The sequence below is a fragment of the Streptomyces sp. NPDC012794 genome (genome assembly GCF_042901085.1).
GTDB lineage: Bacteria > Actinomycetota > Actinomycetes > Streptomycetales > Streptomycetaceae > Streptomyces.
This window is the reverse complement of record NZ_JBIBCI010000018.1, coordinates 54,354-108,777: the sequence shown is the minus strand read 5'-3', so window position 1 is coordinate 108,777 and position 54,424 is coordinate 54,354. Positions and strand designations below refer to the sequence as shown.

Genomic DNA, 54,424 nt, shown 5'->3' with positions numbered 1-54,424 from the left:
GCCCTGGAGGAGAGCGCCCGCACGGGGGCCGCCGCCGAGGCGAAGAAGGCGAAGGAAGACGCCACCAAGGCCGCCGAGCTCAAGGCGAAGCAGGAGGCCGACCGCAAGGCCGAGGCCGAGCGCGCGGGCCGCAGCACCGACCGCACCTCCCTGACCACCGCCTCCGCCGCCGACAACGGCGGTTCCGCCGCCTCCACCGGCTCCACCGCCTCGAAGCCGGCCACCGGCTCGGCGGCAGCCATCGTGAGCTTCGCCCGCGCCCAGATCGGCAAGGCGTACGTGCTCGGCTCCACCGGCCCCACCGCGTACGACTGCTCCGGCCTCGTCCAGGCCGCGTACCGCCAGGCCGGCATCAAGCTGGACCGCGTCTCCCAGGACCAGTCCATGGCCGGCCGCTCGGTCTCGCTGAGCAACCTGCAGCCCGGCGACATCCTGTACTGGGGCGCCAAGGGCAGCGCGTACCACGTCGCCATCTACTCGGGCAACGGCAAGTTCATCGGTGCGCAGAACCCCAGCACCGGCATCGTCGAGCGCAACATGAGCTACGACATGCCGACGGGCGCCGTCCGCGTCCTCTGACCGCACGACCGTCCGCGAGGTCCGGTACTCCCCCGCTCGGGGGCGGAGTACCGGACCTTCGGCATGCCCGCAAGACGGCCCTGAGGGGCCCCGTAGACGTCTGAGAGCCGCCCCCCGGCCCGGGAGCGGCTCTCAGACGCCGCCGAGCGGCCGGCGACCCCCTCAGGCCTTCGGGGCCACCTTCGAGAGGCCGTTGATGATGCGGTCCATCGCGTCGCCGCCCGCCGGGTCGGTCAGGTTCGCCAGCATCTTCAGCGTGAAGCGCATCAGCACCGGGTGCGTCAGGCCGCGCTGCGTGGCGATCTTCATGACCTTCGGGTTGCCGATCAGCTTCACGAAGGCGCGCCCCAGCGAGTAGTAGCCGCCGTAGGTCTCCTTCAGCACCTTCGGGTAGCTGTGCAGGGCCAGCTCGCGCTGCGCCGGAGTGGCCCGGGCGTGGGCCTGCACGATCACCTCGGCCGCGATCTGTCCCGACTCCATCGCGTAGGCGATGCCCTCGCCGTTGAACGGGTTGACGAGCCCGCCCGCGTCACCGACCAGCAGCAGGCCCTTGGTGTAGTGCGGCTGCCGGTTGAAGGCCATCGGCAGCGCCGCGCCGCGGATCGGCTGCGTCATGTTCTCCGGGGTGTAGCCCCAGTCCTCCGGCATGGACGCGCACCAGGCCTTCAGGACCTCGCGCCAGTCCAGCTCCTTGAACGCGGAGGAGGAGTTGAGGATGCCGAGGCCGACGTTGGACGTGCCGTCGCCCATGCCGAAGATCCAGCCGTAGCCGGGCAGCAGCCGGTCCTGCGGACCGCGCCGGTCCCACAGCTCCAGCCAGGACTCCAGGTAGTCGTCGTCGTGCCGCGGCGAGGTGAAGTACGTGCGCACCGCGACGCCCATCGGGCGGTCCTCGCGCCGGTGCAGGCCCATGGCGAGGGACAGCCGCGAGGAGTTGCCGTCCGCGGCGACCACGAGCGGGGCGTGGAAGGTGACCGGGGTCTTCTCCTCGCCGAGCTTGGCCTGCACGCCCGTGATGTGCCCGGTGCGGGGGTCGCGCACCGGCTCGCCGACGTTGCAGCGCTCGTACAGCCGGGCGCCCGCCTTCTGCGCCTGGCGGGCCAGGGTCTCGTCGAAGTCGTCGCGCTTGCGGACGAGTCCGTAGTCCGGGAAGGAGGCGAGTTCCGGCCAGTCCAGCTGGAGCCGCTGCCCGCCGCCGATGATGCGCAGGCCCTTGTTGCGGAGCCAGCCGGCCTCTTCGGAGATGTCGATGCCCATGGCGACCAGCTGCTTGGTGGCCCGGGGGGTCAGACCGTCACCGCAGACCTTCTCGCGCGGGAACGCCGTCTTCTCCAGGAGCAGGACGTCCAGCCCGGCCTTGGCGAGGTAGTGGGCGGTCGTGGAACCGGCGGGCCCGGCCCCGACGACGATCACGTCCGCGGAGTGTTCGGTGAGGGGCTCGGTCACTGCGGGGTCTCCTGGAGGCTCGGTGGAAAGTGCCCGGCGGCACAGGAACATGACGCAGTCTATGCAGCGGCGCGGTACCGGCCGGGCCGAGGGCGTCACCGCTGCGCGGGACCGTCCCCGGCCCCGCCCCGGCCGCGGAAGGGGCTCAGAAGATGCTCAGGCCCGTCAGGGTGGTGAAACGGTCCAGGGCAGCCACGCCGGCCACCGAGTTGCCCCGGGAGTCCAGGCCCGGGCTCCAGACCGCGAGGGTGCAGCGGCCCGGGACCACGGCGATGATGCCGCCGCCCACGCCGCTCTTGCCCGGCAGGCCCACGCGGTACGCGAACTCGCCCGCCGCATCGTACGTACCGCAGGTCAGCATCACCGCGTTGACCTGCTTCGCCTCGCTGCGCGTGAGGAGGCGCGAGCCGTCCGCGCGGAGGCCGTGGCTGGCCAGGAAGCGGCCGGCCAGGGCCAGGTCGGCGCAGCTCATCTCGATGGAGCACTGCCAGAAGTAGTGCTCCAGCAGCGCCGGCACCGGATTGTCGATGTTGCCGTAGGAGGACATGAAGTGGGCCACCGCCGCGTTGCGGTCGCCGTGTTCCTGTTCGGACGCCGCGACGTCGGCGTCGAAGCCGAGGTCCGGGTTGCCGCTCTCCTGCCGGAGGAAGTCGAGGAGTTCGCTGCTCGCGTCGCCCGTCAGGGTCTGGAGCCGGTCGGTGACGACGAGCGCGCCCGCGTTGATGAACGGGTTGCGCGGGATGCCGTTCTCGTACTCCAGCTGCACCAGGGAGTTGAAGGGGTTGCCCGACGGCTCCCGGCCCACGCGCTCCCACAGGCTGTCCCCGCCCTCCGCGAGGGCGAGGGCCAGGGCGAAGACCTTCGTGACGGACTGGGCGGAGAAGGGGGTGCGCCAGTCGCCGACCCCGAAGACGTTGCCGTCGAGGTCGGCGAGGGCCATGCCGAACTGCCGCGGGTCGACCTTGGCCAGCGCCGGTATGTACTCGGCGGGCGTGCCGCTGCCCACCAGGGGGGAGACGTCGGCCGCGATTCGCTCCAGCAGCCCTTGGTAGTCCATGGACGGTTACGCCTTGACCCCGCGGTGCAGCGCCACGATGCCGCCGCTCAGGTTCCGCCAGGCCACCTTCGACCAGCCGGCCTTCCGCAGGAGGGCCGCCAGCGCCGGCTGGTCGGGCCATTCGCGGATGGACTCGGCGAGGTAGACGTACGCGTCCGGGTTGGAGGACACCGCGCGGGCGACGGGCGGCAGGGCCCGCATCAGGTACTCGGTGTAGACGGTCCGGAAGGGGGCCCAGGTGGGCTGCGAGAACTCGCTGATCACGACCTGGCCGCCGGGCTTGGTCACCCGGTACATCTCGCGCAGCGCGCCGTCGGTGTCCTGGACGTTGCGCAGCCCGAAGGAGATCGTCACGGTGTCGAAGACGTCGTCCTTGAAGGGGAGCCGCGTCGCGTCGCCCGCCGTCAGCGGCAGCCACGGGTTGCGCTTCTTGCCCTCGCGGAGCATGCCGAGGGAGAAGTCGCAGGGGACGACGTACGCGCCGGTCGCGGCGTACGGGAGGGACGAGGTCGCGGTGCCCGCGGCCAGGTCGAGCACCATCTGGCCGGGGCGGGCGGCGACCGCCCGGGCGGCCTCCTTGCGCCACAGGCGCGCCTGGCCGAGGGACAGGACGTCGTTGGTGAGGTCGTAGTTCGCGGCCACCCCGTCGAACATGGAGGCGACTTCGTGCGGCTGCTTGTCCAGGGAAGCCCTTGTCACTGGCGTTGGCCCCTCGGTGCTCGGTGTGTCTGCGTGGACGGGTACACCGTCATCCTCTCAGGCCGCCGGCCCCGGCGGACCGCTGCCCCGGCCCGGCCGGAATTCCGGCGGATCCGGACCGGAACCGGGCAGACTGGGCCGGACAATCCGAACAAAGGGTCTACGGATGCCGACAGACCGGTCAGTGAGCGCTCGGCGGGCCGGGCGGCGCGGGCGACTGCGCCGCACGGTCCTGTGGTCGGCGGCGCTGGCCGCCCTCTCGGTGGCCGCCTTCCGGCTCGGGCCGCGGGAGGGCGGGGCCACCGGCGGGCCGGGGGGCCCGCCCCCGCCGCCCGGGCGGGCGGCCCCGGTGCCGGTGGGGTTCACCGCCTCATCCGCCGCCGGCCTGGTCCAGGGCGAGGGGCGTCCGCTGCGCTGGCGGGTGGAGGCGGAGAACGGCAGCGGGATCGATCCGGACGCCGCCGCCCGGACCGTCGAGGGGATACTCGGGGACCGGCGCGGCTGGATACGCGACCCCGCCCACGGCTTCCGGCTGGCCGGCCCCGGGGAACCGGTGGACTTCACCGTGCGGATCGCCGCGCCCGCCACCAGCGACCGGCTGTGCGGGGTGGTCACTCCCGAGCTGATCGGGGAGGCCAACTGCCGGGTCGGTCACACGGTCGTGGTGAACCTCAAGCGCTGGCAGGAGGGCTCGCCCCGGTTCCGCGGCCCGCTCGCCGAGTACCGGGCGCTGATCGTCAACCACGAGGTGGGCCACGAACTCGGCCGCGCGCACGAGACCTGCCCGCGCCCCGGCGCCCCAGCCCCGGCGATGATGCAGCAGATCAAGGGCCTGCGGGGGTGCACGTCCAACGCGTGGCCGTACGGCGCCGACGGGACGTACCTGGGCGGACCGCCCGTCCCGTGAGCCGGGGCGCGCCGTCACAGCACCCCCGGGCCGGGCCTCCGATGCCGCCGCTCAGCGCCGCCGGTGCAGCAGCCGGCCGGAGATGACCGTGGCCACGCAGGTGGTCGCCCCGCGCTCCAGCAGCTCGGTCTCGTCCGCGACCGCGAAGACCGCGAACCGGGCCGCGGCGCCCGCCTCCAGCACCCCGTGGAAGGCCTGCCCGGCCGACTCCCGCCCGGCGAGCGGGTCCAGGGCGGGCGTGCCCTCGTACGGGGCGGGCGGTACCACGGCCAGGCCCGAGCGGGTCACCGCCGTGCGGACGGAGGCGGTGGTGAAACGCCCCGCCACCGCCACCACCCCGCGCGCGAGCAGCTTCTGCGTGCCCCGGCGGGCGCTGTTGCCCCAGCAGGACTCGGTGATCTTCAGCGCGTCGAGGGCCGCGGCCCCGGTGATCGGGGCCGCGCCGAGCTCGGTGACCTCGTACGGGTCGTCCGGGTAGTACGTGCGCTCCAGCAGCTCGTCAGCGCCGCGGGCGAGCAGCCCCGGGGTCAGCACGCCGGGCCAGCGGCGGACCCGGGCGTGCGGCGCCGCCGCGCCGAGTTCCCCGTACGGGCCCACCCGGACGATCCGGTCGCCCTCGACCAGGACCGCGCCGTCCTCCAGCGGTACGGCGCCCGGTCCCGTGACGAGGAGGCCGGCGGTGTGCAGCGTCAGCATCGGGCGTCAGTTCGTGGAGATGAGCTTCAGCTCGGGGTGCGCGGTGCCGCCCTCGATGGCGGTCGAGGAGATGTGCGAGACCACGCGGTCGTCGACCGGGTCATCCGCCGGGTCGTCGTGTACCACGATGTGCTCGTACGTGGTGGCGCGCTGCGCGGGGACGCGGCCCGCCTTGCGGATCAGGTCGATGATCTCCTGGCGGTTCGAGCGGTGCTTGGCACCGGCCGAGGAGACCACGTTCTCCTCCAGCATGATCGAGCCGAGGTCGTCGGCGCCGTAGTGCAGGGCGAGCTGCCCCGCCTCCTTGCCGACCGTGAGCCAGGAACCCTGGACGTGGGCGATGTTGTCGAGGAAGAGCCGCGCGATGGCGATCATGCGCAGGTACTCGAAGACGGTCGCCTGGGTCCGGCCCTTGAGGTGGTTGTTCTCGGGCTGGTACGTGTACGGGATGAAGGCGCGGAAGCCGCCCGTGCGGTCCTGGGTGTCCCGGATCATCGCGATGTGCTCGATGCGCTCGGCGTTGGTCTCGCCGGTGCCCATCAGCATGGTGGAGGTGGACTCCACGCCCAGCCGGTGGGCGATCTCCATGATCTCCAGCCAGCGCTCGCCGGACTCCTTCAGGGGGGCGATCGCCTTGCGCGGGCGCTCGGGGAGGAGTTCGGCGCCGGCGCCGGCGAAGGAGTCGAGGCCGGCGGCGTGGATGCGCTGGATGGCTTCCTCGGCGGAGACGCCCGAGATGCGGGCCATGTGTTCGACCTCGGACGCGCCGAGGGAGTGGATGACCAGCTGCGGGAAGTCCTTCTTGATCGCCGAGAAGTGGTGCTCGTAGTACTCGACGCCGTAGTCCGGGTGGTGCCCGCCCTGGAACATGATCTGGGTGCCGCCCAGCTCCACGGTCTCCGCGCAGCGGCGCAGGATGTCGTCGAGGTCGCGGGACCAGCCCTTCTTCGTGTCCTTGGGGGCCGCGTAGAAGGCGCAGAACTTGCACGCCGTGACGCACACGTTCGTGTAGTTGATGTTGCGCTCGATGATGTACGTCGCGATGTGCTCCGTACCGGCGTAGCGGCGGCGGCGCACCGCGTCGGCGGCCTGGCCGAGCGCGTGCAGCGGGGCGTGCCGGTAGAGGTCGAGGGCCTCTTCCTTGGTGATCCGGCCCCCTGCGGCGGCGCGGTCGAGGACGGACTGGAGTGCGGCCGGGTCGGTCACCGGTGGATCACCTTTCGGCGGTGTGTCAGGGTTCCGGACCGATCCAGCCTACGCCAGGGGCCGTGCGCCGCTTTCAGGGCGGGGGTCACGGGCTGCGGGTGAGGTCTCCCTCGGGGTTCCCGGCGGGCACGTCCCCCGACTTGTAGTGCAGGGTTCCGTTCTCGTTGAGGGTGAAGCGCTCGTCGGAGGAACCGTTGGAGCAGATGCCCGGTGCCGGGTTGGGGCCGCCGGCGGTGTCGAGGACGAGGGAGCGGTCGGTGGCGGAGGCGAGCTTCCAGTCGCCGCTGCAGTCGGTGCCGAGCAGGTCGATGACCGACTTGTCCCGGGCGACGACCTCGCCGACCTTCCCGGCCCTGATGGTGATCTCGAACTTGCTGGGGACGCCCATGCGGGCGGTGACGACCGTGCCCTTCCAGGTGCCGACGAGTTCCTTGGGGACGTCGTTGCGGGTCCCCTTGGGCGGGGCCGCCGAAGCGGACGCCGACGGCTGGGCGGAGTCCGGTGCGGAGCCCGCCGGGTTCGGGGCCGTGGTCTTCGGGGGATTGCCGTGGGCCGCGTCCCGGCCTTCCTCCCGGCCCCCCGGCAGCAGGCCCAGGCCGTACAGCCCGCCGGACACGGCCGCGAGCACGGCGGCCGCGCCGAGCACCAGGGTGCAGCTGAAGCGGCGGCCGGCCGCGCTGAGGGTGACCCCGCGGCCGCCGGCGTCGGCCGCGGTGCGCTGCTGCGGGACGCCGCCGCCCGCGCCGCCGCCGGCCGTCTCGGTCGGGGCGCCGTACACCCCGCCGCCGGCGTACCCGCCCGGGGTCCCGTACGACGGGTCGGGCGTCCCGAAGCCGACGCCGGCGGGCCCGCCGGTGGACCCGCCCGTGAACGGAACCGGCCCGGACCCGGACCCGGCGGCGTACCCGGAACCGGACCCGGACCCGGAGCCGGTCTCGGTGGCGGGCGGGGCCGCGTACCCGGCGGCGTACCCGGCCGGGGTGCCGGAACCGGAGTCGTCGGCGTCCAGGTCCAGCAGGGCCACCGCCGCCCGGCTCGCCTCCTCCACCAGCGGCGCCGGAAGCCACCCCGGCGTGCCCAGCGCCCCGCCCAGGGCCCGCGCGAGGGCCTCGGGCGCCGGACGCTCGGAGGCCGTCTTGGCCAGGCACGCGCCGATCAGCTCGCGCAGCTGCCCGGCGGGGATCCCGCCGAGCTCCGGCGGCTCGTGGACCACCTTGTAGAGGAGGGTCGCGGAGTTGTCCCCGCTGAAGGGCGGCCGGCCCGTCGCCGCGAAGGCCAGGACCGCACCCAGGGAGAAGACGTCCGACGCACCGGTGACGCCCTTGCCGAGGATCTGTTCCGGGGACATGTAGCCGGGCGAGCCGACGGAGACCCCGGTGGAGGTCAGCGAGGCGGTCCCGTCCGTGGCCCGGGCGATCCCGAAATCGATCAACCGCGGTCCGTCGAGGGTCAGCATCACGTTGGAGGGCTTCACGTCGCGGTGGACCAGGCCCAGGGCGTGCACCGCCACCAGCGCGCGGGCCAGCCCCCCGCCGACCGCGCGCACCGAGGTCTCGGGCAGCGGCCCGTGCCCGGCCACGGCCCGGTCGAGGGAGGGTCCCGCCACGTACCCGGTCGCGACCCACGGCACGGCCGCCTCCGGGTCGGCGTCCAGCACGGGCGCGGTCCACTCCCCGCCGACCCGCCGGGCGGCCTCCACCTCGCGGCGGAAACGGGCGCGGAACTCCCGGTCGGAGGCGAAGTGCGGGTGCACGATCTTGACGGCGACGGTCCGGCCGCCGGCGCTGCGCCCCAGATAGACCCGCCCCATGCCGCCCGCGCCGAGCCGGCCGAGCAGCCGGTAAGCGCCGATGGTGCGCGGCTCGCCGGCTTCCAGCGGCTGCATCGCGTCCCCCGTCCCCCGAGATCCGTGTGGTGCGAACAGACAGAACCTTAGGGGGCGGCGGGGGCGCGTTCCCGCCGAATACCTTCCGCTTCCCGCGGTCCCGTTCGCATTCGCCTTCGAGCGACGTGAATACGAAAGGGGAACGAATTCCCGGCAAACGGAACATTCCTCTGGGAGAAGCGGAAGGCCCGCACCGATATCGCCATCAGCGATCCGGCGCGGCAGCCTTCAGCAGCTCCACGACGACGTCCTCGTCGTACCCGGTGTCGCCTCCGGTCCGGCGCGCGAATTCGCGTACGCCGGCCAGCTGGTCGGGACCGAAGCGGAAGTCCAGGGTGGTGAAGTAGCGCTGGAGCAGCTCGGCGTCGAAGGCCTCCCAGCGGGCGGCCTGCTCGGCGACCTTGACGACCTCCTCCAGGGAGACGTCCCGGGAGGCGAGGAACGCCTGGTGGACCTCCCGCACGACCAGGGGCTCGCGCTCCAGGTAGTCCTTGCGGGCGGCCCAGACGGCGAAGACGAAGGGCAGCCCCGTCCACTCCTTCCACATGTGGCCCAGGTCGTGCACGGTCAGCCCGAGCCGGGGCGCGTCGTGCAGCGAGGCGCGCAGCGCGGCGTCGCCGATCAGCACCGCCGCGTCGGCCTCCTGCATCATCACCCCCAGGTCAGGGGGGCAGGTGTAGTAGTCGGGCCGGACTCCGTACTGCTCGGCGAGCAGCAGCTGGGCCAGGCGCACGGAGGTGCGGGAGGTCGAGCCCAGGGCGACGCGGGCGCCGTCCAGCCGCTCCAGCGGGACCTGCGAGACGATCACGCAGGACATGACGGGCCCGTCGCAGCCGACCGCCAGGTCGGGGAAGGCCACGAGCCGGTCGGCGTTGCGGAGGAACTCCACGAGGGTGATGGGGGCGATGTCCAGGTCGCCCTGGACGAGCCGCTCGCTCAGCTTCTCCGGGGTGTCCTTGGTCAGCTCCATGTCCAGCAGCGTGCCGGTTCGGGCCAGCCCCCAGTAGAGGGGCAGGCAGTTCAGGAACTGGATGTGGCCGACGCGGGGCCGGCTGCGATAGACGTCCACATCGCGAGACTAGCGTCGGTTCTCCGTCAGCGATCGAGCGGGGCTCAAACGTCCGGGTGACGTGATCTTTCCCTCTGGTCTCGGCCCGAGGGTGCGTGCTAGGCTCGACGCAAGTTGCAGTTTGGTTTCCCTTGCAGTACGAGGCCTGCGGAGCATGTAACCCGCAGGCTTTTGTAGTTTTCAGACTTCTTAGCAGGTTCTGGAGCAGGGCGACCCTTTGGCCCATAGGAGGGCTCATGGCTACCGGAACCGTGAAGTGGTTCAACGCTGAAAAGGGCTTCGGCTTCATCGCCCAGGACGGCGGCGGCCCGGATGTCTTCGTCCACTACTCCGCGATCAACGCCTCTGGTTTCCGCTCCCTCGAGGAGAACCAGCAGGTCAACTTCGACGTCACGCAGGGCCCGAAGGGTCCGCAGGCGGAGAACGTCACCCCGGTCTAGTCGCCAGGCCGACCGGATCGCGGTCGACGTAGCAGTACCCAAGGAGCCCTGCCTCCTCCGTGCGAGCGGAGGGGGCAGGGCTCCTGCCTTTTTCCGTGCGCGGTGTGCGGGCGGCCGGCGGGCGGCCGACGCCGTTCGGGGGGCGCCGCTGGTTCCGCAGGGTGAGTATGCGTCACTTCATGTGTTCATCTCTCCGGCTCCGGGGAGTCTGGGCCCTGGTACCAGCCGCCACGGAAAGGACGCACAGCACATGAGGAAGATCGCTTGGGCCGCACGAGGCATCTCCGCCGCTACGGGGGCACTGCTCCTCGGGGCCCTGATGGCCCCGGCCGCGGCTGCCACCGGCGGTCCCGCGCCGGAGCCGGACCCCCACGCCAAGAGGAAGTGCGGTCCGGTGGCGCGCCACGTCGCCTCCGCCGCCCCCGACTTCGCCTTCGCCCTCGGTACGGTGTTCCGCCTGGCGACCGACCGTGACGGACGCGCCTTCCTCAACGACAGCCGCAACCAGGGCGTGTGGATCGACCTGAAGACCGTCCCGCACGCGCCGAAGTGCGTCGTCGACGTCGCCGTCTCCGTCGAGGAGGCCAACAACGGCCGGCTCACCCTCAGCCTGCTCAGCAAGACCGGCGTGATCTACGAGGCCCGCTGCACCACCAGCTCGACCCCCTTCAGCCCGACGAACCTGGCGGGCACCTGCGGGGTCGGCTTCCAGCCCCTCCAGGCCACCCCGGTATAACGCGCGCCCGCCCGACGCGCCGCAGGACACGACACGGCCGGCCGCCCGGAGGCGGCCGGCCGTGTCGTGCGCGGAGCCCGGTCAGGCCGTGGGGGCGGCGGTGATCTCGATGGTGACGATCAGCTCGGCCTTGTCGGCCGTGAGCAGCCGCAGGTGGTACGTACCCGCGGGAACGCCCTGGGTGAGCAGGTCGGGCAGGACGGCCTTGCCGTCGGCCCCGGTCGCGGGCAGCGCCGCCGTGAACAGCTTCGCTTCGGCCGTGGCGCCCTTGAAGTAGGGGCCCTTGGCGGTCTGCGGGTCCACGGGGGCCCAGACGCCGCCGGTCTTCTCGACGAGCGCGGCGGTGATCCGGGCGCCGGCCACCGGCTTCTCGCCGCGGGCGGCCAGGAACTCCAGGCCCTTGACCGCGGTGCCCGCCTGGACGCGCACCGGGGTGGCGGAGCCGGTGCGGCTCAGCTCGACCGGCACCTCGGCCGGCTTCGCGGTGGTCCTGCCCTCCAGGGCCACGGTGAACTGGCCCTTGGCGTCGTAGGCGGTGGCCCGCAGGGTGAAGGTGCCCGCCTTCGGGCCGGCCTTGAGCCGCGGGGCGGTGGCGATGCCCTCGGCGTCCGTACGGACGACCACGCTCGCCTCGTCGCCGAAGACGAAGCCGGTGCCGCCGGTGGTGTCCTGCTCGACGGCGACGACGACGGCCTGGCCGACGGCCGGCTTGCCGTCGCTGAGCACCGCCTTGAAGCGGGTGCCGTCCGCGAAGAGGCTGCCGGCCTCGGCCTCCAGCTTCGCGTCGCCGACCCGCTCCAGCTTGGCCAGGGTGGCGGGCGCCGGCGTCGGCTTGGACGGCTCCGGCGTCGGCGTCGGCTTCGTCGGCTCCGGCGTCGGGGTGGGCTTCGGCTTCGGGGTCTGGCTGCCCGGGTCGGCCGGCTTCGTCGCGGGCGGCCGCGGCGTGGGGACGTGCGGGGTGGGGATGCTCGGCGTGGGCGGCGTCGGGTAGTTGCCGACGGGCGGGTTCGGGATGCCGGCCGTGCCGCCCTGCTGGTACTGGCGCATGTAGCCGAGCACGGAGTTCACGTACTCGCGCGACTGGTTGTAGCTGAGGACGGCCTTGTCGAGGTCGGCCGGGAGCGAGAGGTCCTTGCCGCCGGAGCAGAGGTAGAGCCCCGCGCCGAGCGCCGCGTCGTAGATGTTGTTCGCGTCGCGCTTGCCGTCGCCGTTGCCGTCGGCCTTCCAGGTGGCCCAGGTGGAGGGGATGAACTGGAGCGGGCCGAAGGCGCGGTCGAATTCGGTGTCGGCGTCGAACTCGCCCTTGTCGGTGTCCAGGATCCTCGCGTAGCCGTTGCCGTCCAGGCGCGGGCCGCGGATCGGCTTCTCGGTGGTGCCGTCGGTCTTGAGGCCGTAGCCGGACGCGTGCACCGACTCGACGCGGCCTATGCCGGCGACCAGCGCCCAGGACAGGTTGCACTTGGGGAGGGCGGCGGCCACGGCCACCTCGGCACGCTTGTAGGCGTCGAGGGCGGTCGCGGGTATGCCGGAGGCGCCCTCGGCGACGGTGCCGCCCGTACCGGCGGCGGGCGGGACCACCGGGTCCGCGAGCTGCCCGGGCAGGTCGAGGCGGGCGTCACCGCGGTCGGCGGCCTGCGGGCTGTCGGGCGTGGGCTCGGCCTCTCCGGCGCCGGCGACCGGGGTGTTGGTCACGACGGCGGCGGTGGTCAGACTGGCCGCGAGCGCGGCGGTGCACAAGACCTTGCGCGAGGTGTTGACTACATGGCGGTGAAGCGGCTTCACGGTGCGGCGATCCCCCCAAGGCGGCCGTCAAAGGCGGGCGGCCGGTCGGGCCGCGATTCTTCTGTCTATCAGGTATTCCGATACGACTCACCGGCGCCCCCGGAGATATGACGCACCATTCGTCTCGGCTTCACCCGGCTGTGGCCCAGGACGTCCAGCCCCGCTCCGGCGGCGCTCCGGCCCGGCCCGGGAGAGGACCGGCGCCCTTGTCCGTAACACCCCGAAGGCCCGCACCGTTACGGAACCCCACCCTTTGTCCCGGATGTAGGGCGAGCGGCAGCGGGGACGGCCGGTCACCCGCCCCCGGGCCTTCGCCCGGCCGGTCGCGGAGGGGCGCGCGCGCCGATTCGGAACGGGAGTTGTCGTCGGAGCCTGATACGTTCAGGCCGATCGAGCGCACTGGTGTTCGGCACCCCTCTTCCGTGAGCCCTTCCGTGAGAACGCCCGGAAGCGGAACCGGATTCGGGACCGGTCCGGGGGTCCCGCCCGTCGCCGCTCCCCGCCGTCGCCGAATACCGAAGGCCCGCCCATGAGCACTCCGCCGCCGAACCCCTACTCCGGAGCCCCCGTTCCGCCGAACCCGCACCCCGGCGCCCCGGCCGGACAGAACCCGTACGGGCCGCCGCCGGCGGGCCCGAACCCGTACGGGCAGGCCCCGTACGGACAGCCCGACGCGGGTGGCCACCCCGCCCCCGGCCACCCCGCCCCCGACTACCCCGCCCCCGGCCACCCGCAGTACGCGGCCCCGTACCCGCACGCCCAGGTGCCCGGCTGCCGCAACTGCGGGGCCGCGGAGACGGCGAACTTCGCGGTGCGCGCCCACGTGGGCGTACTGATCCTGATGCGCTTCCACACCCTCAACGGGCCCTTCTGCCGCCGGTGCGCCCGCTCGCTGATCCGGACCATGACCACCAAGACCCTGTGCCAGGGCTGGTGGAGCCCCTTCTCGTTGGCGATCTTCACGCCCTTCACCCTGCTGTGGAACCTGTTCGCCTCGATGAAGTACGCCAAGCTCCCGGAGCCGACCCCCGCGCCGGGCCGGCAGCCGCTGGAGGAGGGTCCGCCGGTGCACGCGCGCCCGCTCGCCTACGTGGCGATCATCCCGCTGCTCTGGGCCGCCTGGGTCGCCGTGAACATCTTCCTGGACGCCACCGGCCGCCGCTGAGCCCCGCCGGGGCGGCCACGGCCCCGCCCCTTCACACCGGGACCCCGCACCCCTACCCTGACGGTCCGTCAGATGCATGGATCCGAGCCGCCCGGGAGCGCGTGATGCTGCTGCGAGGGAAGACCGTCGTCGTCTCCGGTGTGGGGGCCGGGCTCGGCCACCAGGTGGCCGCCGCCGTGGTGCGCGACGGCGGCAACGCCGTCCTCGGGGCGCGCACCGAGGCCAATCTGGTCAAGTCCGCCGCCGAGATCGACCCCGCCGGGGCCCACACCGCCCACCTGCCCACCGACATCTCCGACGAGCGGCAGTGCGAGGCCCTCGCCGCGCTCGCCCGCGAGCGCTTCGGCGGGATCGACGCCGTGGTGCACGTCGCCGCCTGGGACTCGTACTTCGGCGGCCTGGAGGACGCCGACTTCGGGACCTGGCAGCAGATCCTCGACGTGAACCTGCTGGGCACCCTGCGCATGACCCGGGCCTGCCTGCCCGCCCTCAAGGCGGGCGGCGGCTCCGTGGTCCTCATCGGCACCCAGTCCGCCGTCGCCGCGCCCAGCGAGGTCCGCCAGGCCGCGTACGCCGCCTCCAAGGGCGCGCTGACCTCCGCCATGTACTCCCTGGCGCGGGAGCTCGGCCCGCACCGGATCCGCGTCAACACCGTGCTCCCCGGCTGGATGTGGGGCCCGCCCGTGCAGGCCTTCGTCACCTTCACCGCCCACGCCGAGGGCGTCCCCGAGGCCGAGGTGCTCCGGCGCCTGACCGGCCGGACGGCCCTGCCCGACCTCGCCACCGACGGCGACGTCGCCGACGCCGCCGTCTTCCTCGCCTCCGACCGGGCGCGGGCGATAACCGGCCAGTCCCTGCTGGTCAACGCCGGTGAGCTGATGCGATGACGCCCTCCACCGGTGTCCGGGCGGATCGTATGCTCGCCCCATGACCACTCCGAGTGACGCTCCGACCGACAACGCGATGCGCCGTGCGCTGCGGCGGGCCCGCGACGGCGTCGCCCTCGACGCGACCGAGGCGGCCGTGCTCCTCCAGGCACGCGGCCCGGCCCTGGAGGACCTGGCCGCCTCCGCCGCCCGGGTCCGCGACGCGGGCCTGGCGGCCGCCGGCCGGCCGGGCGTGATCACGTACTCGAAGAGCGTGTTCATCCCCCTCACCCGTCTGTGCCGCGACAAGTGCCACTACTGCACCTTCGCCACCGTCCCCGGCAAGCTGCGCCGCGCGGGCCACGGGATGTTCATGTCCCCGGACGAGGTCCTCGACATCGCCCGCCGCGGTGCCGCGCTCGGCTGCAAGGAAGCGCTCATCACCCTCGGCGACAAGCCCGAGGACCGCTGGCCCGAGGCGCGCGAGTGGCTGGAGGCCCACGGCTACGACGACACGATCTCCTACGTGCGGGCCGTGTCCATCCGCATCCTGGAGGAGACCGGGCTGCTGCCCCACCTCAACCCCGGCGTGATGTCGTGGTCGGACTTCCAGCGCCTCAAGCCCGTCGCCCCCTCCATGGGGATGATGCTGGAGACCACCGCCACCCGTCTGTGGTCCGAGCCCGGCGGCCCGCACCACGGCTCCCCGGACAAGGAGCCGGCGGTCCGGCTGCGCGTCCTGGAGGACGCCGGACGCTCCTCGGTCCCCTTCACCTCCGGGCTGCTGATCGGCATCGGGGAGACGTACGAGGAGCGCGCCGACTCGCTCTTCGCGCTGCGCCGGATCTCCCGGGCCTACCACGGCATTCAGGAGCTGATCATCCAGAACTTCCGCGCCAAGCCGGACACGGCCATGCGCGGCATGCCGGACGCCGAACTGGACGACCTCGTCGCCACGATCGCCGTCGCCCGGCACATCATGGGTCCCTCGGCCTGCCTCCAGGCCCCGCCCAACCTGGTCGACGGGGAGTACGCGCGGCTGATCGGCGCCGGCATCGACGACTGGGGCGGGGTCTCCCCGCTGACCCCGGACCACGTCAACCCCGAGCGGCCGTGGCCCCAGATCGACCTGCTGGCCCGGCGGTCGGGGGAGGCCGGCTTCGAGCTCCGCGAACGGCTCTGCGCCTACCCGGAGTTCGTGCGCCGCGGCGAGCCGTGGCTGGATCCCCGCCTGCTGCCCCACGTACGGGCCCTCGCGGACCCGGAGACCGGGCTCGCCGATCCGGACGCGGTCGTCGAGGGGCACCCGTGGCAGGAGCCCGACGACTCCTTCGCCGCCTACGGGCGCACCGACCTGCACACCGCCGTCGACACCGAGGGCCGCACCGGCGACCGCCGCGAGGACTTCGACGAGGTCTACGGCGACTGGGAGGCCCTGCGCGAGGCCGCGGCGCCCGGCATGGTGCCCGAGCGCATCGACACCGACGTACGGGCCGCCCTCGCGCGGGCCGCCGACGACCCGGAGCGGCTCACCGACGACCAGGCCCTGGCCCTGCTGCACGCGGACGGCCCGGCACTGGACGCGCTGTGCCGGATCGCGGACGACCTGCGCCGGTCGGTGGTGGGCGAGGACGTCACGTACGTCGTCACGCGGAACATCAACTTCACCAACGTCTGCTACACCGGCTGCCGCTTCTGCGCCTTCGCGCAGCGCCGTACGGACGCCGACGCCTACACCCTGTCCCTGGAGCAGGTCGCCGACCGGGCGGCCCAGGCCTGGGACGTCGGCGCGGTCGAGGTGTGCATGCAGGGCGGGATCCACCCGGACCTGCCGGGGACGGCGTACTTCGACATCGCGAGGACCGTGAAGCAGCGGGTCCCGGGGATGCACGTGCACGCCTTCTCCCCGATGGAGGTCGTCAACGGCGCCACCCGGACGGGGATGTCCGTACGGGACTGGCTGACGGCCGCCAAGGAGGCCGGGCTGGACTCCATCCCGGGCACGGCGGCGGAGATCCTGGACGACGAGGTCCGCTGGGTGCTCACCAAGGGCAAGCTGCCGACGGCCGACTGGATCGACGTGATCACGACCGCGCACGAGCTGGGCATCCGCTCGTCCTCCACCATGATGTACGGGCACGTGGACCAGCCCCGGCACTGGCTCGGTCACTTCCGCACCCTGTCCCGCATCCAGCAGCGGACCGGCGGGTTCACGGAGTTCGTGACGCTCCCCTTCATCCACACCAACGCCCCCGTCTACCTGGCGGGCATCGCCCGGCCCGGGCCGACGGTCCGCGACAACCGGGCGGTCACGGCGATGGCGCGGCTGCTGCTGCACCCGCACATCCCCAACATCCAGACGAGCTGGGTGAAGCTGGGCACGGAGGGCGCGGCCGAGATGCTCCGCTCCGGCGCCAACGACCTGGGCGGGACCCTGATGGAGGAGACCATCTCCCGGATGGCGGGTTCGAGCTACGGCTCGTACAAGTCCGTACGGGACCTGGTCGCGGTCGCGGAGGCGGCCGGCCGCCCCGCGAAGGCCCGTACGACCCTGTACGGGGAGGTCCCGGCGGAACGCCAGGACGCGGCCCGCGCCTCGGACGGTCACCTGCCGGAGCTGCTGCCGGTGCTGGACTGAGCGGGCGGCGGCACGGGGGTGGCCGGGCGGCGGCAGCGCGGCGGCGACCGGGCGGATGGCGAAGCGTGCGGTCGGGCAGCCGCGTGGCCGGATCCGTTCGCATTCCGGCCGTTCTCCGGTCAGTTACGGGCGACGCGACAGAGTGCTTCCGAACGTGACCGAAGCTGTCCACTACAGTGCGCGTCCTGAGCCTGGGGGGGACGGCATGGACACGACGATGAGCACGGTGGACGACGCGGTGGACGCGGTGAACGGCACGGCGGCGGACACGGCGGGGAGCACGACGGGCACGACGACGGGCACGGCCCTGCCGGGGACGGTTCCCGCCGGGGCCGCCACCACCGCCCTGTGGGGCCGCGCCGAACAGCAGGACTTCCGCAGCCGGGTACGCGGCACCCTGCTCGGCTCCGCCGTCGCGGACGCCCTCGGCGCACCCGTCGCCGGCCTCACCCTCGACGCCATCCGCCGCGCCCACGGCCCGGCCGGACTGTCCGCCCCGGCCGCCCCGGCCGCACCGGCCCCGGGCCGCCGCGGCACCGTCACCGCCGCCACGCAGCTGGCCATGTTCACCGTCGACGGCCTGATACGGGCCCACGTGCGCCGCGACTCCGGCGGCTGGCACCCGCCGACCGACGTCCACCGCGCCTACCGCCGCTGGGCCGCGACCCAGCACGACTGGGGCCCCGACGAGCGGCGCGAGGACAACGGCTGGCTCGCCAACGAGGAGTGGCTCTACGCCCGGCGCGCCCCCGAGCGCGCCTGCCTGACCGGCTTCGCCGACGACACCCTCGCCACCCTGGACCGGCCGAAGAACCCGACCGCCCGGGACGCCGCCGCCGCCGTCCGCTCGGCCCCCTTCGGGCTGCTGGTCGGCTGGGAGCCCGCCCTCGTGCTCCAGCTCGCCGTCGAGTGCGCCGTCCAGAGCCACGGCCACCCCGCCGCGTACCTGTCGGCGGGAGCCTTCGCCGTGACCGTCCACGGCCTCACCCGGGGCGAGCCCCTGGACGCCGCCGTCCGGCGCGCCCTCGGCCTGCTCGCCGCCCGCCCCGGCCACGAGCCCGTCACCGAAGCCCTCGGGCGCGCCCTCGCGGCCGTCACCCGGGGCGCGCCCGGCCCCGACTCCGTCGAGTCCCTCGTCCCGGCCGGCGGCGACGGCCGGGCCGCCGAGGACGCCCTCGCCGCCGCCGTCTACTGCGCCCTGGTCGCCGAGGACGTCCCGCACGGCCTGCGCCTGGCCGTCAACCACGGCGGCGACTCCGCCGCCACCGGCGCCCTGTGCGGGGCCCTGCTCGGCGCCCTGCACGGCGAGACGGCCCTCCCGGCGGCCTGGCTGGCCGAACTGGAGGGCCGGGCGACGCTGCTGGAGCTGGCCGACGACTTCGCCCTGGAGATGACCCAGGGCGCCGCCCTGCACGGCCCCGCGGGCTCCGCCCCGGGCTGGCTGGCCCGCTACCCCCGCGGCTGACCCGCCCGGAGCCCGGGGGCGGCTCCCCGGCCCGGGCGCCGGTCAGGCGTGCGGCCGCCTCGGGTGCACCCACAACGCCCGCCCGACACCGCACAGTTCTCCCCCGGCGGTGGCCAGCGCCGTGCCCACCGTGTACTTGCGGCCCTCCCCGCCCAGCAGCCACGCGTACGAGACCAGCCCCCCGGCCGCCGGCACCGGGCGCAGCAGCCGCCCGGTCAGTGACGCCGTCACCGCCCCGGCCGGGCCCCCGCCCGCGCCCAGCAGCCGGCCCGCCGCGTTGCCGGGGCAGTCCAGCGCGGCCCAGGCCAGCTCGGGCGGCAGCAGCCCGCCGCCGTCGAGGAGTCCGGCGTCCGGGGTCCAGGCCGTGGCCACGAGGTCCCGCCCGGGCACCGGCCCGCAGTGCAGCCGCAGCCCCGTCGCCGGGGTCCGGTCCAGCCCGCAGCCGAAGCAGTCGACCTGCCCGTCCGGCGGATCCGCCCGGTAGGCGTCCGCGGCCTTCGAAGCCTCCGCCCAGGACGGGGGCTCGGGCACCTCCCCGTCCGGCGGGGCCACCGCCGACGCGGCGGCGAGCAGCACCCCGTCGGCGTCGAACAGGGCGGCTCCGCCGTCCTCGGCGTGCGGGTCCAGCCGGACCGCCGCCCCGGTCGGTACGGGCCGCCGGAAGTCCACCCGTACCGCCCCGGCGTCCGCCGGCAGCCGCCCGGCGACGCGCTCCGCCAGCAGCCCGGCCACGTATCCGCCGAAGGCCACTCCGGGGTAGCCGTGCAATGCCTCCGGAACCGTGATCGTCTCCATCGAGTCCATGGCGCACACCTCATCACACGCGGCGCGCGGGCCCGCCCCGTGCCCTGCCCTCCGGGCGGGGAAGCCCGTAACTTGGCCCTCCCGACGTCTCGGAGGTGCCCACGCCCATGCGGATCGCCACGACCATCTTCCTCACCGACCGCACCGTCTCCCCCACCCGTCTCGCCCGTTCCCTGGAGCAGCGCGGCTTCTCCGGCCTCTACCTCCCCGAGCACACGCACATCCCCGTCAGCCGGGACACCGACGCCCCGATGGGCGGTGAACTCCCCGAGCAGTACGGGCGCACCCTCGACCCCTTCGTCGCCCTCGGCCAGGCCGCCGCCGTCACCGAGCGCCTCCACCTCGGCACCGGCATCACCCTCGTCGCCCAGCACGACCCCATCGGCCTCGCCAAGCAGGTCGCGACCGTGGACCACCTCAGCGGCGGCCGCCTCACCCTGGGCATCGGGTACGGCTGGAACGTCGAGGAGGCCGCCGACCACGGCGTCGACTGGCGCACCCGGCGCGCACGCGTCCGGGACCACATGGCGCTGATGCGTGCCCTGTGGTCGCCGGAGCCGACCGCGTACGAGGGCCCGTACGCCTCCGTCCGCGCCAGCTCCGCGTACCCCAAGCCGGTCCAGGCGCCGCGCGAACTCGCCCCCGGACAGCCGCTGTACGGGCCGCGCACCCTGATCGGCGGAGCGGCCGGCCCGAAGCTCTTCGCCGCGATCGCCGACCACGCCGACGGCTGGCTCCCCATCGGCGGACGCGGCCTGACCGAGTCGCTGCCGGCGCTGCGGCGGGTCTGGGAGGGCGCCGGGCGCGACCCCAAGACCCTCCAGGTGGTCCCGTACGCCGTCCAGCCGACGCCGGGCAAGCTCGGGCACTACGCCGACCTGGGCATCGAGGAGGTCGTCCTCCAGCTCCCCTCGGCGCGGGAGTCGGAAGTCCTGCGCGCCCTGGACGAGTTCGCCCAGTACCTCTGACCGGCGCCGCGCGGAACCGGACCATCCCGCCCCGGCGTGTCCGTAGGTACCGCCGCCTGCCCGGACGGCTGGTAGCTTGGCCCGTCTTTGGACCGACTCGCCCCTGGGGGACCACCCGTGCACAGCAACCTGCGTATCTCCGTCGCCGCCGCAGCCGGAGTCGCGGCCCTGCTCACCCTGACCGCCTGCGGCAGCGACAGCAAGCCCGCCGGCGACAAGAAGCCGGACGCCGCCGCCTCCGCCCCGACCCCGGCCGCCACGCCCTCGGCGGGCGGCGGCTCGGCCGCGGGTGCGGGCACCCTGGACGGCGGCTGGATCGCCATGGCGACGCCGGGCAAGGGCGTGGTGCTCACCGTCAAGGGCCAGAGGGCGTTCGTGGTCGAGGCCGCCACCGGCCTGACCTGCGAGGGCACCACCAACGGCTCGACCCTGGACCTGAAGTGCCCGGCGGGTGCGACCCGCTCGAAGGGCAAGGTCGACTCGGTCGACGCCACCACCCTGAAGGTCACCTGGGAGGGCGCGGGCCAGGACACCTTCCAGAAGAGCGAGCCGGGCAAGCTCCCCTCGCTCCCGGCCCTGCCGAAGTCGTAGTCCGCGGTACGGACGGGCCGGTCCGCCTCCCCCACCGGGAGGCGGTCCGGTCACGCGTCGGCACCCACGCCTTCGGCTACGGCTCCGGGAGCAGCTGCGGCATCCCCTCCACCAGCACCACGACCGCGACCACCCGGCCGTCCGCGCAGCGGCCCACCCAGACCGGGTAGGTACCGTCCCCGCACGTCGCGAAGGCCACCAGCTCGCCGCCGGTGGCCGTGTCCCACGTGCGCTGCATGAACATGGAGCCGTCGGCGAGGTCCTCGTACCCGTCGAGGTCCGGCTCGCCCTTGACCAGCCCCCGCTCGTAGAGCCCGATGAGCGGCTCGAAGGCGCCCGCGTCGGCGAAGCAGCCCGTGGCACCGTCGGTGTCGAAGCCGGATATCTGGTCCTCGATGAACAGCCGGAGGTCATCGTCCGCGCCGAGGGCCATCTCCCAGGACGCGGCGGGGGTCTCGCTGACGCGCACGCGCACGGCCGTGGGGGCCGTGGTCGTCACCTCTTCGTTGCGCCACTCGCAGTGGTAGGTGTAGCGGACGCGCGCCTCGTCGAGCACGTACTCCCCGGGCGGGACGGGGACGGTGATCGCCGGACCCTCGTCGCAGTTGTCGGGGCCGGAGACGGCCAGCAGTCCGCTGGGCACGCGCAGGGTGCCGGCCCGGCAGGGCTCCACGACGGTCTGCTCGGGGTGGTACCCGTCGGTCACCCGCACCCCCGGCCGGAACAGCTCGCCGATCCGGCCGGGCCGCGCGGGCCGCGGCGGACGCCAGCAGCCGGCGGGCGGGTCACCGTGGCCGCCCTCGCCCGTCGGCTCGACCACCTCGAACACCGGCGGCTCCGTGAGCCCGTGGGTCCCGGCCGAGAGCAGCGGCCACTCCCCGAAGGCGGGCCGGTCCATCCAGCGCTCGTCCTCCCGGAGCCCGGGCGAGGCGCAGTACGACCCCCCGGCATCGCCCCGCGACTCCTCGGTCCGCCTCCCCCGCCCGTCCGGGAGGAGGTCCACGGTGACGCGCGGGCACTCCCTGTCGAACTCCGCCATCTCCGGCCCGGTGTAATTCCAGGCGACGGAGTACCGGCGCAGCAGCCGCGCCGGGTCGTCCAGCAGCCGCAGGTCCAGGTCGTCGGTGCGGCGGCCCTGGGCGTCGTACACCCACAGCCCGACGTAGTGGTCCCGCCAGGAGACGAGCCGGACCTCCAGCGGAGCCTCCCGGCCCGGCTCCCGGTACACCACCACGTACGGCTGCCCGGCCTCGTCCCGCTCCCGGGCCTCCCCGGCGGACACCGGCCCCCAGGCCGCGCGGGCCTCCGGGTCCCACGCCCGCGCGTACGCCACCTCGACCACCATGACGGCTCCTTGCCCCTTTGCCTGTGTGCCGAGCTGCAAGGTAGCCGCCGCCGGTGACAACGGGCCTACCGGGCCGGGTGGTGGGCCAGCTCCGCCCAGACGGTCTTGCCGATGATCCGGTCCATCACCCCCCAGTCGGTCGCGAGGGCCTCCACGATGCGCAGCCCGTACCCCGACTCCGCCTGGCCCGCCTGCGGCCGCACGGCGGGGCGCCGCTCCCGCCGGGGGTCGGACACCTCCAGGCGCAGAACGCCCTCCAGGAGGGTCATGCGCAGCTCGAAGTCCCGCCCGATGACGCGGCCGTGGGTGACGGCGTTGGAGGCGAGCTCCGCGACGAGGAGCCCGGCGTCGGCGGAGAGCGCCGTGCCCTCGGGGACGCCCCAGTCGTGCAGCGAGACGAGGGCGAGCTGCCGTGCGAGGCGTGCGCCCCGGGGGGTGCAGCTGAAACGCTGAGTGAACATGCGTACGACGGCCTGGGGGTGGCCGGAGGGTGCGGTCATGAGGAGAACGTCCCGTGTGGGCAGGGGAGTTCCAAGCAAGGGGACTACTACTGTTGAACTGTAGTAGTCCAATGTCTGGACAGGTGCAGTCACCGACCGTGAGCATGAGTCATCGGGAGGTGACCGTGATGACGGCTGGCAAGAGCAACGGTGACGACCAGGTGGAACCCGATCCCGATCTGCGGAACTTCGGTGATGTACTCAAGGCGTCCCGCAAACGCGCCGACTTGACCCAGGAGCAGTTCGGGCCGCGGGTCGGCTACTCGGTGCAGTACGTGGCGTCCGTGGAGCAGGGACGCCGACATCCGTCCGCGAAGTTCGTGAACAAGGCGGAGGAGGTGCTGAACGCCTTCGGGGTCATCCAGATCGCGGCGAAACAGATGACGCGGAGGCGCGGTCTGGCCTCGTGGTTCAGGCGGTGGGCGGAGCTGGAGGAGACGGCGGTCGCGCTCAACACGTACGAGTGCAGGTCGATACCGGGACTGTTGCAGACCGAGGCCTACGCGCGGGCACAGATCGAGAACGTCCCGCCCAGGCCCACGGCACAGGAGGCGGAGGACCGGATCACCCTGCGCCTGGACCGGCAGAAGGTACTGACCCGAACCCCGTACACGACCTTCAGCTTCATCATCGAGCAGACGGTCTTCGAGCGGCAGACGGGCGGTCCGGAGGTGACGCGCAAGCTGATTGATCACCTGCTGAAGTGCGCCCAGCTGCCCAATGTAGACATCCAGCTCATGCCCACGGCCAGCCCGGAGCACGCCGGCACCGACGGCCCCTTTCAGATCCTCGAATCGCACGAGCACGAGTGGTTGGGCTACAGCGAAGGCCAGAAGCACGGCGAGGTCATTACCGACGCGAAGGCCGTAAGCGACCTTCATCAGCAGTATGCGAAACTTCGCATCCAGGCCCTCAATCCCGCAGACACTGCGGGCCTGTTGATGCGATTGCGAGGCTCCCTGTGAACAGCCCTCAGCTCCGATGGTTCAAGAGCAGCTACAGCAGCAGCCAGGGCGACAGCTGCGTCGAAGTCGCTCTCTCCTGGCACAAGTCGACGCACAGCAGCGGTGATGGTGACAACTGCGTCGAGGTCGCCTCCTGCGCCGACACCGTCCACGTCCGGGACTCGAAGCTCGCCGCGAGCCCGGAGCTGGCGGTCAGCCCCGCCACCTGGACCGCGTTCCTCGGCGGGGTCACCGCCTAGGGCGGCGGGATCGGTCCCGGCGCCGCCACGCCCGGGGCCGGACGCCAGAAGCGCCCGTCAGGCAGGGCCTGACGGGCGCCGAGGTAATAGTCGGAGTCGCGCTGGAACCGGACACCCGGCACGGCGTCGCGTACGTGCGCCCAGATGCCCGGCGCGACGCGGTACTCGCCGGCCACCATCCAGGGGTCGTCGCCCAGCGCGAAGAGGTGCCGGATCTTCAGGAACTGGTCCCGGGAGAGGGAGACGGACTCGACTATCTCTTCGTCCGTTCCGAACCCGGTCAGATCCCAGACGAGGTTGTACCCGTCGGCGAAGGGATAGTCGCTGCTCACCCGGCTCAAGCTAGGCGGCCCCTGCGGGCCGCCGCACCTGCTTTTTGCGGGGGGGGTCAGGCGCCGAACACCGCGGCCAGCAGCGTCTGCTGGACCTTCGTGAAGGCTTCCGCCGTCTCCATCAGGTCGAGCCGCGCGTCGCCGGTGGTGAGCGAGGCGGTCAGGGTCGTCCGGCCGTCCGGAGAGCTGAACATCAGGGCGCCCCAGCCCCAGAAGCCGCCGTTGTGGGTGTAGAGCGTGCCGTGTTCGGTCTCCTGCACGATCAGGCCGAGGCCGTAGCCGAACGCGGGGTGCGGGGTGCGCATCTCGGCCAGCAGCGGGGCGGGCAGCAGCTTGCCGCTCATCAGGGCGGAGAAGAAGGTGTGCAGGTCCCGGGTGGTGGAGATCATGTCGCCTGCGGCGGAGATCCAGGAGGGGTTGGCGTAACTGACGTCGACGGTCTTCCATGCGCCGTCGTCCTGGTAGGTGTAGTAGCCGTGGGCGTGCGGCTCGGGGAGCTCCGGGGAGGCGTCCGGGACGACCGTGCCCGTCAGGCCCAGCGGGGTCAGGATCCGGGCCCGTATCTCCTCGGCGAACGGGCGGCCGGTGACTTCCTCGACCAGGAGCCGCAGGACGACGTAGTTGGTGTTGGAGTAGCTCCAGTCCGTTCCCGGCTCGAAGCGGGCCGGCTTGGACAGGGCGAGGCGGACGAGTTCCCCGGGCTCGTAGGTGCGGTGGAGGCTGTCCACCCACTCCTGGCCCTGCCAGGCGATGCCCGGCGCGGTGGTGCCGTCCTCGTAGTACTCGCCGGTGAAGTTGAAGAGGCCGCTGGTGTGCTGGAGCAGCATCCGGACGGTGATCCGCCGGTCCAGCCCGTACCCGGGGAGGTGGTCGCCGGCGGGGGCGTCCAGGGTGATCCGGCCATCGGCGACCAGCTGGAGGACGAGGACGGCGGTGAAGGTCTTGGTGTTGCTGCCGATCCGGAAGTGACCGTCGGCCCGGGGTGCGTCGGTCTTGCCGAGCTCGCGTATCCCGGCGGCGCCGGTCCATTCGCCGCGCGGGTCGTTCACGCGGACCTGCACCCCGGCCCAGCTGCCGGATGCGGCGATCTCCTCGATGGCCTTCTGGAGTTCCGGGCGGTCGTTCGACGTGACGGACATGGCGGTGTGCTCCTCGGTGTGGGCGGCGGCGGGGCGGGGCCGGCGTGTTCAGGCGCTGAGGGCGGTGATGTCGCCGTAGGAGGTGGTGGCCCGGATGGTGAGGGCGGCGCGGGCGCCTTCGGTGTTGTTGAGGGAGTTGCTGATGCGGCCGTGGGAGGTGCCGGCGTCGAGGGAGGCGGAGACGCCGCGGGCGGCGCCGACGCTGATGTTGCCGTGCTCGGTGCGCAGGGTGACGCTGCCGCCGGTGGCCTCGGCGATGGTCAGGTCGCCCTTCTGGGTCCGGATGTCGGCGGAGCCGCCCAGGCGGCCGATGGCGATGTCACCGGCGGCGAGGGTGAGGTGGACCTCGGCGGTCTCGTCGAGCTTGACGGTGCCGTGGGCGCTCTCCAGGGCGACGTCGCCCAGGCGACCGACGCCGCGGAACTCGGCGCTGGCGGTCTTGGCCTCGACGCTGGAGCCGGCCGGGAGCTGGACGGTGACCTCGACGGAGCCGGGGGCTCCGAGGATCTGGTTCTTGGAGGGGGTGTTGATCCGCAGGACGCCGTCCTGGAAGTCGACGGTGGTCTGCTCGGCGGCCTTCACGTCGCGGCCCTTGGAGGCGTCGGCCGGGCGGACCTCGACCGTGGTGTCGGCGCGGTCGGCGGCGATGAAGCGGATGTTCCCGGCCGGGATGTCGAGGACGGTGGCGATCGCGGCGGGGGTCTGGAACTTCTGCATGGTCTTTTCCTTCGGTTCGTTGTTTCCGATGACCTGAACGCTACGGATCGTTCACCATCCAGGCAACAGATTCGTTGCGCAGAACTCGCATCAACACAGGTCAGAGCCACAATATCGTTGCACCGCTCCTGAATTCAATGCAACGAAAGCTACACTTCCGTTGCAACAGGCTCGAACTGAACGCTACGCTGGGGCCGTCAGGAGCAACCGGAACGACCAAGGAGACCGCGATGCCGGGAGGCAGGCTCACCCCGCAGGAACGCCAGCAGATCGCGCTGGGGGTGGCCGACGGCCTCGCCTACGCCGAGATCGCCAGACGTCTCGACCGCCCCACCTCCACCGTCACCCGCGAGGTGATGCGCAACGGCGGCCCCACCGGCTACCGCGCCGACCTCGCCCAGCGCGCCACCGAACACCGCACCCACCGCCGCAAGCAGGCCGCACCCAAGGACCCGCAAGCCCCCGCGCTGCCCCACGGACGCGACCCGGAGGCGGTCCGCGAGTACGAGGAGATGTTCACGACCGTCCTGATGCAGTCGGGCCTGCCCAAGATGACGGCCCGCGTCCTGGTCTCCCTGTACACCGCCGACAGCGGCACCCTCACCGCGTCCGAACTCGTCCAGCGGCTCCAGGTCAGCGCGGGGTCCGTCTCGAAGGCGGTCGCGCTACTGGAGGGACAGGGCCTCATCCGCCGGGAACGCGACGAACGCCGCCGCGAGCGCTACGTCGTCGACGACGACGTCTGGTACGAGTCGATGATGGCCAGCGCCCGCTCCACGGCCCTCCTCGCCGAGACGGCGCGCAAGGGCGTCGGCGTCCTCGGCCGCGACACCCCCGCCGCGACCCGCCTGGAGAACATCGGCCGCTTCGTCGACTTCGTCTCCGAGAGCATCGTCCGCGCGGCGGACCAGGCCCGCGACGTCCTCCACACGAAGCCCGGTCCGACGCCCTGACGGCCGGGCGGGGCACTGGGCCGGGCAGTGTCTGACAGATGATCACGGGTTGGTTCGCGGAGCCAGAGGGTCAGCGAGGCCAGGACGACGCCGGCGCGGTAGCGGTCGGCGAGCTTGTCGAACCTGGCCGGGATCGCGCGGAACTGCTTGAGGCGTGCCACGAGCAGTTCCCGCCCCACCTCCCGCGCCCCTCTGGTGTGTTGGGGACGTCCTGCTTGCTTTGCGGGTTCGCCCCAGTCTAATCTCGTCATTATGACGATAACCGCTCAGCGGCCCCCGTTCCCTGCGGGCATTGACTCCAGGGGCCTCGATCCGCCGCCGCGCGCACGGCCGTGACGTCGAGCACGAGCCCGGAGCCATGCCGGCGCGCGCACCAGCCGCCCGGCGGCCGCCTTCCAACGGACCGCCGGACCGGCGGCAGAGATCGACACAAGGTGGTCCCCGTTCAACGCTGCGGCACCCCAGCGCCTGATCCCCCAATGACCTCAGGACGGAAATGTGAACACGTTCGCCATGCCGGTAAATCCCTTCGACCTCTCCGAAGAAACCTTGAGCCGAATATCCGCCGATGACTCGTGGGCCCCGACCGAGTCGGAGATCCCACACGTCGATGCCAGGGTGATTCGGCATTTCCTCACTCCGGCTGAAGTGGAGGCGTTCGCGGCCGAACTCGCTGCCCAGCATTTTGCGCCGGTGGGTCTGGACGGCATTGCCGCCAACTACACAGAGGGGGATCCGGTCGGCTCTCTCCGCGCCACGGCTGACTCCGAAGTCTTGGCGGCAGAGTTCTACCGCAGGCTGCGGACGTTTCTGTCGTTTGAAGTAGGACCGGACGATCCGACGGATTCAGACGGAAGGCGCTGGAAGCCGGCGTCCGTCAATCCGCGTATGCGCTTCATCACGTACGAACAGGGCGGATTCCTTGTCCCGCACTACGATTCGCCCTATTTTGCCCCCGACGGAACGCGAACTCACCTGACGGTCGTCGTCTACCTGTCGTATGAGGCAGTGGGCGGAGAAACGCGGTTCATCGCCGACAAGCAGAACGACCTTCCCTTTGCGCAACGCGACTTCTCCGACTGGCCCCGGCTCGCAGAGCCCGAGGAAATATTGAGTGCCCACCGCCCCGAACCGGGCGATGCGCTCCTCTTCTGGCATCGGACGCTTCACGACTCGGCCCCGCTTCTTGAGGGTACGAAAACAATTCTCAGAACCGACGTGCTCTACGAGCCCATAGATGTGCTGAGCTGCCTTCGATAAGGAGGTCTACCGCGACCGCAAACGTGGTCGAACGATGCTTCGCACGCCTCAAGCCAGTTCCGCGCGATCGCGACAGTTCGACAAGCTCGCCGCCCGCTACCGCGCCGGAGTCGTCCTGGCCTCGCTGATCCTCTGGTTCCGCGCACCAGTCCGTGATCATTTGTCAGACACTGCCTGGTGGAGGGAATGACCGGCTGGTGGGCGATGAGTTCCGCCGGCCGGGGCAGTCTCCATCGACGTCGACAGTCGACGACTGAGGAGGAACCGTGGTGCAGCTGCTGAGAGTGCAGAACTTCAACGTCTCGCGGGACGGATTCGGTGCCGGTGAGCACCAGAGTCTCGAACGGCCCTTCGGCGACGCCGACCCCGGGACCATGTTCGCCTGGGCCGGCGCCACGGCCAGCTGGCCGAACCGCACCGAACCCGGGGGCAGCCGCGGCCTCGACGACTACTTCACCCGCGACTTCTCCCACAACATCGGCGCCGAGATCATGGGCCGCAACAAGTTCGGCCCCCAGCGGGGGCCCTGGGAGAACCACGACTGGCAGGGCTGGTGGGGCGAGGAGCCGCCCTTCCACACTCCGGTGTTCGTCATGACCCACCACACACGGCCCTCGTTCACGCTCTCCGACACGACGTTCCACTTCGTGGACGCCGACCCCGCCACCGTCCTCGCACGGGCGAAGGAGGCCGCGCGGGGCAAGGACGTACGGCTGGGCGGCGGGGCCACCACCATCCGCGAGTTCCTCGACGCCGACCTCGTCGACACCCTGCACGTGGCGGTCTCCCCGATGGAACTGGGAGCTGGTTCACGGCTGTGGAAGTCCCCCGACGAACTGCTCGACCGCTTCCACCTGGAAGTCGTCCCCAGCCCGAGCGGGGTGACGCACCACCTGTTCTGGCGCAGGTGACTTCTCCGGGCGCCCTCCGTGGACAGCGGGCGGGCGGTGATCGATAGTGCCGCCATGGCTTCTCTCGTGCGACACGTGACCATCGACTGTTCCGACCCCTACGCCCTGGCCCGGTTCTGGACCGCCGCGCTCGACGGCAAGCTCGGCGACGGCGACTTCCCCGGCGACCCCGAGGTCCTGGTCGAAACCGCCGGTGCCGGGCTGCTGTTCATCCGGGTACCGGAGGGCAAGACGGTCAAGAACCGTCTGCACCTGGACCTCCAGCCGCAGGACCGCTCACGGGACGAGGAGGTGGAACGGCTGGCGGGCCTGGGCGCCACCGTCGTCGGCGACCACCGCAAGCCCGACGGGGCGGGCTGGGTGACCATGGCGGACCCGGAGGGCAACGAGTTCTGCGTGGAACGCAGCGCCGCCGAACGGGGCTGACGGCAGGGCTAGGGCAGCTGCCACCTGGCCTCGCCGTCCTGCCACTGGCCGGTGGGCGCGAGGCCGGCCGCGGCGGCGACCGCGGCGGACGCCCGGTGGTCGGGGTGGACGTGGGCGATGACCGTGCCCGCCTCCCGCTCCCGGAGCCACGCCACGAGCCCCCGGGCCGCCTCGGTGGCGATGCCGCGCCCCTGCCAGGGGGTTCCCACCACCCAGGACACCTCGGCGGTGCCGCCCCCGACCGTCGCCTGGACCGTACCGGTCAGGCAGCCCTCTTCACGGAGCCGCACCACCCAGTTGCACCAGGAGACGCCCGGATCCGGCGAGCCGGCGGACCAGCGCTCGTAACGCGCCCGCAGCGCCCCGACGGACTCCGGGGCGCCGCCGATGAAGGTGTGCAGGGCGGGATCGGAGAGCACACGGGCCATCTCGTCGGCGTGCTCGACCCGCAGCGGCAGCAGGTCCAGCCGGGCGGTGCGGAGGGTCTCGGGGGTGATCACGGACCGAGTATGCGGGGTCGGGGGCGGGGCGGGGGCAGCGCTGGGCAGGGTCCGGGGGCGGGGTGCTGCTGGGCCGTCTCACAGCCGATTTGGGGGGTTCCCCGCAGTCCCATCGTCCTTCCGGTTCGTGCCGGCCCGCCAAGACACCGCTCCCTCCCCGGCCCCCCCGACGCCTACCGGCTCGTGCTCTGCTCCCGGGCCACCCCCACCCCCGCCCGGGTCTGGGTCTGCGCCGCCTGGGCCGCCAGTCCCGTCTCCCGGGCGTCGATGAGCTCGTCCCAGTGCTCCCGCGTCCACTCGCACGCCGCGTCCAACGGCCCCAGCAGACCACGGCCGAGCGGGGTGAGGGCGTAGCCGCCGGGCTCCTCTCGTACGACGAAGCCGTCGCGCTCCATCCCGCGCAGGGACTGCGTCAGGGACTTGGCGGTGATCCCCCGCAGGGGCACCTTGAGCTCCGAGAAGCGGCGTGGACCGCCCTCCAGGCAGCGCAGGATCAGCGCGGCCCACTTGTCGCCGACGCGGATCGGCACCAGCGTCGAGGGGCAGACGGGGTCGAACATCTCGGGGTTGAGGGGCGGCTGCGTCATGATCACCACCGTAGGCCGGTATCCAATCGGTAACCACCCCCGTCCGTACGCTCACCGGCATGACGAACCAGCACCAGCACAGCAACCAGCCCTCCACCCCCAACTCCACTCCCACTCCCACCCCCGCTCCCACCCGCCTCATCGTGTTCGGCGCCACCGGGCGCGTCGGCCGGGCCGTGGTCGCCGGGGCGCGGGCGCGCGGGGTCGAGGTGACGGCTGTGGGGCGGGCCGACGGGGAGGTGACCTCGGCGGCGGACGTGGCGCGGCTCGCCGCGGGGCACGACGCGGCGGTGGTGTCGGTGTACGACGCCCAGGCGGCGCCCGGGGAGTTCTTCCCGGCCGTGGCGCGGGCGATGGCGGCGGGCCTCGCGCAGGCGGGGGTGCGGCGGCTGGTATCTGTCGGGCTGGCCTCCGTACTGCCGACGGCGGACGGGACCCCGCTGATGGACACCCCCGGGTACCCCCAGGAGTGGCGGGAGTTCTCCGTCGGCCACGCCGCCGGCACCGAGGCGCTGCGGGCCGCCGCGCCGGAGACCCTGGCCTGGGCGGTGCTGTCCCCGGCCGGGGACTTCGACCACGACGGCACCCAGCGGGGCGGTTACGCGTACGCCCCCGCGGAGGCGGACAGCCGGATCACGCCGGCGGACTTCGCCGCGGCGGTCGTGGACGAGGCCACGGCCCCGACTCTGCGGGCGGTCCACGTGGGTGTCGCGCAGGCGGCGGCATGAGCCGGGAGCCGCAGACGGGAAGCACGGCCACCGCGCCGCCCGCCGGTGTGACGGACAGCCCGAACCCGTGGGTGGCCGAGCACATCCGGCGCTTCGAGGAGACCGCCGGCCGGCCGCGCCCCGGGATCTCGGACCTGCTGCTGACCACGCGGGGGCGTCGCTCGGGCCTGCTGCGGCGGACGGCGCTGGCGTACGTGCGCGACGGGGATGCGTACGTGCTGACGGCGTCGAACGCGGGCGGTGACCGCCACCCCGCCTGGTATCTGAATCTGTCGGCCGACCCGGCCGTCACCCTCCAGGTCGGCGCCGGCACCTTTCCGGCGCTCGCCCGTCGCGCGAGCCCGGCGGAGGCGGAGCGGCTGTGGCCGGCGGTGGTGGCCGCGATGCCCTCGTACGCGGCCTACCGCGACGCCACGACCAGGGAGATCCCGCTGGTCCTGGTCACCCCCGCCGGCTGAGGGAGCCGTCCGGCTACCCCTTCACCTTCGGCGCGTCCGGTACGCCCGCGTCCAGGGCGTCGCCGGCTCCCGCGAGGGAGGTGTTGGTGGACTTCGCCGCGCCGCTGGCGGCGGCGCCGGTTACGGCGATGGCGGTCTTGGCGTCCGTCACGGCCTGGCCGGGGTGGTCGACGATGTCGACGACGCGCTTGAGGGGCGGCTGTCCTCCGAGGGTGGCCCCGTCGGCTCCGTCAGCGGCGTGCGCGGTGAGGGGGGTGAGTGCGAGTGCGGCCCCGCCGGTGAGGGCCAGGACGGAAAGGGTGCGCTTCATTGCCTTCATGCCCCGCCCAACGACACCCGGCACCCCGGGTCACCGCCGGCCCCGCCCGTTCCGCGCATCGGATGACCCGGCCCCGGGTACGCCGTCGGCCCCGGATCGGGGGATCGATCCGGGGCCGACGGCTATGACACAGCGGGGAATCAGGACCAGCGGTCAGTCCTGCACCACCAGGGCCGGCGTGGACTTCGTCAGGACCTCGCCGCGGAAGAAGGCCGGGCTGCGGCGCTCGGTGATGAGCATGATGACCAGGCCCAGGGCCAGCAGGCCGACGCCGATGACGAAGACGCTGCCGACACCGAGCACGTCGGACCCGGAGCCGTACGCGGGGTCCCAGGCGTCCACCAGGGTCTTGCAGAAGACCGCGGCGAGGAGCAGGCCGCCCAGGACCGGGAAGACGCCCTTGAAGAACAGGTCCCGCGCGGAGCGGCGCAGGTCGCCGCGGAAGTACCAGGTGCAGGCGAAGGCGGTCAGGGAGTAGTAGAAGCAGATCATGAGGCCGAGCGCGAAGATCGTGTCGGTGAGGACGTTCTCGCTGACCAGGGTCATCACCGTGTAGAAGGCGCCGGTCGCGATGCCCGCCATGACGGTGGCGCGGCCCGGGGTCTTGAACTTCGGGTGGACCTTGGCGTACGAGGGCGGCAGGGCTTCGTACGCGGACATGGCCAGGACGGTGCGCGCCACCGGGATGAAGGTGGTCTGCAGCGAGGCGGCGGCGGAGGCGAGCACCGCGACGAAGAGCAGGATGCCGAGCGCGGGGCCCATGACGGGGCCGGCGAGGGCGGCGAAGACGTTGCCGGAGGTCTCCTCGTTGGCGAGGCCGAGTCCTTCGGCGCCGGAGCCGACGGCCATCTGGGCGGCGATGCCGGTGGCCAGGTAGGAGCCGACCAGGACGACCATCGCGATGAGGGAGGCGCGGCCGGGGGTCTTGGCGGATCCGGTGGTCTCCTCGTTGGTGGCCAGGCAGGCGTCCCAGCCCCAGTACATGAAGATCGAGAGGGAGAGTCCGGCGGTGAAGGCCGCCATGGACTCGACCGCGAAGGGGTTCATCCACTGCCAGGAGAAGTCCATGCCGGTGTCGAAGGTGCCGGCGGAGGCCTTCTGGAGGGCCATCGCGACGAAGATCACCAGTACGGCGAGCTGGAGGCCGACCAGGGCGTACTGGACGCCCTTGGTGGCGGTCATGCCGCGGTAGCTGATGGCGGTCGCGACGGCGATCAGCGTCAGGCAGGTGGCGATGTGGACGAGCTTGTTGCCGTCCAGGGCGGCGACCGACGGGTTCCCGGTGATCTCGCCGGCCAGCAGCCAGAAGTAGGAGGTGGCGACGCCCGCGAGGTTGGAGAGCACGATGATCGTGGCGATCACCAGGCCCCATCCGCACATCCAGCCGATCCGGGGGCCGAAGGCCTTGACGGTCCAGGTGAACGAGGTGCCGCAGTCCGGCATGGCCTTGTTGAGCTCGCGGTAGGCGAAGGCCACCAGGAGCATGGGGAGGAAGCCGGCCAGGAAGACCGCCGGCATCTGGACGCCGACCTCGCCGGCGGTGGAGCCGAGGGTGGAGGTCAGGCAGTAGACGGGGGCGACGGTGGAGATGCCGATGACGGCGCTGCCCACCAGGCCGACGGAGCCCTTGCCGAGGCCCTTGCCGCGAACTCCGGCGTCGCCCTCGGCGACGCCGCTTACCGTGTCTCCGACCTGAGGCCGGGTCTCCATCTGTGTCATGGGTCAGGACGTTAGATGCTGCGGTTTCCTCTTCCGGAAGACTTAAGTCCGGTAATTCACAGGCCTAAATCCCTTGGATTGACAAGATCGACACCGTTCACGAACTCGCAATACAAGGCCCCCACGCGCACCCATCCGCGATTCAAGAGGCGCCGAGACGCGAGTTCCAGAATGCGGAAACCGCAGGAGTGCCCGTTATGTCCGTTTCAAAACTTACCCGTGGCAATTTTCGGCCCCTCCGGAACCCCCCGCAGAGCCCCAAACGACTGCGCGCGGTGAAAACCGCTGGACGGCCCGTGACGACGCCTGGCAGGCTGCCGGCATGACCTACGGAATCGAGTCCCACCCCGCCCGTTGAGCGCCCGCGACGAGCGGACGCCGCTCACTCCCGGACCCTCCCTGTACGACTACGCCCTGTTCCGCCAGGGCATCGAACCCGACGGCGGCTTCCCCCGCCGCGGCTACGCCCTCCCCGCCCCGGCCCACGCCCCCGACGGCCCGCCGCTCTCACCCCCCTCCCGCCCCGGACTCCGCTGGAACCAGGCCCGGGAGGAAGTCACCGCCGCCCTCGCCGCGCTGCTCGCCGGCCCGGACCCGGTGCGGGCCGCCGAAGCCGTCCACCTCGCGGTCGCCCGGCTCCCGCTGCCGGACCGCACCCTCCGCGCGGCCGTCACCCGGCTGCCGCTGACCGACGAGACGGCTGCCCGGCTCACCGCCCGACGGCTGACCCGCACCGGAACCAGCCCCGCCGCCGTCGGCGTCGGCCTGGCCCTGCTGATCCGCCTCGGAGAACCCGAGGACGTGCCCTGCCTCAAGGCCCTCGGACTGCTGTCCGGGCTGCGGTTGCCGGCCGCGGCCGCACTCGACCCCCTCGACCGGCAGGCGGCCGCCCTGCTGTCCCTGGCCGGCCGCAGCCGCGACGAGGGGATCACCCCGTTCATCCAGGCGGTCGCGGCCCACGAAGCCCGCCGCGACGGGGGCGCACCCGACGGGCCGGCCGGGCCCGGCGGCACGTCCGTACGGGACGCGCTCGTCGCCCTCGCCACCTCCCCGGAGCGGCACGCGGTGGTCCGCTGGCAGGCCCGGCGGATCGCCGAGGCCGCCCGGCTCGACGAGCTCCTGCGCGCCCGCCCCGACGACGCCGGGCTGGTCACGGCCGCCGGGCGGCTGCTGCACGCCATGGCCGGTCAGCGCGACGCCCGGGCCGACGTCCTCGACTACGGCCCGGCGGTGGAGGCGTACCGGACGGTGATCGCCCGGGCGGGCCGGCCGGCCCCGGACCTCGGCCACCAGGCCCTCCTGCTCTCCCTCGCCCTCGACCTGCACAGCGGCCCGGGCGCACTGCTCGACTGGCCGGCCGGGGAACGGGAAGCACAGCTCGCCCTCCTCGGACGGCACCTGCGGGCGGCCGCCCCGCCCTCCGGGGAGGAGGACCCCCGCCGCGCCGACTGGCTCCGCCGCAACCGCCCGCGCCCCTTCCGCGGCCCCGCGTCCCCCTCGCCCCTGCGCGTCGAGGTGGTGGTGGAGGACCCCGCCGAATCCCCCGCCGTCGAGACGCGGATCCTCATCGACGGCCGGCCCCTCGTACCGTCCCTCTTCGGCAAGGGCCCGGCCCACCCGCCCGAGTACCTGCTCGACAGCGGCGCCCTGCGCGCCGGGCCCGAGCCGCGCGAGGTGCAGCTCGCCGAGGCGGACTGCACCGAGGGCTGCTGCGGCGCCCTGTACGTGACGGTCCGCCTCGACGGCGACGAGGTCGTCTGGGGCGGCTGGCGCGGAGCGGCCGGACCGCCCCCGCCCGAGCTGCGCTTCGACGCCGCCGCCTACGAAGCGGAGCTCCGGCGGGCCCGGGAGGACCGCTCCTGGTCCTGGCCGGCCCGCTGCACCGCCCGGCGGATCACGGCGGCCCTGCGGGAACGGCCCGAGCTGACGGCCCGCTGGGGCATCCAGCGGATGCGGGCCGCCACCGGATGGCGCGACCCGGACACCGTGCGGGTGACCTTCCTCCACAGGCCCGCCCCGGCCGTCCCGGCCCCGCCGGGACCGGACGAGGGGAACGGCCCGAGCCTGATCTTCGAGTGGCGGCTGCCCGACGACGGCCGCCCGGCCGGGGCACAGGCCGAAGCGGCGGTGCGGCGGCTGGAGAGCACCGACCCCAAGACGTACGCGACGGTAGTGGGCGGGGACCGGGAGCCGGCCGAGTCCCTCGGCTACACCCGGCCGCAGCGAAGCTAGTCCTCACGGCGAGGGCATGAAGTGCGGGCCGAAGTTCGACTACGGCATCCAGCGCACGGCGTCCCGCGGGTTCGATCACACCATGTGCTTCACCAAGCTCTGACCCACCGGTCCCCGGGGCTTCGGGCCCCGGGGACGGCTCAGGTCGTCCAGACCAGCGACTGCACCTCGCTGTACGCGTGCAGCGCGTACGAGCCCACGTCCCGCCCGACCCCCGACCTTTTGAACCCGCCGAACGGGGCCTCCATGTTGCGGCCGACCGTGTTGACCCCGACCCCGCCCGAGCGCAGCGCCCGCGCCACCCGGAAGGCGCGGGCGACGTCCGCGGACCACACGTAGCTCAGCAGGCCGAAGTCGCTGTCGTTCGCCAGCCGGACCGCCTCCTCCTCGTCCCCGTCGAACGGGACCACCACCACGACCGGCCCGAAGATCTCCTCCCGCACCACCCGCATGTCGCTGGTGCAGTCGACCAGCAGCGTCGGCGCCGCGTAGAAGCCGCGGCCGTCGCCGACCACCGGGCGTTCCCCGCCGTACGCGATCCGCGCGCCCTCCTTGCGGCCCAGCTCCACGTACGACTCCACGCGGTCGCGGTGCGCCGCCGAGATCACCGGGCCGACGACCGTGTCCCGCTCTTTCGGGTCGCCGACCTTCATGTACGCCAGGTAGCCGCGCAGCTTCTCCACCAGCGGCCCGTACACCGAGCGGTGGACGATCACCCGGGTGGGCGCGGTGCAGATCTGGCCGCTGTAGAAGGAGAAGGTGGTGCCGATCCCCCGCACCGCCGCGTCCAGGTCGGCGTCCTGGAGGACGATCGCCGCGCCCTTGCCGCCCAGCTCCATCAGCTGCCGCTTCATGGACCGCCCGCAGACCTCGGCGATGCGCTGTCCGACGCCCGTGGAGCCGGTGAAGGACACCATGTCCACGTACGGGGAGTCCACCGCCGCCTCGCCGACCTCCACCGAGGTCCCCGAGACCACGTTCACCACCCCCGCCGGGACGCCCGCCTCGTGCAGCGCCTCGGCCATCTTGAACACCGACAGCGGGTCCTGCGGCGCCGGCTTGACCACCACCGTGTTGCCCATGGCCAGGGCCGGGGCGACCTTGCCCGCCGCGTTCGCCCACGGGTTGTTGTACGAGGTGATGCAGGTGACCACCCCGACCGGCTGGCGCACCTCCAGCGCGCCCAGCACGCTCGCCGCGCCCATCGGCCCCGCCTCGGTGACCTGGGGCGGGAGTCCCCTCTCCACCGGTTCCAGGGCGCCCTTGGCGTAGCGCCGGAAGCGGGACATCCCGACGCCGACCTGCATCCCGCGTGCGATGCCCGTCGGGGCGCCCGTCTCCGCCCGCGCGAGGGCCGCCCACGGTTCGAACTCGCGCCGCATGACGTCCGCCGCGCGGTCGAGGACCGCCGCGCGCTCCTCGGGGGGCGTACGGGACCACGTGCCGAAGGCGCCGGCGGCGGCGCGGGCCGCCTCCTCGACCTGGGCGCGCGAGGCCTCGGGGGCCAGGCCGACCACGGACTCGTCGGCCGGGTCGACCACCTCGTAGTGGCCGCCGTCGGGCTCGACCCACTCGCCGCCGATGTAGAGGCGCGTCATCGGGTGCTCACCGTCCTCGTGTCGCGGCCGGACCGGAGCACGGTCCCGGGGACCGCGCCCGTCACCCGGTCGTCGCGGATGGTCTCCACGCCGTTGACGCGTACGGAGACCACGCCGACGGCCCGCGCGTCCAGCCGCGGGCTGTCGCCGGGCAGGTCGTGGACGAGGGTCGCCGGGCCCGCGTCGATCCGCTCGGGGTCGAAGAGGACCAGGTCCGCGTGGAAGCCCTCGGCGATCCGGCCGCGTTCGCGCAGCCCGAACAGCCGGGCCGGGTCGTCGGTGAGCATCCGTACCGCCTGTTCCAGCGGCACCAGCCTGCGGCCGCGCAGGCAGTCGCCGAGGAAGCGGGTCGTGTAGGGGGCCCCGCACATGCGGTCCAGGTGCGCGCCGGCGTCGGAGCCGCCGAGCATGACGTCCTCGTGCTGCCAGGTCTCGGCGCGCAGGGCCCAGCTGGCGGGGTCGTTGTCGGTGGGCATGGGCCACAGGACGGTGCGCAGGTCGTCGTTGGCGCAGATCTCGACGAGGCACTGGAAGGGGTCCTGCCCGCGCTCGGCGGCGATGTCGCCGACGACCCGTCCGGAGAGGCCCGCGTTCTCCTTGCTGTACGTGTCACCGATGACGTAGCGGCCGAAGTCGGCCAGGCGCCGGAAGACGCCCGCCTCCTTGCTGCCGGCGCGGCGCAGCATCGCGGCGCGGACGCCGGGGTCGCGCAGCTTCGTGATCCGCTCGGGGACGGGCAGTGCGAGGACCTCGCCCCAGCCTGGGATGAGGTTGAGGGCGCAGAACGTGCCGAGGGACATGTTCATGGGGGTGAGGATCGGCATGGTCAGCGCGACGATCCGGCCGCCGGACCGGCGGGCGCGCTCGCTGGGGACCAGCTGGCGCGGGACGCGTTCGGGGACGGCGGCGTCGATGGTGAGGACGTTCCAGTTGAGGGGCCGGCCGGCGGCGGCGCTCATGGCGACGAAGAGGTCGATCTCCTCGTCGGAGAACTGGTCGAGGCAGCCGGCGACGATGGCTTCGAGCTGGGTGCCCTCGTGTTCGCCGACGGCGCGGGAGAGCGCGAGGAGCTCCGCGGGTTTCGCGTGCCGGGAGGCCACGGGGGCGCCGGCGCCGTCGGAGTGGGTGGAGGACTGGGTGGTGGACAGCCCCCAGGCGCCGGCGGCCATGGCCTCGTGGAGGAGGCCGGTCATCTGCCGCAGCTGCTCGGGGGTGGGCTGTCCGCCGACGGCGTCCTCGCCCATGACGTGGCGGCGCAGGGCGCAGTGGCCGACCATGAAGCCGGCGTTGACGGCGATGCGGCCTTCGAGGGCGTCGAGGTATTCGCCGAAGGTGGACCAGGTCCAGTCGACGCCTTCCTCGAGGGCCGCGAGGGCCATGCCCTCGACCTTGCTCATCATGCGGCGGGTGTAGTCGGCGTCCTCGGGACGGGCGGGGTTGAGGGGGGCGAGGGTGAAACCGCAGTTGCCGCCGGCGACGGTGGTGACGCCGTGGTTCATGGAGGGGGTGGCGTAGGGGTCCCAGAAGAGCTGGGCGTCGTAGTGGGTGTGCGGGTCGATGAAGCCGGGTGTGAGGACGAGGCCGGTGGCGTCCTCGCTGGTGCGGGCCCGCGCTGCGGTGCCGGGCGCCGCGATGAGGGCGATCCGGCCGCCCTGAATGCCGACGTCCGCGGTGTACGCGGGGGCGCCGGTGCCGTCGACGACGGTCGCTCCGCGGATGAGGTGGTCGAGCATGACGGTTCCCCTCCTGGTGTGACGTGCTCCCTGTCCCGCCGGGCGGGGTCTCCCGGCCGGTTGGCCGTCCGGTCCCCCGGCGGGCCGTCCCGCTGCCCGGGCCGCCTCCCGGCGTGGGTGTTCCGCTTTCCGAGCGGGCTGCGGGTGGGGCCGACCCAGGGCGGGGCAGGCCTGCGGGGCTGTCCCCTACCCGCCCTTCCTCCGTTCCCCGGGCTGTGCCCGGACCCCTCTTGGGGGCTCCGCCCCCAAGAGCCCCGCGCCTCAAACGCCGGCGGGGCTGGGTGTGCGGCGCCGGATTCGGACCCGCCGCCCGGTGGGCGGCCCGGCCCGTGGCCCCTCCCCGCCCCGCACCCGCCGGACGGAGTCCGGCGCAGCGGTGCGATGCCGGTAAGGCCGCCCGCGGCCGAGCCGTGCGAGCGGCGCGTCAGGAAATCGGCGGGGCGGACTCGCGGAAGCGGGTCGTGCGGTGGACGGGGTCGGTGTCGATGTGGGGGATGACGTGTTCACCGATCAGCTTGATCGTCGTCATCGTGTCCTCGTACGAGACGCCCGTCGGCAGGCCGAAGGACAGCTGGTCCGCGCCCGCCCGCTCCCAGCGCTCGCACTGGGCCCGCACCTCCGACGGGTCGCCGCAGATCAGCAGCTCCTCCGCGATGAGCAGCTCGATGATCTCCGCGTTGTACTCGGGCAGGGTCTCGGGCCACTGCGGGATCGCTTCCGGCCGCGGGAAGGTGTCGTGGTAGCGGAAGACCAGCGACTGGAAGCGGTTCATGTTCGCGTTGACCGCGATCTCCACCGCCTTGTCGTGCGTCTCGGCGCAGATCGCGGTCGAGGTGACCATCACGTTGTCGTTCACAAAGGCCCCGATCGCCTTCGCCTCCTGGATCGCCGTCTTGTACTGCTCCAGGACCCATTCCATGTCGGAGACCTTCTGGACGCTGAAGCCCAGCACCCCGAGGCCCTTCTTCGCCGCCATCGCGTACGAGGAGGGGGAGCCGGCGGCGTACCACATGGCGGGGTGGGCCTTGCCGTACGGCTTGGGGAATATCTTGCGCGGCGGCAGTGACCAGTGCTTGCCCTGGAAGCCCTCGTACTCCTCCTGGAGGAACATCTTGGGGAACTCCGCGATGGTCTCCTCCCAGATCTCCTTGGTGTGGTTCATGTCCGTGATGCCGGGGAGGAAGCCGAGGATCTCGTGGCTGCCCGCGCCGCGGCCCGTGCCGAACTCGAAGCGGCCCTTGGAGAGGTGGTCGAGCATGGTGACCTTCTCGGCCACCTTCACCGGGTGGTTGACCGGGGCGAGCGGGTTGAAGATGCCGGAGCCGAGGTGGATGCGTTCGGTGGCGGCGGCGAGGTAGCCGAGGAAGACCTCGTTGGCGGAGAGGTGGGAGTACTCCTCCAGGAAGTGGTGCTCCGAGGCCCAGGCGTACTTGAAGCCGGACTTGTCGGCCTGGATGACGTACTGGGTCTCCTCGAGCAGCGCCTTGTGCTCCGCCTCGGGGTCGACCTTGGAACGCGCCTCAGGCACGTATCCCTGCACGAAGAGCCCGAATTCCAAGGGGGTCACCGTCCTTAGGTTTCTGACGTATCGTCAGATTTGATGGTCCGACTGTTCCACCGCCGGGGCGGGACCGTCAAGAGAGCCGCAGGGCCTGGTCTGACGTACCGTCAGAAAGGTTCAGGGGAGGCTCACCCCGGCCGTCCAGCCGCCGTCCACCACGAACGGCTGGCCCGTGATGTAGGAGGAGTCCTCGCCGGTCAGGAAGAGGGCCAGCTTCGCGATCTCCTCCGGCCGCCCCACCCGGCCCAGCGGGACCACCCGCTCGTACAGCCCGGCCATCGCCTCCCTGGCCCCGTCCGTCACCCCGGCCGGGTCCAGCAGACCCGGGTTCGCCATCGGGGTGTCCACCGCGCCCGGGCACATGGCGTTGACCCGGATGTTCTTCGCGGCCAGCTCCAGCGCGGCCACCCGCGTCAGACCCAGGATCGCGGCCTTCGTCGCCGCGTACGCGCCCACGTACGCCATGCCCGTCAGGCCGGTGCAGGAGGAGGTGTTGACGATGGTCCCGCCGCCGGCCGCCGCGATCTCCGGGGCGAGCGTCCTGATGCCGAGGAAGGCCCCGATCTGGTTGACCTCGATCACCTGGCGGAACTCCTCCAGCGGGGTCGAGGCCAGCTCGTTGAACCGCAGGATGCCCGCGTTGTTCACCAGCCCGTCCACCCGGCCGAAGGCGTCCTTCGCCACCGCCACGGCGGCCGCCCAGTCCTCCTCCCGGCTCACGTCCAGCCGTACGTACCGCGCCCGGTCGCCGCCCGCCTCCGCGGCGATCTCCCCGGCGACGGCGGCGCCCCGCTCGTCCAGCACGTCGCCCAGCAGCACCCGCGCGCCCTCGGCGGCGAAGAGACGGGCCTCCTGCTCGCCCTGGCCGCGCGCCGCACCGGTGATGACGACGACGCGCCCGTCCAGCTTGCCCATGGGTCCCCCCGGTCACTAGTCGTTGAGGAGCGGGGCCACCTCGGCCCCGAAAGCGGCGATCTGGTCCACGAGTTCGGCGCGGTCGCGGCTGCGGAAGCGGACCTGGATCTGGTCCACGCCCAGCGCCCGGTACTCCCGGAGGGACCCGGCGAGCGCCTCCGCCTTGCCGGTCAGGGTCCGGCGGCCGGTGTCCCAGCCCGGCTCGCCCACGTACAGCGGCTCGGTGATCGCGCCGACCTCGAAGGGCCCCCCGGCCCCGGCCGCCTCCCGCAGCTCGCGGATCCGGGCGACCTGCCCCGGGATCCGCTCGCGCGGGTCCCCCTGCGGGAGCCAGCCGTCGCCGCGCACGGCGGCCCGGCGGACGGCGGCCGGCGAGGAGCCGCCGACCCAGACGGGGATCCGCGCCTGCGCGGGCCGGGGCAGCTGCCCGAGGTCGCGGAAGGAGAACCGCTCCCCCTCGAACGCCGGGTACTCCTCGGGGCCCAGCGCCGCGCGCAGGGCGTCCAGGCTCTCGTCGAGGAGGGCCCCCCGGCGCTCGAAGCCGACGCCGAGCACCTCGAACTCCTCTTGGACGTGCCCGGCCCCCACCCCGAGGACGAGCCGGCCCCCGGAGAGGTGGTCGAGGGTGGCGTACTGCTTGGCGGTGACCAGGGGGTGGCGCAGGCCGACGATCGCGACGTGGCTCAGCAGCCGCACCCGCCGGGTGATCCCCGCCAGGAAGGCGAGGGTGGCCACCGGGTCGTACCAGACGGTGCCCATGGGGCCGGCGAGGCGGCGCGGGACGGCCACGTGGTCGCAGGTGGCCACGTACCCGAAGCCCGCCCGGTCGGCGGCGCGGGCCACCTCGGCGAGGTCGGCCGCGCCGGCCGAGGCCTCCCAGGGCTCGGCGTAGAGGGTGCTCTGCGACTGGACGGGGAGCTGCATCCCGTACGCCAGCCGGCCTTCCGGAAACACGCGTGCCATGCCGGGCCCGCCTCGCCTTCGTGTGCCGCCGATTCGTCGTGCGGTGCCGGGCCATCGTCGTAGCTGACGACCCGTCAGGCAAGGGGTGCGTGCGGCTTCGGTGCGGGCGGGCTCAGAACCCGGCGGGACCCATGGCGATGACCGGCTTCGCCGCCGGGTCCAGGGTCCGCAGCAGCTGCTTCATCGCCTCCTTGGGGAGGCCGACGCAGCCCTGGGAAGGGCCGTCGTGGTCCACGTGGAGCCAGATGTTGCCGCCCTTGTCCTCGCCCTCCGGCATGCCCGGGTCGAGCGGGGAGACCCCCTTGCGGCGGTTGTAGTCGATGGCCACGACGTAGTCGAAGGAACCGTCCAGGGACTCGCCGTTCACGCCCCGGCCCGACGGGACGAAACCCTCGTCCTGGTCGTACGGGAGTTTCGTGCCGGGCGGGGCCGGCAGCAGCCCGCCCGCGTCGGTCAGGGAGAACACGCCCTGCGGGGAGGTCAGGTCCCCGTACTCGCGCTCGGTCGACCAGCCCTTGGCGCCGTTGCGGGCCGGCCAGTGTCCGGCGGCGGTCCAGTCGGCGCCCGGGGCGGTCCGCTGGAAGAAGGTGACGGTGGAGTCCGAGGAGTCCTTCGCCTTGCCGGTGACCAGCACCAGCTGGCGGGCGCTCGCCGGGATCCGGGCACGGGTCGCCGCGCTGAGGGACTCCGGGAGGCCGTGGAGCGCGTCCGCGCGGGGGGTGCCTCGGGTGGCGTGGGCGGGGACGCCCTGCGCGGGGGCGGCCTGGGGGCGGACCCCCTGGGCGGCCGGGCCCTGGGGGCGGGCGTCCGAACGGGCCGCCGGGACGGGCGCACCGGGCTGCTCGTGCAGGGCGTGCACCCAGCCGGCGGCGAAGGTCAGCAGGCCGAGGACGGCCACGGCGATCAGGGCCTTCGGCGGGCGGGCGGCCGAAGCGGAACGTCGGCGTTCGGCCGCGCGGCGGCCCGTACGGGACGGCGTAGGGCCACCGGTCCGGAAGCGGGAGCCGGCTCGGGCGTGCTTGCTCATCCACCCGAAGGTACATCAGGTGATCATCGTTCCCCGCGAACGGCGGTACGCCGCGCACCGTGCGGCGCGGGAAAACGGACGCCGCCGCCGGGCACCGGGTCGCCGCCGGGCTCCGCCGGCGGCCCGGTGCCCGTCACCGTCGGCGTGGCGCCGGCCCGGCGTCGGCCCGGCCCGGGGCGGGGGCGACGCCGGAGCGGAAGCGGAACCATCACGGGGGGGGCCGGCGGAGCGGCGCACCGCGGCCCGGCACTCCGGCACGCCTGCACTCCTCCGACCCCTCCCGCCCCGGTACCGCCCGACTTACTCTGATCTGATGAGAACTCCGCGCCAGGCAGCCCGCATTGTCGTCCTCTCCCCCAGCGGATCGGTGTTCCTGTTCCGCGAGAACAACGTCGAAGTCGGCATCCACTGGCTGCCCCCGGGCGGCGGGATGGACCCGGGCGAGACCCCGGAGGAGTGCGTGCGGCGCGAGCTGCGCGAGGAGACCGGGTGGACCGACCTGGAGCCGCAGCGGCTGCTGTGCACCTGGGAGCACGACTTCACCCACCAGGGCGTCCCGGTCCGCCAGCACGAGCACATCTACGTCACCACGGGCCCCCGCCGCGAGCCGGTCCTCGAAGCCCCCGGCATCCACTGGCAGTGGCTCTCCCCGGAACGCCTCGCCGGCCTCGGCGAACCGCTCTGGCCCCCGCGCCTGCCCGAACTGCTCGCCCGCACCCCCGCCGAACCGGTGCACCTGGGGCTGCTCGCCTGAACCGCACCGAGATGCGGGGCCGCAACGAGCGGCGCAGCTGGAGTTCCGGGTGTCCAAGGCCACCGACGGCGGCGGCATCGCCTTCCGCAAGATCGGCACCTCCGGCATCTGGGACAAGGTGGGCCGGACCTCCGACAGCCTGTTCTTCTACAAGAACGACGGCACGGCCTGGACCTCGACCCTCTTCAACGGCAACTACGCCAACGTGGGCTCGCTCGCCCAGGTCTCCTCGGGCTGGACCCTCATCGAAGGCGGTGTCTGAGCGACGACGGCCGGCCCGGCCATTCGCTCGCGGATGTGCGGATGTGCGGATGTACGGCGGCCCGGTCGGCCCGGTGAGCCACCGGGCCGTACGGGCCGGCCGGGCCGTACGGGCCGGCCGGGCCGTACGGGCCGGCCGGGCCGTACGGGGTCAGCGCTGGGCGGTGGCCCGCGCGTAGAGCCTGGCCGCGTAGTCGCCGAGGACCGTACTCGTGGAGACGTCGTCCGTGTCGCCGCCGGTCAGGATGCCGATGATCTTCCCGTCGCGGCCGATCCAGGCGCTGCCGCTGGTGCCGCCGGGGAAATCGGCGCAGTCGAAGCGCTGCTCCCGCTCACCGGTGCGGACGGCGACCGCCGTGCAGGTACGCGGAACCTTGCGGTCGGCGGGGTAGCCCGTCACCGTGACCTCCTCGCCCGCGCGGCCGGAGGTGTCCAGCGGCGCGCCGCCGGTGACGTCCTCGATGGCGCGGCCCTTGTCGTCGGGGGCGAGACGGGCGAAGGCGAGGTCGTAGTCGTCGTCGGTGCCCTCGGCCCAGCGCTCGTCCTCGTAGACCTCGTCGAGCTTCCACACGCCGTAGGGGGCCGTTCCGTTCAGGTACCCGGGAGCGAAGACGGCGCCGGCGCCACCGGACTGCTTGCCCTCCATCAGACAGTGGCCTGCGGTGACGATCAGGTTCTTGCCGGGGCTGCGCACCACGGTCGCGGTGCAGAAGTGCTCACCGTCGAGGCCCCCGGTGAAGAGGGCGCCGGTGAACGCGGCGGTCCCGCCGGGCCGGGGGTTCGCGGCGGCGGGCGACGTGGCGGCCGGCGGCGGCGTCGCGAGCTGCGGCTTGGACACCTGCGGCCGTGACGGCCCGGTCGGTGACGCCGAGGGCAGGGCCGACTCGGCCCGCACGGGAGCGGCCCCCTCGGGGGGCGGAGCCAACTCGGCCACCGCCGCAGAGGCACCCAGCGCCGCCAACGCACACAGCACCGCCGTCACCACGGACCGCTTGTCCACCGCCATGATCCCTCCCGCTTCGCCCGTGGCGAGCATGCCTTGGGGGTGCACCGAAGAGCAAGGCCGGAGGGTCGGGCGGCCAGGGGCTGGCGCGAACCAACCTGACCGAATCACGTCGGAGGCGGGCGGCGCCCCCTGCGCCCGCCGCGGCGCGGGCAGACCGGGCGGGGGACGGGGCACGGGGACGGAGCCCTGGTGGGGCCGGGTCGGGGAGGGTTTGGGGGTTTCCCGCCAGTCCCATCGTCCTTCCGGTTCGTGCCGGTCCCTCAAGGGCGCTCACTTCGTTCGCGTCGCTACGCGATGTCGCTTCGCTCCACCCTTGACCGACCGTCCCGCCCCGGAAAGACAAGGACTGCCGGGAACCCCCCGACCTTCTCCGAGACCGCCCGGCCGGAACCCCGTCAGCCCGTGACGCCGCCGAGGAAGGCCACCCAGGCCGCAGGGGCCAGGGCCAGCTCGGGCCCGTCCGTCACCTTGGAGTCCCGGACGTGGACGGCCTGCGCGCAGGTGGCCACCTCGACGCAGTCGTCACCGTCGGCACTGCTGTACGTCGACTTGTGCCAGGAGAGGGCTACTTCGACGCAGTTGTCGCCGTCGTTACTGCTGTAGCTGCTCTTGAACCAGTGCAGATCGACATTGCTCATAGCGTCCCTCGCGTTCTCTCCAACAGGCCCAAAGAATCAGCCGGGTTCAGAGCCTGTGAACGCAGTTTGGCATATCGCTGCTGAAGGACGCTGACCTCTGTAGGGGTCGAAATCAGCACGCCTGTGCGCTGTCCCTCGCTGTACCCGAACCACTGGTGGTCCGGGGTCTCCAGAAGGCAGATGGGACCCGCGAGACCCGCATGGTCTGTCTGGTCCCGAGGCATGATCTGAACGGTCACGTTGCGGAGTCGCGCCATGAGCACAATGCGGTCGATCTGGGCACGCATGACGTCCGTCCCACCGAACTTACGGTCGAACACCGACTGCTCGATGATGAAACTGAAAGAGGAATTGGGCAGGTCGCGCAGTATGTGCTGGCGCTCCAGCCGACCACTGACTTGAGCCTCGACTCTCTCGTCCGGCAAGGGCGGCACGCGCTCGGCAAACGCACTCAGCGCATACCCCTCCGTCTGCAACAGCCCCGGCACCATCCGGCACTCGTACGTGTACAGACTCAGCGCGGTGGGCTCCAGCAGTGCCCACTTGCGGAACCACGACGCCACCCGCCTCGGCCGCGTCAGGTACTGGGCCGCGCCCTTCACCGCCCCGAAGCAGTCGAGCTGTTCCTCGACCAGCTCCACCAGCCGTTCACTCGGGTAGCGGCGGGCCTGCTCCACCGAGGCGATGTACTGCGGGGAGTAGCCGATCAGCTCGCCCAGGCCCTCCTGGGTCAGGCGGGCGCGCTTCCGGAAGGCCTTCAGGACCGCCGCGAAGCTGCGCAGGGCCCCGTTCGGGTCCTCGAAGCCCTCTTCTTCCTCTTCGGTCTCACAGTCGGCGTCGTTCACGCGCTCCACCTCTGACACCCCCAACTCACGGACCTCCGCGCCATGTTCGCGGCCCTCTTCCCCACCTCCCAGCACCCCGACTCGTACAGCGCCCCAGTAGCAGTACCTCGGTCGAATCCGGCCATCCGCGATCACCAACGGCCTCTACCGGCCGCCAACGGGCGCAACCCCTACGCCCCCGCCCAGAGCCCCTCCGCCGTCAGTCCCAGCAGGTCGATCGCGTTGCCCCGCACGATGCGGTCCACCACCTCCGCGTCCAGGTGGCCCATCTGCTCCTCGCCGACCTCGCGGGACTTCGGCCAGGTGGAGTCCGAGTGGGGGTAGTCCGTCTCGTAGAGGACGTTGCCCACGCCGATGGCGCCCAGGTTCCGCAGCCCGAAGGCGTCGTCGAAGAAGCAGCCGAAGACGTGCTCCGCGAAGAGCTCGGACGGCGGGCGGTGCACCTTGTCGGCGACTCCGCCCCAGCCCCGATTCTCCTCCCAGACCACGTCGGCGCGCTCCAGGACGTAGGGGATCCACCCGATCTGGCCCTCGGCGTACATGATCCTCAGGTTCGGGAAGCGCTCGAACTTGCCGCTCATCAGCCAGTCGACCATCGAGAAGCAGCAGTTGGCGAAGGTGATGGTGGAGCCGACGGCCGGCGGGGCGTCCGCGGAGGTGGACGGCATCCTCGACGAGGAGCCGATGTGCATGGCGATGACCGTGCCGGTCTCGTCGCAGGCCCGGAGGAAGGGGTCCCACTCGTCGGTGTGGATCGACGGCAGCCCCAGGTGGGGGGGTATCTCGGAGAAGGCGACCGCGCGCACGCCCCGGGCGGCGTTGCGGCGGACCTCGGCGGCGGCGAGGTGCGCGTCCCACAGCGGGACCAGGGTCAGCGGGATGAGGCGGCCGTGCGCCTCGGGGCCGCACCACTCCTCCACCATCCAGTCGTTGTAGGCGCGTACGCCGAGCAGCCCGAGCTCGCGGTCCTTGGCCTCGGTGAAGGTCTGGCCGCAGAAGCGCGGGAAGGTGGGGAAGCAGAGGGCGGACTGGACGTGGTTGACGTCCATGTCGGCGAGCCGCTCGGGAACCGAGAAGGAGCCCGGGCGCATCTGCTCGTAGGTGATGACTTCCAGTTTGATCTCGTCACGGTCGTACCCCACCGCGGTGTCGAGGCGGGTGAGCGGCCGGTGCAGATCCTCGTACACCCACCAGTCGCCGACCGGGCCCTCGTCGCCCCTGGCGCCCATGACGGGCGCGAACCTGCCGCCGAGGAAGGTCATTTCCTTGAGGGGGGCGCGGACGATCCGGGGGCCGGTGTCGCGGTACTTGGACGGGAGCCGGTCCCGCCAGACGTTGGGGGGCTCAACCGTGTGGTCGTCCACCGAGATGATCTTCGGGAAGGTCTCCATGCGCTCCACCGTAGCGCTGATCTGACGAACCGTCAGCTACTCCGACCGCGGTCGCGCTACGGCCAGGAGCGGATGGCTCCGCCGCGGGCTGACGCGTACGCGCGACACAGGGCAGACTGACCCTTAAACCGACGGAAGGCAGGGGGGACGACAGATGGACGGCGTACCGGCCATCCCGCACCAGCGGAACCACCCCGAAGCGGCCCGGTCCCGCACCAACAACCACACCAGCAACCGCACCAGCACCACCACCCGCACGCCCCCAGACACCCCCGTGCCCTCCGGCGCGCGTGCGGCCGCCGCCCCGGCCCCCTCCCCCGCCACCGCCGACAACCGCTTCGCCGTCCTCGGCCCCGTCCGCGCCTGGCGCGGCGGCGTGGCCCTGCCCTCCGGCAGCCCCCAGCAGCGCGCGCTGCTCGCCGTACTGCTCCTGCGCGACGGCCGCACCGCCACCGCACCCGAACTCATCGACGCCATCTGGGGTGACGACCCCCCGCAGCAGGCCCTCGCCACCATCCGTACCTACGCCTCCCGGCTGCGCAAGGTCCTCGAACCCGGGCTGCTCGTCAGCGACGCCGGCGGTTACGCCATCCGGCTGCGCCACCAGGAGGCCCTGGACCTCGGCATCGCCCGCAGCCTGGCCGCCGACGCCGAGAAGGCGCGCGCCGCCGGGGACCGCACCCTCGCCCGTACGCTGCTGGCCCGCGCCCTGGAGATGTGGGACGGCGAGCCCCTCGCCGGGGTCCCCGGCCCGCACGCCGAGACCGAGCGCACCCGTCTGTCCGAATGGCGCCTCCAGCTGCTGGAGACCCGCCTCGACCTCGACCTGGAGGTCGGCCACCACGCCGAGGCCGTCTCCGAGCTCACCGCCCTCACCGCCGCCCACCCCCTCCAGGAGCGGCTGCGCGAGCTGCTGATGCTCGCCCTCTACCGCAGCGGCCGGCAGGCCGAGGCCCTCGCCGTGTACGCGGACACCCGCCGGCTCCTCGCCGAGGAACTCGGCGTCGACCCGCGCCCCGAGCTCTCCGCGCTCCAGCAGCGGATCCTGAACGCCGACGCCGAACTCGCCCGCGCCGAGGACCCCGCGCCCGCCGCCGCACCCGTCCCCGTGAGGCCCGCGCAGCTGCCCGCCACCGTGCCCGATTTCACCGGGCGCGCCGCCTTCGTCACCGAGCTCGGGGAGATCCTCGCCGGCGCCGACGGGCAGGTGATGGCCGTCTCCGCGCTGGCCGGCATCGGCGGTGTCGGCAAGACCACCCTCGCCGTGCACGTCGCGCACGCCGCCCGCCCGCACTTCCCCGACGGCCAGCTCTACGTCGACCTCCAGGGCACCGAACCCCGCCCCGCCCTCCCCGAAGCCGTCCTCGGCTCCTTCCTGCGGGCCCTCGGCACCCCCGACAGCTCCATCCCCGACTCCCCCGCCGACCGGGCCGCGCTCTACCGCTCGATCCTCGACGGCCGCCGCGTCCTGGTCCTGCTCGACAACGCCCGGGACGCCGCCCAGGTACGGCCGCTGCTGCCCGGCACCGCCGGCTGCGCCGCCCTCGTCACCAGCCGGGTCCGGATGTCGGGCCTCGCCGGGGCCCATCTCGTCGACCTCGACGTGATGAGCCCCGAGGAGGCCCTGCAGCTGTTCACCCGCATAGTGGGCGCCGAACGGGTCGGCGCCGAACGCCAGGCCGCCCTCGACGTCGTCGGCGCCTGCGGGTTCCTGCCGCTCGCCATCCGCATCGCCGCGTCCCGGCTCGCCGCCCGCCGCACCTGGACCGTCTCCGTCCTCGCCGCCAAGCTCGCCGACGAACGCCGCCGCCTCGACGAGCTCCAGGCCGGCGACCTCGCCGTCAAGGCCACCTTCGAGCTCGGCTACGGCCAGCTGGAGCCCGCGCAGCAGCGCGCCTTCCGCCTGCTCGGGCTGGCCGACGGCCCCGACGTCTCCCTGGCCGCAGCGGCCGCCGTCCTCGACCTGCCCGAGCACGACACCGAGGACCTTCTGGAGGCTTTAGTCGACTGCTCCCTGCTGGAATCCGCCGCGCCCGGCCGCTACCGCTTCCACGACCTCGTACGCCTCTACGCGCGTGCGTGCGCCGAACGCGACGAGCAGGCCCCCGGCCGCGAGGACGCCCTGGACCGGCTCCTCGACTTCTACCTCGCCACCGCCGCCCGCGTGTACTCCGTGGAGCGCCCCGGGGACCGGCTCCCCGCCCACCTCAGCGCCACCCGCCACCCCGGCCTGGTCCTCACCGACCCCCGCGCCGCCCTCGACTGGCTCTTCGCCGAGGCCGACCCGCTGCTGGCCTGCGTACGGCAGTCCGCCGGCCGCCCGGGGGCCCTGCGCCGGGCCGTGGACCTGCTGTGGGCGGCCAAGGACCTGTCCGAGTCCGGTGCCAACTCCAAGCAGTACGAGTCCGCCGCGCTGACCCTGTGCGAGGCAGCCCGCGCCGCGCGGGACGCGCGTGCGGAGGGCCGGGCGCGCACCACGCTGACCATGGTCCACCTCTTCGCCGGGCGCTTCTGCGAGGCCGACGACGAGGCCCGCCAGGCCATGGACCTGGCGCGCGAGGCCGGCGACCCGCTGCCCAGCTGCTGGGCCCCCAACGACCGGGGGATCATCGCCCTCTACCAGAACCGCTACGAGGACGGCGAGCGCTACCTGCTGGAGGCCATAGAGAACTTCCGCGCCGACGACAACCGCATCGGCGAGGCCAGCGCCCTGTGCAACCTCTCCCGCATCCACGTCGGCCTGGGCCGCCTCGGCAGCGCCATCGACCTCGCCCAGCAGGGCATCGCCGTCTACGACCGGATGGGCCTGACCCTGCGCCTGGCCAACGGACGCTACGCGCTGGGCATCGCCCTCACCCAGGCCGGCCGGCTCGGCGAGGCCCTCGCCCAGCTCGGCGAGGCCCTGTCGCTGTTCCACGACAACCGCCAGCCGCTGTGGGAGGGCGTCACGCACTTCCGGCTCGCCGAGGCGCACCTGGCGGCGCTGCGGCCCGCCCTGGCGGCCAAGCACGCCGAGCAGGCCATCGCGCTGCGCGGCATCGGCGGGGAGTGGCGCCGGGCGACGGTGCTGACCGTCCTCGGGAAGGCGCTGCGGCGCCTGGGCCAGCCTGACCGGGCGCGGGCCTGCTGGCGGGACGCGGAGACGGTGTTCGCCCAGCTGGGGTCCGCCGAACTGGCCGAGGTGCGGGCCCTGCTGGCGTCGGAACTGGCCGCCTGACCGTGCCCCGGGCGGCGCGGCGGCCGGGCGGCGGCCGGGTGGCTTCGCGATGGACGTGGACGTTCATCGTTCGTTTATCGCCTCACGCCACCATGGATACATCGACCCGGCGCTTCGGGGGGCATCCGGGCCGGTTGGAGGACTACCCGTTCGGCGGTCCACGGGGGAACCGCCGAACGGGCCCGACACACGATCTGGAGATCCGATGACGACGAACGAGAACAGCCTGCCGCTCGACGGAGACATCAGACCTTTCGACAACCACGCCTCGGGCGCCGAGGTCGATCCGCGGGACCTTCCCGCGGAGCCGCCGGTGGCGCGGCCCGGGGAGACCCCGGACGGGGTCCAGGCCTCCGGCGAGGAGATCGTCTCGCTGGACAACCACGCGTCCGGCCCGCTGCCGTAACACCGGGAGCACGGCAAGGCGTACGGGGGAAACGTACGGGGGGCCCTTGAGCGGTCGTACGGGGGACGTACGGGGGAACCGCTCGGGGGGCGTACGGGGGGGGGGAGAACGCCGGGACGGACGGTCCACGGGGGATTCGGGGGAATCCGGGCCGTCCGCACGGGGGAACGATGCGCGGGGGCCGCGGTGGCCGGAGGGGGACCACCGCGGCCGCCGCGCGTCCGTGTGCCCACGCCCGGGCGGGCCCGGTGGACGGCAGGGGCACGGCGGGGGCGCCGCCGTAGGATGTGACCGTGTTCACTTCCCAGGGCCCCAGCCTGCGCGAACTGGCCGTCCAGGCCCTTTCGTCCGTCGAGCGCGGCTACGACCTGCTCGCGCCCAAGTTCGACCGGACTCCGTTCCGCACGCCCGACCGGATGCTCGACGCCGTCGAGGAGACCCTCGCCGCGCGGGAGGGATCCTTCGGCTCGGGCCTGGACGTCTGCTGCGGTACCGGCGCCGGCCTGGGGATGCTGCGCCGGCTGTGCCGGGACCGGGTCACCGGGGTCGACCTCAGCGCGGGCATGCTGGCGCAGGCCGCGCGGGCGCACCCCGAGGGCGTGGACCTCGTACGGGCCGACGCGCTGGCGCTGCCGGACGCGCTCGGGGACGCGTACGACCTCGCGGTGAGCTTCGGGGCCTTCGGGCACTTCCTGCCGGCCGAGCGGCCCGCCCTCTTCGCCGGGGTGCACCGCGCGCTGCGGCCGGGCGGCGTCTTCGCCTTCCCCGTCTCCGCCCCGGTGCCGCTCACCTCACCGCTGTGGTGGGCGGTGGCGGGCTTCGACGCGGCGATGCGGGTGCGCAACGCGGTGTGGCGCCCGCCGTTCGTCATGTACTACCGCACCTTCCCCTTCGGCCCGGTCCGCGCGGACCTCAGGGCGGCCGGCTTCGCGGTGGAAACGGTCCCGCTGGAACACTTCGGCCACCGCGAGGACGGCACCCCGCACTGGCGCCTCCTCCTGGCCCGCAAGGCGGCCACCGCCTAGGCCAGGTCACCAGACGCGGTCGAAGGGCAGGTGGACCCGTTGCTGGTCGGTGACGTCGTGGCCGGCGCGGAGGCGGGCCGTGTCGTTCGTGGACAGGGCGCGGCCGTAGACGCGTACGTCGTCCAGGGCGCCCGCGTAGAAGGCCTTGTAGTCGGGCTGCGTGCCGAGGTGGATGGTGAAGGCCCCGGTGGGGCGGAAGTCCATCCGGTCTGGGGTCAGTGCGGTGGTCGCGGGCGGGGCGCCGTCGACGGAGAGTGCGAGGCGGGTGCCCTTGCGCTGGAGGACGACGTGGTGCCAGGTGTCGTCGTCCACGCGGGTGCGGGTGGCGACCGAGGCGGGGCCGGTGCCGGCGTTGACGGTGGCTTCGAGGCGGCCGGTGGCGGGGTCAGCCTCGATGCGGAACTGCCGGGCGGCCGGACCCTGCCCGTAGCCCCAGACGAGGGGCTGGCGCAGGCCGCTCGCCTCGTCCTGGCCGCGGGTCTTGTACTTGACCCAGGCGGTGACGGCGAAGTCGCCGTCACCGAGGCGTAGTTGGTCGGGGCAGTTGATCAGGCGGAGGAAGTCGTCCTTGCCGTCGAAGCGCATGGCCTTCCCGCCGTCGGGGCGGTTGCCGAGCCTGGGGGCGCCGTGCACGACGGCGTGGTGGTGGAAGGGGGTGGCGTCGGTGGTGTGGCGGGGGGTGAGGTCTTCGGTGGCGGCCCGGAGCTCGTGGGGGCCGAACGCGGTGAACTTGACGTAGCCGTGCGGGGTGCCGT

The 54,424-nt window shown here is 73.0% G+C and carries 54 protein-coding genes and 2 pseudogenes (2 of these 56 only partly in view); 26 read left to right on the top strand and 30 right to left on the bottom strand.

The annotated features are described in order from the left end of the window. Positions 1 to 579, top strand: partial view of a C40 family peptidase gene (locus ACFY7H_RS27735; RefSeq protein WP_388943226.1) — the 3' portion only. Its footprint begins 273 nt before the window's first position; 579 of the gene's 852 nt are visible here — the last part of the coding sequence; the start codon falls outside the window, past its left edge; the stop codon is at positions 577 to 579. Between the two features lie 162 nt (positions 580 to 741). Here the strand turns inward: ACFY7H_RS27735 and ACFY7H_RS27730 are convergent, their stop codons facing one another. The 3 genes from ACFY7H_RS27730 to ACFY7H_RS27720 all read right to left on the bottom strand — a co-directional run bounded on the left by ACFY7H_RS27730 (position 742) and on the right by ACFY7H_RS27720 (position 3,781). Continuing rightward, positions 742 to 2,025: a geranylgeranyl reductase family protein gene (locus ACFY7H_RS27730; RefSeq protein WP_388943223.1), complete on the bottom strand. Its 1,284-nt coding sequence runs from the start codon at positions 2,023 to 2,025 to the stop codon at positions 742 to 744. Positions 2,026 to 2,170: 145 nt separating this feature from the next. Beyond that, complete coding sequence (locus ACFY7H_RS27725; protein ID WP_388943221.1) at positions 2,171 to 3,082, bottom strand: glutaminase; 912 nt, start codon at positions 3,080 to 3,082, stop codon at positions 2,171 to 2,173. Positions 3,083 to 3,088: 6 nt separating this feature from the next. After that, positions 3,089 to 3,781, bottom strand: a complete 693-nt coding sequence (locus ACFY7H_RS27720; RefSeq protein ID WP_388943218.1) for a demethylmenaquinone methyltransferase — start codon at positions 3,779 to 3,781, stop codon at positions 3,089 to 3,091. 184 nt (positions 3,782 to 3,965) lie between these two features. Between ACFY7H_RS27720 and ACFY7H_RS27715 the strand changes: the two genes are divergently transcribed. Further along, positions 3,966 to 4,688, top strand: coding sequence for a DUF3152 domain-containing protein (locus ACFY7H_RS27715; RefSeq protein ID WP_388943215.1), 723 nt, complete (start codon positions 3,966 to 3,968; stop codon positions 4,686 to 4,688). 51 nt (positions 4,689 to 4,739) lie between these two features. On the opposite strand, the gene ACFY7H_RS27710 is transcribed toward ACFY7H_RS27715, so the two are convergent. From ACFY7H_RS27710 to ACFY7H_RS27695, 4 genes are all read right to left on the bottom strand, one after another. Next, positions 4,740 to 5,384 (bottom strand): hypothetical protein, encoded by a 645-nt coding sequence (locus ACFY7H_RS27710; protein ID WP_388943212.1) that lies wholly within the window; start codon positions 5,382 to 5,384, stop codon positions 4,740 to 4,742. Positions 5,385 to 5,390: 6 nt separating this feature from the next. Next, a complete protein-coding gene (mqnC, locus tag ACFY7H_RS27705; protein ID WP_388943209.1) occupies positions 5,391 to 6,590 on the bottom strand; it encodes a cyclic dehypoxanthinyl futalosine synthase in 1,200 nt (399 codons plus the stop codon). Between the two features lie 85 nt (positions 6,591 to 6,675). Further along, positions 6,676 to 8,475, bottom strand: coding sequence for a serine/threonine-protein kinase (locus tag ACFY7H_RS27700; protein ID WP_388943206.1), 1,800 nt, complete (start codon positions 8,473 to 8,475; stop codon positions 6,676 to 6,678). A gap of 205 nt (positions 8,476 to 8,680) precedes the next feature. Continuing rightward, positions 8,681 to 9,544 (bottom strand): menaquinone biosynthetic enzyme MqnA/MqnD family protein, encoded by an 864-nt coding sequence (locus tag ACFY7H_RS27695; RefSeq protein WP_388943204.1) that lies wholly within the window; start codon positions 9,542 to 9,544, stop codon positions 8,681 to 8,683. 236 nt (positions 9,545 to 9,780) lie between these two features. Here ACFY7H_RS27695 and ACFY7H_RS27690 point away from each other — a divergent pair, with 236 nt between their 5' ends. Both ACFY7H_RS27690 and ACFY7H_RS27685 read left to right on the top strand, forming a co-directional pair. Then, positions 9,781 to 9,984 carry a cold-shock protein gene (locus ACFY7H_RS27690; RefSeq protein WP_003984261.1) on the top strand — a complete coding sequence of 68 codons (204 nt, stop codon included), beginning with the start codon at positions 9,781 to 9,783 and terminating at the stop codon, positions 9,982 to 9,984. Between the two features lie 250 nt (positions 9,985 to 10,234). Then, complete coding sequence (locus tag ACFY7H_RS27685; protein ID WP_388943200.1) at positions 10,235 to 10,720, top strand: hypothetical protein; 486 nt, start codon at positions 10,235 to 10,237, stop codon at positions 10,718 to 10,720. Between the two features lie 81 nt (positions 10,721 to 10,801). On the opposite strand, the gene ACFY7H_RS27680 is transcribed toward ACFY7H_RS27685, so the two are convergent. Continuing rightward, entirely contained in the window at positions 10,802 to 12,502 is a 1,701-nt protein-coding gene (locus ACFY7H_RS27680) for a lytic transglycosylase domain-containing protein (protein ID WP_388943197.1), read from the bottom strand. Between the two features lie 529 nt (positions 12,503 to 13,031). On the opposite strand from ACFY7H_RS27680, the gene ACFY7H_RS27675 reads away from it, so the two are divergent. From ACFY7H_RS27675 to ACFY7H_RS27660, 4 genes are all read left to right on the top strand, one after another. Then, positions 13,032 to 13,667 carry a hypothetical protein gene (locus tag ACFY7H_RS27675; RefSeq protein ID WP_388943195.1) on the top strand — a complete coding sequence of 212 codons (636 nt, stop codon included), beginning with the start codon at positions 13,032 to 13,034 and terminating at the stop codon, positions 13,665 to 13,667. Positions 13,668 to 13,771: 104 nt separating this feature from the next. Beyond that, entirely contained in the window at positions 13,772 to 14,554 is a 783-nt protein-coding gene (locus ACFY7H_RS27670) for an SDR family oxidoreductase (protein ID WP_388943192.1), read from the top strand. 40 nt (positions 14,555 to 14,594) lie between these two features. Next, positions 14,595 to 17,171 (top strand): bifunctional FO biosynthesis protein CofGH, encoded by a 2,577-nt coding sequence (locus ACFY7H_RS27665; protein ID WP_388943190.1) that lies wholly within the window; start codon positions 14,595 to 14,597, stop codon positions 17,169 to 17,171. A 346-nt stretch (positions 17,172 to 17,517) separates the two neighbouring features. Next, positions 17,518 to 18,636 (top strand): ADP-ribosylglycohydrolase family protein, encoded by a 1,119-nt coding sequence (locus ACFY7H_RS27660; protein ID WP_388943308.1) that lies wholly within the window; start codon positions 17,518 to 17,520, stop codon positions 18,634 to 18,636. Between the two features lie 42 nt (positions 18,637 to 18,678). On the opposite strand, the gene ACFY7H_RS27655 is transcribed toward ACFY7H_RS27660, so the two are convergent. After that, complete coding sequence (locus ACFY7H_RS27655) at positions 18,679 to 19,440, bottom strand: hypothetical protein (protein WP_388943188.1); 762 nt, start codon at positions 19,438 to 19,440, stop codon at positions 18,679 to 18,681. Between the two features lie 107 nt (positions 19,441 to 19,547). Between ACFY7H_RS27655 and ACFY7H_RS27650 the strand changes: the two genes are divergently transcribed. Together ACFY7H_RS27650 and ACFY7H_RS27645 are read left to right on the top strand one after the other, a co-directional pair. Next, positions 19,548 to 20,408 carry a TIGR03619 family F420-dependent LLM class oxidoreductase gene (locus ACFY7H_RS27650; protein ID WP_388943185.1) on the top strand — a complete coding sequence of 287 codons (861 nt, stop codon included), beginning with the start codon at positions 19,548 to 19,550 and terminating at the stop codon, positions 20,406 to 20,408. A 117-nt stretch (positions 20,409 to 20,525) separates the two neighbouring features. Further along, positions 20,526 to 20,999, top strand: coding sequence for a hypothetical protein (locus ACFY7H_RS27645; RefSeq protein WP_388943182.1), 474 nt, complete (start codon positions 20,526 to 20,528; stop codon positions 20,997 to 20,999). 76 nt (positions 21,000 to 21,075) lie between these two features. On the opposite strand, the gene ACFY7H_RS27640 is transcribed toward ACFY7H_RS27645, so the two are convergent. Both ACFY7H_RS27640 and ACFY7H_RS27635 read right to left on the bottom strand, forming a co-directional pair. After that, positions 21,076 to 22,344, bottom strand: a complete 1,269-nt coding sequence (locus ACFY7H_RS27640) for a DUF4241 domain-containing protein (RefSeq protein ID WP_388943180.1) — start codon at positions 22,342 to 22,344, stop codon at positions 21,076 to 21,078. A gap of 65 nt (positions 22,345 to 22,409) precedes the next feature. Then, entirely contained in the window at positions 22,410 to 22,844 is a 435-nt protein-coding gene (locus tag ACFY7H_RS27635) for an ATP-binding protein (RefSeq protein ID WP_388943178.1), read from the bottom strand. A gap of 128 nt (positions 22,845 to 22,972) precedes the next feature. On the opposite strand from ACFY7H_RS27635, the gene ACFY7H_RS27630 reads away from it, so the two are divergent. Then, positions 22,973 to 23,809: a helix-turn-helix domain-containing protein gene (locus ACFY7H_RS27630; protein ID WP_388943176.1), complete on the top strand. Its 837-nt coding sequence runs from the start codon at positions 22,973 to 22,975 to the stop codon at positions 23,807 to 23,809. After that, a complete protein-coding gene (locus ACFY7H_RS27625; protein WP_388943173.1) occupies positions 23,806 to 24,048 on the top strand; it encodes a DUF397 domain-containing protein in 243 nt (80 codons plus the stop codon). The genes ACFY7H_RS27630 and ACFY7H_RS27625 overlap by 4 nt, the downstream gene beginning before the upstream one ends. Here the strand turns inward: ACFY7H_RS27625 and ACFY7H_RS27620 are convergent. From ACFY7H_RS27620 to ACFY7H_RS27610, 3 genes are read right to left on the bottom strand one after another with little or no spacing between them, the layout of a single operon-like run. After that, a complete protein-coding gene (locus ACFY7H_RS27620) occupies positions 24,045 to 24,380 on the bottom strand; it encodes a hypothetical protein (protein ID WP_388943170.1) in 336 nt (111 codons plus the stop codon). The genes ACFY7H_RS27625 and ACFY7H_RS27620 overlap by 4 nt on opposite strands. A gap of 56 nt (positions 24,381 to 24,436) precedes the next feature. Continuing rightward, positions 24,437 to 25,519 (bottom strand): serine hydrolase domain-containing protein, encoded by a 1,083-nt coding sequence (locus ACFY7H_RS27615; RefSeq protein WP_388943167.1) that lies wholly within the window; start codon positions 25,517 to 25,519, stop codon positions 24,437 to 24,439. A 48-nt stretch (positions 25,520 to 25,567) separates the two neighbouring features. Beyond that, positions 25,568 to 26,236 carry a DUF4097 family beta strand repeat-containing protein gene (locus ACFY7H_RS27610; protein WP_388943164.1) on the bottom strand — a complete coding sequence of 223 codons (669 nt, stop codon included), beginning with the start codon at positions 26,234 to 26,236 and terminating at the stop codon, positions 25,568 to 25,570. Between the two features lie 230 nt (positions 26,237 to 26,466). Between ACFY7H_RS27610 and ACFY7H_RS27605 the strand changes: the two genes are divergently transcribed. Beyond that, positions 26,467 to 27,189 (top strand): MarR family transcriptional regulator, encoded by a 723-nt coding sequence (locus tag ACFY7H_RS27605; RefSeq protein WP_388943161.1) that lies wholly within the window; start codon positions 26,467 to 26,469, stop codon positions 27,187 to 27,189. A gap of 29 nt (positions 27,190 to 27,218) precedes the next feature. On the opposite strand, the pseudogene ACFY7H_RS27600 reads toward ACFY7H_RS27605, so the two are convergent. Next, positions 27,219 to 27,344, bottom strand: a pseudogene (locus tag ACFY7H_RS27600) (IS5/IS1182 family transposase); the annotation flags it as partial. Positions 27,345 to 27,687: 343 nt separating this feature from the next. Between ACFY7H_RS27600 and ACFY7H_RS27595 the strand changes: the two are divergent. The 4 genes and pseudogenes from ACFY7H_RS27595 (at position 27,688) to ACFY7H_RS27580 (ending at position 29,786) form a co-directional block, all read left to right on the top strand. Further along, a complete protein-coding gene (locus ACFY7H_RS27595; protein WP_388943158.1) occupies positions 27,688 to 28,449 on the top strand; it encodes a 2OG-Fe(II) oxygenase in 762 nt (253 codons plus the stop codon). After that, a pseudogene (locus ACFY7H_RS27590) lies at positions 28,439 to 28,639 on the top strand (IS5/IS1182 family transposase); the annotation flags it as partial. The gene ACFY7H_RS27595 and the pseudogene ACFY7H_RS27590, both read left to right, overlap by 11 nt. A 76-nt stretch (positions 28,640 to 28,715) precedes the next feature. Then, the gene (locus ACFY7H_RS27585; RefSeq protein WP_388943155.1) at positions 28,716 to 29,360 is read left to right on the top strand and encodes a dihydrofolate reductase family protein; all 645 of its coding nucleotides are present in this window, start codon (positions 28,716 to 28,718) and stop codon (positions 29,358 to 29,360) included. Positions 29,361 to 29,414: 54 nt separating this feature from the next. After that, entirely contained in the window at positions 29,415 to 29,786 is a 372-nt protein-coding gene (locus tag ACFY7H_RS27580) for a VOC family protein (protein ID WP_388943153.1), read from the top strand. Between the two features lie 8 nt (positions 29,787 to 29,794). On the opposite strand, the gene ACFY7H_RS27575 is transcribed toward ACFY7H_RS27580, so the two are convergent. Together ACFY7H_RS27575 and ACFY7H_RS27570 are read right to left on the bottom strand one after the other, a co-directional pair. After that, the gene (locus ACFY7H_RS27575) at positions 29,795 to 30,286 is read right to left on the bottom strand and encodes a GNAT family N-acetyltransferase (RefSeq protein WP_388943150.1); all 492 of its coding nucleotides are present in this window, start codon (positions 30,284 to 30,286) and stop codon (positions 29,795 to 29,797) included. A 173-nt stretch (positions 30,287 to 30,459) separates the two neighbouring features. Continuing rightward, the gene (locus ACFY7H_RS27570) at positions 30,460 to 30,873 is read right to left on the bottom strand and encodes a winged helix-turn-helix transcriptional regulator (RefSeq protein WP_388943148.1); all 414 of its coding nucleotides are present in this window, start codon (positions 30,871 to 30,873) and stop codon (positions 30,460 to 30,462) included. Positions 30,874 to 30,932: 59 nt separating this feature from the next. Here ACFY7H_RS27570 and ACFY7H_RS27565 point away from each other — a divergent pair, with 59 nt between their 5' ends. Both ACFY7H_RS27565 and ACFY7H_RS27560 read left to right on the top strand, forming a co-directional pair. Continuing rightward, on the top strand, positions 30,933 to 31,601 hold the full coding sequence (locus ACFY7H_RS27565) for an NAD(P)-dependent oxidoreductase (protein ID WP_388943145.1): 669 nt from the start codon (positions 30,933 to 30,935) through the stop codon (positions 31,599 to 31,601). Then, complete coding sequence (locus ACFY7H_RS27560; RefSeq protein ID WP_388943143.1) at positions 31,598 to 32,059, top strand: nitroreductase/quinone reductase family protein; 462 nt, start codon at positions 31,598 to 31,600, stop codon at positions 32,057 to 32,059. Before ACFY7H_RS27565 ends, ACFY7H_RS27560 begins: the two co-directional genes overlap by 4 nt. A 13-nt stretch (positions 32,060 to 32,072) precedes the next feature. Here ACFY7H_RS27560 and ACFY7H_RS27555 read toward each other — a convergent pair whose 3' ends face one another. Both ACFY7H_RS27555 and ACFY7H_RS27550 read right to left on the bottom strand, forming a co-directional pair. Then, on the bottom strand, positions 32,073 to 32,369 hold the full coding sequence (locus ACFY7H_RS27555; protein ID WP_388943140.1) for a hypothetical protein: 297 nt from the start codon (positions 32,367 to 32,369) through the stop codon (positions 32,073 to 32,075). 162 nt (positions 32,370 to 32,531) lie between these two features. Then, positions 32,532 to 34,097, bottom strand: coding sequence for an APC family permease (locus tag ACFY7H_RS27550; protein ID WP_388943138.1), 1,566 nt, complete (start codon positions 34,095 to 34,097; stop codon positions 32,532 to 32,534). Positions 34,098 to 34,451: 354 nt separating this feature from the next. Here ACFY7H_RS27550 and ACFY7H_RS27545 point away from each other — a divergent pair, with 354 nt between their 5' ends. After that, positions 34,452 to 36,329 (top strand): hypothetical protein, encoded by a 1,878-nt coding sequence (locus ACFY7H_RS27545; RefSeq protein ID WP_388943135.1) that lies wholly within the window; start codon positions 34,452 to 34,454, stop codon positions 36,327 to 36,329. Positions 36,330 to 36,469: 140 nt separating this feature from the next. Here the strand turns inward: ACFY7H_RS27545 and ACFY7H_RS27540 are convergent, their stop codons facing one another. The 6 genes from ACFY7H_RS27540 to ACFY7H_RS27515 all read right to left on the bottom strand — a co-directional run bounded on the left by ACFY7H_RS27540 (position 36,470) and on the right by ACFY7H_RS27515 (position 44,126). Next, positions 36,470 to 37,927: an aldehyde dehydrogenase family protein gene (locus ACFY7H_RS27540; RefSeq protein WP_388943132.1), complete on the bottom strand. Its 1,458-nt coding sequence runs from the start codon at positions 37,925 to 37,927 to the stop codon at positions 36,470 to 36,472. Then, positions 37,924 to 39,660 carry an amidohydrolase family protein gene (locus ACFY7H_RS27535; RefSeq protein WP_388943129.1) on the bottom strand — a complete coding sequence of 579 codons (1,737 nt, stop codon included), beginning with the start codon at positions 39,658 to 39,660 and terminating at the stop codon, positions 37,924 to 37,926. Before ACFY7H_RS27535 ends, ACFY7H_RS27540 begins: the two co-directional genes overlap by 4 nt. Before the next feature lie 424 nt (positions 39,661 to 40,084). After that, on the bottom strand, positions 40,085 to 41,218 hold the full coding sequence (locus ACFY7H_RS27530; RefSeq protein WP_388943305.1) for an LLM class flavin-dependent oxidoreductase: 1,134 nt from the start codon (positions 41,216 to 41,218) through the stop codon (positions 40,085 to 40,087). Between the two features lie 120 nt (positions 41,219 to 41,338). After that, entirely contained in the window at positions 41,339 to 42,136 is a 798-nt protein-coding gene (locus ACFY7H_RS27525) for an SDR family NAD(P)-dependent oxidoreductase (RefSeq protein WP_388943125.1), read from the bottom strand. Positions 42,137 to 42,151: 15 nt separating this feature from the next. Beyond that, a complete protein-coding gene (locus tag ACFY7H_RS27520; protein WP_388943121.1) occupies positions 42,152 to 43,099 on the bottom strand; it encodes a TIGR03619 family F420-dependent LLM class oxidoreductase in 948 nt (315 codons plus the stop codon). A 112-nt stretch (positions 43,100 to 43,211) separates the two neighbouring features. Then, positions 43,212 to 44,126, bottom strand: coding sequence for a L,D-transpeptidase family protein (locus ACFY7H_RS27515; RefSeq protein ID WP_388943118.1), 915 nt, complete (start codon positions 44,124 to 44,126; stop codon positions 43,212 to 43,214). A gap of 313 nt (positions 44,127 to 44,439) precedes the next feature. Between ACFY7H_RS27515 and ACFY7H_RS27510 the strand changes: the two genes are divergently transcribed. Genes ACFY7H_RS27510 through ACFY7H_RS27500 form a run of 3 tightly spaced genes read left to right on the top strand, consistent with a single transcriptional unit; the run spans position 44,440 to position 45,320 of the window. Further along, entirely contained in the window at positions 44,440 to 44,880 is a 441-nt protein-coding gene (locus ACFY7H_RS27510; protein WP_388943115.1) for an NUDIX hydrolase, read from the top strand. Between the two features lie 49 nt (positions 44,881 to 44,929). Continuing rightward, positions 44,930 to 45,142, top strand: a complete 213-nt coding sequence (locus tag ACFY7H_RS27505; protein ID WP_388943112.1) for a hypothetical protein — start codon at positions 44,930 to 44,932, stop codon at positions 45,140 to 45,142. A 49-nt stretch (positions 45,143 to 45,191) separates the two neighbouring features. Continuing rightward, entirely contained in the window at positions 45,192 to 45,320 is a 129-nt protein-coding gene (locus ACFY7H_RS27500) for a hypothetical protein (protein ID WP_388943110.1), read from the top strand. On the opposite strand, the gene ACFY7H_RS27495 is transcribed toward ACFY7H_RS27500, so the two are convergent. The 4 genes from ACFY7H_RS27495 to ACFY7H_RS27480 form a co-directional block, all read right to left on the bottom strand. After that, entirely contained in the window at positions 45,293 to 46,177 is an 885-nt protein-coding gene (locus ACFY7H_RS27495) for a trypsin-like serine peptidase (protein WP_388943107.1), read from the bottom strand. The two genes, ACFY7H_RS27500 and ACFY7H_RS27495, sit on opposite strands and share 28 nt — an antisense overlap. Positions 46,178 to 46,542: 365 nt before the next feature. Further along, a complete protein-coding gene (locus ACFY7H_RS27490; RefSeq protein WP_388943104.1) occupies positions 46,543 to 46,785 on the bottom strand; it encodes a DUF397 domain-containing protein in 243 nt (80 codons plus the stop codon). Then, positions 46,782 to 47,630: a Scr1 family TA system antitoxin-like transcriptional regulator gene (locus tag ACFY7H_RS27485; RefSeq protein ID WP_388943102.1), complete on the bottom strand. Its 849-nt coding sequence runs from the start codon at positions 47,628 to 47,630 to the stop codon at positions 46,782 to 46,784. Before ACFY7H_RS27485 ends, ACFY7H_RS27490 begins: the two co-directional genes overlap by 4 nt. Positions 47,631 to 47,800: 170 nt before the next feature. Beyond that, positions 47,801 to 49,021, bottom strand: coding sequence for an amidohydrolase family protein (locus ACFY7H_RS27480; RefSeq protein ID WP_388943098.1), 1,221 nt, complete (start codon positions 49,019 to 49,021; stop codon positions 47,801 to 47,803). A 154-nt stretch (positions 49,022 to 49,175) separates the two neighbouring features. Here ACFY7H_RS27480 and ACFY7H_RS27475 point away from each other — a divergent pair, with 154 nt between their 5' ends. From ACFY7H_RS27475 to ACFY7H_RS27465, 3 genes are all read left to right on the top strand, one after another. Then, positions 49,176 to 52,238, top strand: a complete 3,063-nt coding sequence (locus ACFY7H_RS27475; RefSeq protein ID WP_388943095.1) for a BTAD domain-containing putative transcriptional regulator — start codon at positions 49,176 to 49,178, stop codon at positions 52,236 to 52,238. Between the two features lie 205 nt (positions 52,239 to 52,443). Further along, complete coding sequence (locus ACFY7H_RS27470; protein WP_388943092.1) at positions 52,444 to 52,644, top strand: hypothetical protein; 201 nt, start codon at positions 52,444 to 52,446, stop codon at positions 52,642 to 52,644. 293 nt (positions 52,645 to 52,937) lie between these two features. Then, positions 52,938 to 53,669, top strand: coding sequence for a class I SAM-dependent DNA methyltransferase (locus ACFY7H_RS27465; RefSeq protein WP_388943089.1), 732 nt, complete (start codon positions 52,938 to 52,940; stop codon positions 53,667 to 53,669). A 6-nt stretch (positions 53,670 to 53,675) separates the two neighbouring features. On the opposite strand, the gene ACFY7H_RS27460 is transcribed toward ACFY7H_RS27465, so the two are convergent. Continuing rightward, on the bottom strand, positions 53,676 to 54,424 hold the 3' portion of the coding sequence (locus tag ACFY7H_RS27460; protein ID WP_388943086.1) for an exo-alpha-sialidase. It continues 1,189 nt past the right edge of the window; only the last 749 of its 1,938 coding nucleotides appear in the window; the start codon falls outside the window, past its right edge; it ends in the stop codon at positions 53,676 to 53,678.

Coding starts and splice junctions, on each gene's coding strand:
- ACFY7H_RS27655 (WP_388943188.1), bottom strand. CDS start 19,440: ATGGACTCGATGGAGACGATCACGGTTCCGGAGGCATTGCACGGCTAC.
- ACFY7H_RS27670 (WP_388943192.1), top strand. CDS start 13,772: ATGCTGCTGCGAGGGAAGACCGTCGTCGTCTCCGGTGTGGGGGCCGGG.
- ACFY7H_RS27560 (WP_388943143.1), top strand. CDS start 31,598: ATGAGCCGGGAGCCGCAGACGGGAAGCACGGCCACCGCGCCGCCCGCC.
- ACFY7H_RS27690 (WP_003984261.1), top strand. CDS start 9,781: ATGGCTACCGGAACCGTGAAGTGGTTCAACGCTGAAAAGGGCTTCGGC.
- ACFY7H_RS27700 (WP_388943206.1), bottom strand. CDS start 8,475: ATGCAGCCGCTGGAAGCCGGCGAGCCGCGCACCATCGGCGCTTACCGG.
- ACFY7H_RS27535 (WP_388943129.1), bottom strand. CDS start 39,660: ATGCTCGACCACCTCATCCGCGGAGCGACCGTCGTCGACGGCACCGGC.
- ACFY7H_RS27550 (WP_388943138.1), bottom strand. CDS start 34,097: ATGACACAGATGGAGACCCGGCCTCAGGTCGGAGACACGGTAAGCGGC.
- ACFY7H_RS27480 (WP_388943098.1), bottom strand. CDS start 49,021: ATGGAGACCTTCCCGAAGATCATCTCGGTGGACGACCACACGGTTGAG.
- ACFY7H_RS27470 (WP_388943092.1), top strand. CDS start 52,444: ATGACGACGAACGAGAACAGCCTGCCGCTCGACGGAGACATCAGACCT.
- ACFY7H_RS27500 (WP_388943110.1), top strand. CDS start 45,192: ATGTACGGCGGCCCGGTCGGCCCGGTGAGCCACCGGGCCGTACGGGCC.
- ACFY7H_RS27475 (WP_388943095.1), top strand. CDS start 49,176: ATGGACGGCGTACCGGCCATCCCGCACCAGCGGAACCACCCCGAAGCG.
- ACFY7H_RS27495 (WP_388943107.1), bottom strand. CDS start 46,177: ATGCTCGCCACGGGCGAAGCGGGAGGGATCATGGCGGTGGACAAGCGG.
- ACFY7H_RS27540 (WP_388943132.1), bottom strand. CDS start 37,927: ATGACGCGCCTCTACATCGGCGGCGAGTGGGTCGAGCCCGACGGCGGC.
- ACFY7H_RS27675 (WP_388943195.1), top strand. CDS start 13,032: ATGAGCACTCCGCCGCCGAACCCCTACTCCGGAGCCCCCGTTCCGCCG.
- ACFY7H_RS27725 (WP_388943221.1), bottom strand. CDS start 3,082: ATGGACTACCAAGGGCTGCTGGAGCGAATCGCGGCCGACGTCTCCCCC.
- ACFY7H_RS27580 (WP_388943153.1), top strand. CDS start 29,415: ATGGCTTCTCTCGTGCGACACGTGACCATCGACTGTTCCGACCCCTAC.
- ACFY7H_RS27610 (WP_388943164.1), bottom strand. CDS start 26,236: ATGCAGAAGTTCCAGACCCCCGCCGCGATCGCCACCGTCCTCGACATC.
- ACFY7H_RS27520 (WP_388943121.1), bottom strand. CDS start 43,099: ATGGCACGCGTGTTTCCGGAAGGCCGGCTGGCGTACGGGATGCAGCTC.
- ACFY7H_RS27605 (WP_388943161.1), top strand. CDS start 26,467: ATGCCGGGAGGCAGGCTCACCCCGCAGGAACGCCAGCAGATCGCGCTG.
- ACFY7H_RS27525 (WP_388943125.1), bottom strand. CDS start 42,136: ATGGGCAAGCTGGACGGGCGCGTCGTCGTCATCACCGGTGCGGCGCGC.
- ACFY7H_RS27630 (WP_388943176.1), top strand. CDS start 22,973: ATGACGGCTGGCAAGAGCAACGGTGACGACCAGGTGGAACCCGATCCC.
- ACFY7H_RS27515 (WP_388943118.1), bottom strand. CDS start 44,126: ATGAGCAAGCACGCCCGAGCCGGCTCCCGCTTCCGGACCGGTGGCCCT.
- ACFY7H_RS27490 (WP_388943104.1), bottom strand. CDS start 46,785: ATGAGCAATGTCGATCTGCACTGGTTCAAGAGCAGCTACAGCAGTAAC.
- ACFY7H_RS27565 (WP_388943145.1), top strand. CDS start 30,933: ATGACGAACCAGCACCAGCACAGCAACCAGCCCTCCACCCCCAACTCC.
- ACFY7H_RS27510 (WP_388943115.1), top strand. CDS start 44,440: ATGAGAACTCCGCGCCAGGCAGCCCGCATTGTCGTCCTCTCCCCCAGC.
- ACFY7H_RS27640 (WP_388943180.1), bottom strand. CDS start 22,344: ATGGTGGTCGAGGTGGCGTACGCGCGGGCGTGGGACCCGGAGGCCCGC.
- ACFY7H_RS27570 (WP_388943148.1), bottom strand. CDS start 30,873: ATGACGCAGCCGCCCCTCAACCCCGAGATGTTCGACCCCGTCTGCCCC.
- ACFY7H_RS27615 (WP_388943167.1), bottom strand. CDS start 25,519: ATGTCCGTCACGTCGAACGACCGCCCGGAACTCCAGAAGGCCATCGAG.
- ACFY7H_RS27635 (WP_388943178.1), bottom strand. CDS start 22,844: ATGACCGCACCCTCCGGCCACCCCCAGGCCGTCGTACGCATGTTCACT.
- ACFY7H_RS27710 (WP_388943212.1), bottom strand. CDS start 5,384: ATGCTGACGCTGCACACCGCCGGCCTCCTCGTCACGGGACCGGGCGCC.
- ACFY7H_RS27650 (WP_388943185.1), top strand. CDS start 19,548: ATGCGGATCGCCACGACCATCTTCCTCACCGACCGCACCGTCTCCCCC.
- ACFY7H_RS27555 (WP_388943140.1), bottom strand. CDS start 32,369: ATGAAGCGCACCCTTTCCGTCCTGGCCCTCACCGGCGGGGCCGCACTC.
- ACFY7H_RS27665 (WP_388943190.1), top strand. CDS start 14,595: ATGACCACTCCGAGTGACGCTCCGACCGACAACGCGATGCGCCGTGCG.
- ACFY7H_RS27685 (WP_388943200.1), top strand. CDS start 10,235: ATGAGGAAGATCGCTTGGGCCGCACGAGGCATCTCCGCCGCTACGGGG.